Here is a 55,027-nt window from a genome sequence, read left to right on the forward strand (position 1 = left end):
GTGTGACACATAACGAAGCACTTTCTATTTGCTTTGATACGTGCCACACACATGATGCTGGTTATCCGATTGTGAGTGATTTTGATGGCGTTTTAGAAGAATTTGACCGAATCATTGGGATTGATCGCATTAAGGTTCTTCATATCAATGACAGTAAAAACATACAAGGTGCAAGAAAAGACCGTCATGAAAATATCGGTTTTGGTGAAATTGGCTTTGATGCACTGAGCTATATTGTGCATCACCCGCAGTTTCAAGACGTGCCGAAGATTCTAGAAACGCCTTATGTAGGTGAAGATAAAAAGAACAAAAAACCACCTTACAAATTCGAAATTGCAATGCTGAAAGAAAAGCAGTTTGATGAAGGGTTGCTAGAAAAAATCACGCAGCAGTAAAGAACCGTATGCAAAATGATGGGTGCCGCTAAGTGCGGCCCTTTTTTCCTAATTTGTAAATTGATTAAACAAATCATTAACGGTTTGTGCTGTCTGTTTAGAAGTAATCGCTTCCACCTGCTTAAGAAGCCGTTTGCGCTCAGCATCATTAAAAATATTCACGTTTTTCCCATTCATGAGTTTGGCGACTTCGGCAGCCTGATTCGGAGATAAGCTCACTCCATACTGTTTTGCATACCTTAACAGATCATTTGCTGTGATCTGATTTAGCCTTTGTAGCACAATTTTTTGAATTAAAATCAATGCCATTCCTCCCCTCTGTAACAATGTATGGGCGAAAACGGAAAATGTGCAAAAAATTTTATTTTACTCTGTGAAATGATAAAATAGTAAAATGAAATAATATGTGTAGAAGGGAGAACGTATGGCAAATAGTAAACAGCATAAAAGAGAATCAGTGCCTCACTTTATTTTAAGAACTTTTCTGATTCTAGTAGGAGCTGCATGTGCAGCTGTAAGCATCGAATTATTTTTAGTGCCAAACAATATTATTGATGGGGGCATCATCGGCATCTCGCTTATTTTGGATTATCTATTCACTGATAACCCATTGATTAACTTTGCGACGATTGTTGTCATTTTAAATATCCCATTTATGATATCAGGATACAAACACATTGGAAAAACTTTTCTTGTTTCTACTGTGATTGGGATTGTCAGCTTGGCCGTGATTGAATCTTCTCTTCATCATGTAGACGCATTTACAACTCAGCCAATCTTAGCGACTGTGTTTGGAGGGCTATTACTTGGATTTGGTGTTGGACTTGTGATACGTAATGGGGGTTCAATGGACGGAACAGAAATTTTAGGAATTTTACTTACGAAAAAAATTCCTTTTTCCGTCGGTGAGTTTGTCATGATCGTCAATGTGTTCATTTTTATTTGGGCGGGCTTTGTATTTGGACCAGAGCAAGCCATGTATTCTGTCATGACATATTATTTGGCAATGAAAACAATTGATGCTGTCATTCAAGGATTGGATGAAACAAAAGCTGTCATTATCGTGTCTGATCATTTTGATGAAATCTCAGATGCGATTCTTCACCGTCTTGGTAGGGGAACAACAAAGCTTAGAGGAAAAGGCGGCTATACAGATGAAGAAAAAGATGTTATCTACGCTGTTGTAACGAGGCTCGAAATTACAAAGCTAAAATCCATTGTTTTTGAAATTGATACGAATGCTTTTATTACGATTATGGATACGCATGAAACAAAAGGAGGTAAGTTCAAAACAGCTATTCATTAGCTTTTATTTTACTTTTTTCTTTTTCTTTTATATAATGAAATCTAAATATGGGCAAAGAAAATGGCAAAAGCCATTTTCTTTTTGTTGTATAAATCGTAATCATTCTTTTTATTTTGGATTAAAGGTGGAAAGATTCATGGCAAAGCCAATTATTGAAATGAAGGATGTTTCTTACTCTTATGGACAGCGAAATGTCATTGATCACATTCATTTAACAGTAGAGGAAGGAAATTTTCTTGCGCTTGTTGGACCGAATGGTTCTGGTAAAACAACCTTATTAAAATGCTTGCTTGGTCTCATTAAACCTCAAAAAGGTGAATTGAAATTATTCGGCACGCCTATCTCAAAATTTAAAGAATGGGATCAAATCGGATTTGTATCCCAAAAGGCGAATAGCTTTAATACAGGTTTTCCTGCCTCTGTGTATGAGGTGGTGGCAAGTGGTTTGACAGCGAAGATTGGCTTATTCAATCGAATGAGTAAGCAGGATAAACAGCAAGTAGAAGATGCCATTCGTTCAGTCGGCATACAAGATTTAAAGCACCAAAACATTGGTGAGCTCTCAGGCGGTCAGCAGCAGCGCACCTTTATTGCACGTGCGCTTGTCAGCCAGCCGAAGCTGCTCATTTTAGATGAGCCGACGGTTGGGGTTGATCAAAGAACAGTAGAAGGCTTCTATCAGCTTTTAGAAACTTTGAATAAAGAAAAAGGAATGTCATTAATTCTTGTTACACATGATGTTGGAACTGTTTCTGACAAAGTGACACATGTTGCCTGTTTAAACCAGCATTTGCATTTCCACGGTGATGCTGAAGCTTTCGACTCAATGGATGATCAGGCGTTATCGCAGTTTTACGGGCATGACATTCAAGTGATTCATCACGACCATCATCATCATGGGGGACATAAATAATGCTATTTCCATTTTTTCATTATGAATTTTTACAAAATGCGTTTATCGCAGGGGTGTTGATTGGTTTTATTGCTCCTTTGCTCGGTGTATTTATTGTCGTGAGAAGGCTGTCTCTGATTGCAGATGCGCTTAGTCACGTGTCACTTGCCGGTATTGCTGCGAGTCTGTTCCTTGATAAAAAATTCGGATTGCTTACAGGAGTGAGTCCGCTCTATTTAGGCATGGCGTTTTCTGTTGCCGGTTCATTATTTATTGAACGGCTTCGCTCGGTGTATAAACATTATCAGGAGCTTGCCATTCCGATTATTTTATCAGGTGGAATTGGTGTTTCCGTTATTTTTATTTCACTTGCAAATGGCTTTAATACAGATTTATTTAGTTATTTGTTCGGGAGTGTGAGTGCTGTTTCAAGGCTTGACCTATGGGTTATTGTCGGGATTTCGATTGTTGTTGTCCTTGTGGTCGTTCTTTTGTATAAAGAACTGTTTTTGCTTTCATTTGATGAAGAGCACGCAAAGGCTTCAGGTATTTCCGCAAAATGGATTCACTTTATTTTTATCCTTGTTGTAGCACTTGTCATTGCAGCGTCTATGCGTATCGTGGGGACATTGCTTGTGTCAGCGCTGATGACGCTTCCTGTCGCGGCAAGTATCCGGATTGCCAAAGGGTTTAAGCAAGCCATCTTTCTTTCTATCCTGTTCGGAGAACTGTCTGTCATGGTCGGACTAATTTTAAGTTACTATTTAGATCTTGCGCCAGGTGGAACCATTGTGATGCTGTCCATTTTGATTTTAATCGTTTGTATTAGTATTGGTAAATTCAGAAGGGGGAATCATCATGAACGTACAAGAAGCGCTTGATTTATTAAAGGAAAAAGGCTATAAATATACAAGCAAACGTGAAGATATGCTTCAATTGTTTTCTGATTCGGACAAATACTTAACAGCTAAAAATGTGTTAACCGCATTAAGTGAAGATTATCCCGGACTGAGCTTTGATACGATTTACCGAAACCTGTCTTTATATGAAGAGCTTGGTATATTGGAGACAACTGAATTGTCAGGAGAGAAACTATTCCGTTTTAAGTGTTCGTTTTCCCATCATCATCACCACTTTATCTGTCTTGCATGCGGGAAAACAAAAGAAATTGATGCCTGTCCAATGGACAAGCTTGAAGCGGAATTAGAGGATTATCATATTAGCGGACATAAATTTGAAATTTACGGAACGTGTCCCTCATGTGAACAGAAGGAAGTTCACTCCTAAAAAAGCTAGCCAACCGGCTAGCTTTTTTGATCTGTCTATTTGAAATGTTTTACACCTTTTATCGGTTTGATTAGAATGGGATGAAAATGCATGTTTGATTCCGACACATGGCTTATGTTGACCTTTATATTTGTACTGCTTTAATTGGCAGTTTGCAGTCGTTTTTCATATTGTTTGATCCACTGAGATGCTTCTTTCCAGTTATTCACACGGATGATTCGATCGTCCACTGGCATTTGGTTATACGGGGAGTTAAAGAGGATAACTGGTATATCTGCCTCTTTTGCAATCATTGTGGCATTGCCATGATGATCCTCGAAAAATACATCAATATTGTGTTTTTGAACAGCTTCCAGCTTATGATGACCGCCGACCAACTCAATGTCGTCATAATGTACCTGATTCTCTTTAAACCAAGCGTAGGTGACATCGGTTAGGTGCTGCCTTCTTGCTGTAATATAAATCAGTTTGTGCTGATTTTTCATTTGATTTAGAATGTTTTTCGCGCCGTCGGCAAGCTTTGCTTGTTGATAAATTAGAGGCTCATGCTGATCCATCCAGCCCCAAAATTCATCATTGGAAATTTTTAAAAGCTTCGTCAAATCATATTCCGTCATATCATCTAGTGTTATTGCACATTGAAACGACTGATTTAAGTAGGGGACAAAGGTGTCCTGTGCCGTCACTGTGCCATCAATATCAATTCCTAAACGTAACATGCCCACACTCCTCATATTTATACTCTTAAAGTGTAACATAATCAATTCACAATTCCAGCAAGTTTTAGCAAACATGAAACAGGCTTTTTTGCTCATACTAAAAAAGCTCCTTTCTATTAACCAAAAGGGGGAATTGATCATGGAAAGAGACGAAGATTTCAAACGGAGTGATCGTGAAATCGACACACACTTTAGTAATGATGATGGCTATTTAGAGGAAACAGCTGCTGAAATTACAGAGCCATATCAGGCATCAAGAGATCGAGAAGACAGACGAAAACGTGACCATGTAGGTGACGATTCAGGTAAGGGGATGGGCTATACAGCGCTTGCGTTAGCGATTATCTCATTATTTGTCTTGCCGGTTCTATTAGGTGTAGCGGCAATCGTCGTTGGTTATATTGCAAGAAGAAAAGGAGCACAGTCGCTTGGCGCGTGGTCAATCGGGATCGGAATAGTTTCCGTTATCCTTGGGATTTTTGTTACGCCGTTCTTCTAACAAGAACAGAAAAACGCCTGACCTTACCGTCAGGCGTTTTTGTTATGCATTTGCTTGTTTTTCTTTTTCAGCTTCCATTTTTGCGTAGTGTTCTTCAGCAATTTTGTCGATTTCTTTTTTCAGTTCTTCGACCATTGTTTCCTCTGGCACTTTACGAACAATTTGACCTTTACGGAAAAGGAGACCTTCGCCTCTAGCGCCTGCGATTCCGATATCTGCCTCACGGGCTTCACCAGGACCGTTTACAGCACAGCCTAAAACAGCTACTTTGATTGGTGCTTTAATTTTTGAGATATATTCTTCTACTTCATTTGCAATGCTAATGAGATCAATTTCAATTCTTCCACAAGTTGGGCAAGAAATGAGTGTTGCCGCATTTGAAGCAAGACCGAATGATTTCAATAACTCACGTGCAACCTTTACTTCTTCAACGGGGTCAGCACTTAATGAAATGCGAAGTGTGTTGCCAATGCCCATATTTAAAATCGCACCAAGACCTGCAGCACTTTTCACCGTTCCAGCAAATAAAGTACCTGACTCTGTAATTCCAAGATGTAAAGGATAATCAAAAGCCTTTGCCGCTTTTTCATATGCTTCAATCGCAAGGTTTACATCAGATGCTTTCATGCTGACAATGATGTCATGAAAGTCGAGATCTTCTAGAATTTTAATGTGATGTAGTGCACTTTCAACCATGCCATCTGCCGTCGGATAGCCGTATTTATCAAGAATTTTTTTCTCTAATGAGCCGGCGTTTACTCCAATACGAATGGGAATGCCTTTTTCCTTGGCTGCTTTTACAACTGCTTCAACTTTTTCTCGTCTTCCGATATTCCCAGGGTTAATCCGAATTTTGTCAGCCCCAGCTTCAATCGCTTTCAGTGCAAGCTTGTAGTCAAAATGAATATCGACAACAAGGGGAATGTTAATTTGTTTTTTTATGTCTGCAATGGCATTTGCTGCACGCTCGTCTGGACATGCCACACGAACGATTTGACAGCCAGCTTCTTCAAGGCGCTTAATCTCAGCTACTGTCGCCTCGACATCATGTGTTTTGGTCGTTGCCATACTTTGAATGACAACTTCATTATTTCCACCTATAGTTAAAGGTCCCACCTTCACGGGACGCGTTTTTGTACGATGTGTGACTTCACCCACTTGTCAATCGCTCCTTAGTGTACATGCAATTTCATTTGCAGTGTACGACGTGTTTTACATTTCATATTGTAACAGTCTCTTTGTATGAATGACAAGGAATTAACGTTTTATCTCTTATAGACCGGAAACTTATATGTACTGCCTGCCCGTATTTCGTTTGCTTTTACTCCTTTGTTCAGCTCTTCGAAATCTTCAATGACTTCATCAAGAGGCTTATTTGTATGCACGATGGATACGACTGTCTGACCTTGTTTTACAGTGACAGTTTTATATGCTTTTTTCTCAGAAGGTTGAAAAGCACTTGCAGGAACAGCAGTTGCTTCTTGATCAGGGATTGTTCCATTTTTTAAATCAAAAAAGATAATAAAGAGTACAAACAAACTAATCAGTAAAAAAATAATTCGCCGCATTTTAATCACCGCTTTTATGATTTTACTTCAAGTCTATGCATGTCCTGAAATGATAGAACCAAATAGTTGGAAAAGCTGTAGCCGATTGCTCTAGCTTGTTCTAGCAAGCCTTGTAACAGAACAAAAAAACCACCTTCTTGAAAAGTGGTTTATTTTTTAGCTGGTATTTCTTTGACGACAAGATAAAGGAAGATAAAATTAATCACCCAATTTAATAAGAATGAGTTGGCCACTGGAGTGTTTAATGCGTTCATGATTGCAAAAAAGACGGTCGTTAATGTAAGTGAATAGGCCGATAGCTTCCAAAGCATTTGAAAAGAAAGTTCCTTTTGCTGCATCCGTTTAATAAATGTGCCAAGCATGGCGAGAAAAGTCGTACTGATAAACATTAGAGCAGCAGTCGAAAGATAAAGCAGTACACAGATGACTGGAATGATGATGGCTTGATTTTGGTTCGTCACAGCTGCGAGTTCCTCTTTCGTCAATGAGCCACCAAGGAGTTGATAAGGAATATCAGTCATTTGCCCATCAATGGCAATGACAGCTTTGTCTTTTAATAAAGCGATAGCTGTTTGTTTAGTTTCGATTTCGCTTGTTTTTGTTTTTTCAGAGGGATCAAAGATGATGGTGATCCCGCTCTCTTCTTTTTCAATTGGCGTGCTTTGTCCCGCTTTGAGCTGACCCTTTTCAATTGAGAAATCAGGCAAATCCTTTTTGATCACATGCTGGAATCCAGACATGGCATTGGTGATCTCTTTACTCACATGATATCCTTGGGGAACAGCTGCGATAATAGATAGGATAAAAATGAATAAAATGGCTTTGCCGATACCGGTAAAGCGTGCTTTGGCAATATCTTTTGGTGAATAAATTCCTTTTAACAATAAACTAAATACGTTCAAACGTTTCACTTCCTACATTTTTTTCTATACCTTACATTGTATCAATGTCTACTCATCAAGTACAAGTGCGCCTTCAGTGCTGGTTAAGATAGAGGGAATGAGGCATAATGAATACAGCTGATGAAAAGGAGGCGGACTTTACTTGGACGTGTTGTATTGGATTCTGATTGGTTGTGCATTTACCGTTGCGTTTGTTGGACTTGTCTATCCAATTATCCCTAGTGTTGTCTTTATTGTACTTGGTTTTATGCTCTATGGTGTCTTTTTCAGCTTTGAACCATTAACACTGACATTTTGGCTTATTCAAGCCATGTTTACGGCAGTGTTATTTGGAGCTGATTATGTATCGAACCTGATTGGAGTCAAACGATTTGGCGGTAGTAAAGCGGCCATTTGGGGAAGTACAATTGGTCTTTTAGTAGGTCCATTTATCATTCCGATTGCAGGGATGATCATTGGCCCTTTTATCGGCAGTGTACTTGCAGAGCTTCTTGTTCATCAAAAAGATTTGAAGACGAGCGTGAAAGTAGGGTTTGGCTCATTACTTGGGTTTGTATCAGGCGTATTTGCTAAAGGATTGATTCAAGCACTTATGCTGGGCATCTTTTTGTTTTATGTGCGTGGGTAAATTCAGGAAAGGTGTTTAAAACTCTTTTTGAAGGGCTAAATACAAAATAATGACTGAAATGTTTCATATGATGAGCATTAACGTTGAAACAAGCGTTTTCTTTTGATACTCTTTGAGTAGGGTGAATTGCTTGCTTACAAAGGAAGCATTTCAGTACATATATTCTAAGGAGGAATTTAACCATGGCTTTTAAACTTCCAGAATTACCATATGCTTACGATGCATTAGAACCACATATCGACAAGGAAACAATGACCATTCACCACACGAAACACCATAACACATACGTAACAAACTTAAACAAAGCAATCGAAGGGGTATCAGCTCTTGAAGATAAGTCAATTGAAGAGCTAGTGGCAAACTTGAATTCTGTGCCTGAAAACATTCGTACAGCAGTACGTAACAATGGCGGAGGACATGCAAACCACTCATTATTCTGGACGATACTTTCACCAAACGGTGGTGGCGCACCAACTGGTGAACTTGCAGATGCCATCGAAAAAGAATTAGGTGGATTTGAAAAATTCAAATCAGACTTCGCTGCTGCAGCTGCAGGGCGCTTTGGTTCTGGTTGGGCATGGCTTGTTGTAAACAATGGCAAACTTGAAATCACAAGCACTCCAAACCAAGATTCTCCTTTAACTGAAGGAAAAACACCGATTCTAGGACTTGACGTTTGGGAGCATGCTTATTACCTCAACTATCAAAACCGTCGTCCTGATTACATTTCTGCTTTCTGGAATGTTGTGAACTGGGATGAAGTAGCTCGCCTATATAGCGAAGCTAAATAATTATATACTTCATGTAAAAAGATCTGCTCACGATTGAGCGGGTCTTTTTATATTTTCTCTCCTTTTTTTACATATCTGCCCTTTGATGAGACAGACTATTGTGTAGAAAAGGAGAATGAATTTTATGAGCAGATTAAAGAAAATGTTTGGGGATATGGATGTCACAAGAGATTTATTACTCCTACTTTCGATTGGTGGGTTATATGCGCTTGCCATTGCGCTTTCGAATACGTTTGTGAATGTGTACTTATGGAAACAATCCGGACGATTTACGGATCTTGCGATTTATAACTTGGCAATTGTCGTTCTTCAACCCATTACCTTTTTATTTGCTGGAAAGCTAGCCAAAAAAATAGATCGGGCGTTCGTCCTTCGTTTTGGTGTGATCTTCTTAGCAGCTTTTTACTTAATTGTTCTATTAGCAGGAGAACAAGCAGCCACGCGGCTTGTCTTATTAGGAAGTGTACTTGGGATTGGCTATGGCTTTTACTGGCTTGCTTTTAACGTACTGACCTTTGAGATCACAGAACCTGAAACAAGAGACTTCTTTAATGGTTTTTTAGGAGTTCTTACATCTACCGCTGGCATGATCGGTCCACTGATCGCTGGCATTGTCATATCTCAATTAGCGAATGATACAGGCTATACGGTCATTTTTACCTTATCGCTCATTTTGTTTTCATTAGCGGTCGTGATGAGTTTTTTTCTCAAGAGAAGACAATCAAAAGGGAAGTTTATGATCAAACAAATTTGGAGAGAACGACATGTAGACGTGAATTGGCGTAAGATTACAACTGCTCACTTTTTTCAGGGATTAAGAGAAGGGGTCTTTGTCTTTTTAATTAGTGTCTTTGTGTTTATAGCGACAAATAGCGAGCTTGCTCTCGGAACATTTGGTCTAGTGAATTCAGGTGTCGCCTTTTTTGCTTACTTTTTTGCAACGCGTTTAATTAAGAAAAAGTGGCGGAAAAAAGCCATCATGCTTGGAGGGCTCATTTTATATGGTGCACTTTTTCTCATTGTTTTTCACTTGTCCTATGTATCGCTTCTGATGTATGCGGTGGCGATTGCAATTGGTTACCCCTTGTTACTCGTTCCGTATGTATCTTTAACATATGATGTCATCGGACATGCGAGGTATGCAAGGAAAGCCCGTATTGAATACATTGTGGTAAGAGAATTATTTTTAAATGCTGGGCGTATTTGTTCCATTGTCCTGTTTCTCTTATCTGTCACTCTGCTGGGCAATGAGCTCGGAATTCCTGCATCACTTGTAGTGCTAGGAGCAGGGCACACACTCATTTATTATTTTATAAAAGATATTCATTTAAAAGAAAAAATAACTGACATAAATGAGGCTGACGGTCAAAAGCCTCTATCTCACACGAATCTTATTAAGGGAGAAAGGTAAAATTTCTTACCATTGGAACATCAAATTTCTAGATAAAAAATAGAAAAACCGCTAAAATGATATGGCACCTTTTATACATAAAAGGGGTGCCATTTCTTTCTTGATAGAAAAGGTGATGTGATGAGGAACAAGAAAAACAAAAAAGACGCAAAGGAAGGGCGCAAAACACTTCCGATCCGGCTCAATTTATTATTTTTAGCTGCGTTTATTATTTTTACCGGTGTTGTTGTCAGACTCGGTTTTGTGCAGATTGTCAATGGAGAAGATTATAAAAAACAGGCTGAAAAGCAAGAGGATGTCAGTGTCAGCTCATCTGCTCCTCGAGGGAAAATTTATGATCGAAACTATAACACGATCGTCAGCAATAAAGCGCTAAATGCCATTACATACACGAGAACCTCGACAACCTCACAAGAAGAGCGTCTCAAAGTGGCAAAAAAGTTGGCGAATATGATTCATGTCAGTACGAAAAAAATTACGGATCGTGATAAAAAAGACTTTTGGATATTAATTCACCCGAATCAGGCGAAAAAGCTTGTTGAAAAGGAAGCGAAACTAAAAGGTGACGATAAATTGTCTGATGACAAGCTATATGAACTTCAGTTAAAGCGAATCACAGACAAGGAATTAAATCAACTTACTAAAAAAGATTTGCAAGTGCTTGCGATCAAAAGGCAGATGGATGCAGGTTATGCATTAACGCCTCAGTTCATTAAAAATGAAGATGTGAAGCCAAGTGAAATTGCTTACGTTTCTGAGCATTTGGACGAGCTACCAGGTGTTGATGTCACAACAGACTGGACACGTAGTTATCCTTATAAAGGACTGCTTCGTAGTATGCTCGGTAGCGTTTCCTCAAGTGATGAAGGTCTCCCGCAATCACTGCTTGAACATTATCTCTCACTAGGTTACAGCCGAAATGACCGTGTGGGTAAGAGCTATCTCGAATATCAGTATGAAGATGTGTTGCAAGGTCAAAAGGAAAAAGAACAGAGTACAACAGATAAAGAAGGCAATGTCACAAGCACTAAAGTATTAACAGAGGGAAAAAGCGGAAAAGACCTAGTGTTGACCATTGACATTGAGCTACAAAAAGCTGTTGAAAAAATCATTGAAAAGAACTTGAAAAGTGCGAAACAAAGAGGCGGAACGGGGCTTCTTGATCGTGCGTTTGTTGTCATGATGGACCCGAGAAATGGAGAGGTTCTTTCCATTGCGGGTAAACAGATTACAAGCAAAAATGGCAAGTACAAATTTGATGACTATGCGTTAGGTACGATGACGTCTTCTTATGCGATGGGATCAGCTGTAAAGGGTGCAACTGTACTGACAGGATATAAAACAGGCGCGATTCATATTGGAAGTACTCAATATGATGAACCACTATATATCGCACAGTCACCGCCAAAGAAATCTTATCAAAATATGGGACTCATCAATGACTTAACGGCACTAGAGCGTTCGTCGAACGTGTATATGTTTAAAACAGCCATTGCCATTGGTAAAGGGGAATATCGTAAGAATCAGCCTCTTCCAATTGATACGAAAGCATTTGATACGTTCCGCTACAATTTCAGTAAATTTGGTCTTGGGGTAAAAACAGGCATTAATCTTCCAAACGAAGCGACTGGCTATAGAGGAACATCTACACAATCAGGTCTCTTACTTGACTATGCAATTGGACAATATGACACGTTTACACCGCTACAAATGGCGCAATATGTCTCGACCATTGCAAATGGTGGTTACCGTTTACGTCCGCAGCTTGTCAAGGAAGTCAGAGAACCAGATCCGCAGCGTGGCATTGGAGCTGTGACTGAATCAGTCAAGCCGGATGTATTAAACAAGCTCGATATGACAAGTGACGAAATCAAGCGTGTGCAGCAAGGGTTCAAGCTTGTCATGCAAAACCCAAAAGGGACAGCATATTCCAACTTCGGTAACAAAAAATACAATCCAGCTGGAAAAACAGGAACCGCTCAATCATTTTATGACGGACCAATTAAAAGTAAGCGAGGCACACCGACGTACAATACAACACTTGTTGCGTATGCGCCTGCTGACAATCCAGAAGTGGCTATTTCTGTCGTTGTGCCGTGGGTGTATCAAGACTACAATCAGCGCTATCCCATCACAAATGATATCGGTGAACAAGTACTAGATAAATACTTTGAGCTGAAATCGAAACAGGAAAGCGATGACACACAAGCGAAAAACAAAGATAAAATTGAAAACGAAGCAGAAACAAATAACTAGATCTAAACTAGGAAAAAACGCTCACTTTTTGTGGGCGTTTTTTTATGTTTTCTTCAAATTTTTCGTTATAAATTGACAAAAATCATACAAAACTCCGCATTCTCTCTACAAAACTCCGACATTTACAAAACCTTAACATTCCATTTAAACGAAATTAATAAAGAACCTTTAATGTATTACTCGTAGGACAAATTATTCAGGGGGTATTCTTGAAATGAAAAAGAACAAATTATGGCTGCTTACTTTCCTTACAATCGCAATGTTAGCATTCGTCACAGCATGCGGAAACAGCAGCTCAAGCAGTGATTCAAAAGACAGTAAAGGAAATGCTTCAAGTAAAGAAGAGGCATCAGGTTCCATTACCATCTCAGGATCATCTGCAATGCAGCCTTTAGTTCTTGCGGCAGCAGAAAAATTTATGGATAAACATCCAAAAGCCGATATTCAAGTACAAGCAGGCGGTTCAGGAACAGGGCTTTCTCAAGTGTCAGAAGGATCTGTACAAATTGGTAACTCAGATGTATTCGCCGAAGAGAAAGACGGAATCGACGCAAAAGCTTTAAAAGACCACAAAGTCGCAGTTGTTGGAATGGCAGCAGCTGTTAACCCTGAAGTTGGTGTCAAAGACATCACAAAGGACGAATTGAAAAAAATCTTTACTGGTAAAATCAAAAACTGGAAAGAGCTTGGCGGGAAAGATCAAAAAATCACACTTGTGAATAGACCTGATTCATCAGGAACTCGTGCAACATTTGTGAAATATGCACTTGACGGTGCTACACCTGCAGAAGGAATTACAGAAGAATCTTCAAATAATGTGAAGAAAATCATCGCAGAAACACCTGGTGCCATCGGATATCTAGCATTCTCTTATTTAACAGATGACAAGATTACACCGCTTAACATTGATGGTGTGAAGCCGGATGAAAGCAATGTGGAGAGCGGTAAATATAAAATTTGGGCATACGAGCACTCTTATACTAAAGGTGAGCCAACAGGTCTAGCAAAACAATTCTTAGATTACTTAATGAGCGATGAAGTACAAAAACAAATCGTAAAAGACCAAGGCTACATCTCAGTCTCTGATATGAAAGTAGAAAGAGACGCAAAAGGTAAACAAACAGAAAAGTAAAAGGGCTTGAATTGATGATGAAGGAAAAGTGGAGCTTTTCACTTTTCCTTTTATGACATTCATAGGAGAGTAGAAAAGGATGAAACAGATAGAACATACAGAAGCGAGCGATCGGTTGATCAGCTCGAAGAAAAATAGGCACATGGATGAAGTAAGAGGAAGTCTTTTGGTGAAGTTCTGCGCCTTCTTAATGATTGCAGTATCGATCGCTATTACAATCTTCCTTGGCATTAAGGGTTTGCAATCTTTCATCATTAATGGTGTAAGCCCAATTGAGTTCTTAACTAGTATCAATTGGAACCCAACAGCAGAGAACCCGCAGTATGGAGCATTTCCATTTATCTTTGGCTCTATTGCAGTCACGCTTCTATCAGCACTCATTGCAGCACCACTAGGCATCGCAGGCGCAATCTTTATGACAGAAATTGCACCCGCGTGGGGTCGTAAAATTCTCCAGCCGGTGATTGAATTGCTTGTAGGGATTCCATCCGTTGTTTACGGATTCATAGGTCTTACAGTATTGGTGCCGTTTATTGGACATTTCAAGTCAAGTGGCTCAGGGCACAGCGTTTTAGCAGGAACGATTGTCCTATCTATTATGATTTTGCCAACCATTACATCGATTGCCACTGATGCAATGGCTTCACTGCCAAAAAGTTTAAGGGAAGGGTCGTATGCATTAGGTGCAACAAGATGGCAAACGATTAGACGTGTTCTTGTTCCAGCGGCCTTTCCAACATTGATGACAGCAGTCGTGCTTGGAATGGCGAGAGCATTTGGGGAAGCACTAGCAGTTCAGATGGTCATTGGGAACACGCGTAACTTACCAGAGAGCATGATGGACACAGCTGGTACTTTAACAACGATTATTACGTTAAACATGGGTCACACAACGTATGGAAGTGTTGAAAATAATACACTTTGGTCAATGGGACTTGTCCTTCTAGTTGTATCATTTATGTTCATACTCATTATCAGATACTTGTCCTCTAGGAGGAAAATCTAATGAATAGTAAAATGACTGATCGTTTTGCCACGTTGATCTTTGGATTATGTGCCGCCATTATTACGGCGATTCTTGTTGGTTTGTTTTCTTACATTATTATCAACGGTGCAAAAGAATTAAATATTGATTTCCTGACAACTCGTTCAAGTGCGATTGGTTCTGGCGGAGGGATTCGTGATCAGCTATTTAACTCATTTTACATCTTGGTTATCACGATGCTAATCACAGTGCCGCTTGGTGTTGGTGGCGGTGTCTATATGGCAGAATATGCACCTCAAAATAAAGTGACCGATTTTATTCGTACATGTATTGAGGTTCTGTCGTCACTGCCATCTATTGTCATTGGAATGTTTGGTTTGCTGTTGTTTGTTAATTTAACAGGTTGGGGTTATACGATCATTGGGGGAGCTCTTGCACTAACCGTCTTTAACTTACCAGTGATGGTGAGGGTTACAGAGGATGCACTTCGTTCAGTGCCGCAAGACCAAAAGGAAGCATCACTTGCGCTAGGTGTGACGAAGTGGCATACCGTCAAGACCGTTCTTATTCCTGGAGCGATTCCTTCTATTATCACTGGCGCTATTTTAGCATCTGGAAGAGTTTTTGGTGAGGCGGCTGCACTTCTTTTTACAGCAGGTCTGACAACGCCCCGACTTGATTTTACGAACTGGAGTCCTTTTTCAGATACATCACCACTCAATATTTTTAGACCGGCAGAAACACTTGCTGTTCATATATGGAGTGTGAATACACAAGGCATTATTCCAGATGCAGAGGCCATTGCCAATGGTGCATCGTCAGTGCTTGTGCTGTCTGTACTAATCTTTAACTTATTAGCTAGATGGCTTGGTTCATTTATTCATAAGAAGCTTACGTCAAAATAAATGGAGAGAGGTGTGAAGGGGATATGGTTCAAATGCTCGCAGAAAAAAAAGAGATTGCAGCAAAAAAGGCTCCACTTCAAGCGGAACACATTTTACAGGTGCAGGATTTAAGCATTTATTATGGTAAGAAAAAAGCGGTGAATCAGATTTCATTTGAGATTGAAAAGAACGCCATCACTGCATTAATCGGACCATCAGGTTGTGGGAAATCAACGTTTTTACGTAGCATCAACCGGATGAACGACCTCATTCCAGGGGCAAGAAGTGAAGGGGCGATCATGTACGAAGGGTTAAATATTCTGGATGAACGCATAAATGTGGTGAACTTAAGGAGAGAAATCGGGATGGTGTTTCAAAAACCAAACCCATTTCCTAAATCAATCTACAATAACATTACCCATGCATTAAAATATGCTGGTGAAAAAAGAAAATCAGTGCTTGATGATGCTGTGGAGGAAAGCTTAACAAAAGCCGCATTATGGGATGAAGTGAAAGATCGTTTGCACCGTTCTGCATTATCACTATCAGGCGGTCAGCAGCAACGTCTATGTATTGCACGGACTCTTGCGATGAAGCCTAGTGTGCTTCTATTAGATGAACCAGCTTCTGCTCTTGATCCAATCTCAAATGCAAAGATTGAAGAGCTTTTAACAGAATTGAAAAATGAATATTCGATCGTTATTGTGACACACAACATGCAGCAGGCTTTACGTGTGTCTGATCATACTGCCTTTTTCCTTAATGGTGATCTAGTGGAATATGATGTTACAGAAAATATCTTTACACGTCCAAAACAGCAAAAAACAGAAGACTATATCAATGGTAGATTTGGATAAGGCGGGTGAGTTTGATGAATGCAGCAGTTGCAACTGAACCAGTAGCAAAAGAGGTTTTTCGCGTCAGTGATATGAACCTTTGGTATGGTCAGCATCATGCACTAAAACATATTGACTTAACCATCAGGGAGCATGAAGTTACAGCCATTATTGGTCCTTCAGGTTGCGGGAAGTCGACTTTTATTAAAACATTAAACCTCATGGTCAAGACAGTGCCAGGTGTGAAAATCACAGGTGAGATGATGTATAACGGTCGAAATATTTTAAAAGGCCGTGTAGATTTAGTCGATTTACGTAAAAACGTAGGAATGGTGTTCCAAAAGGGGAATCCTTTTCCGCAATCTATCTTCGATAATGTTGTATATGGCCCAAGAATCCATGGAGTCAAGAGCAAACAGCAGTTGAAAGAGATAGCTGAGAAGGCACTTCGGGATGTCGCACTTTGGGATGAAGTGAAAGATCGTCTAAGTGCTCCTGCATTAGGTCTTTCTGGTGGACAGCAGCAGCGTCTATGTATCGCAAGAGCGATTGCCACAAGCCCAGACATCTTATTAATGGATGAACCGACGTCGGCGCTCGATCCTGTTTCGACATTAAAGATTGAAGAATTGATTATGAAACTCAAGGAGAAGTATACAATCGCTATTGTCACGCACAATATGCAGCAGGCGGCAAGGGTTTCAGATCGAACAGCCTTTTTCTTCATGGGAGAGCTTGTTGAGGTCAATGACACGAATGTGATGTTCTCAGAGCCTAACGATCAAAGAACAAATGATTATATATCTGGACGATTTGGGTAAAAAATCCCCTGGCGGCATTGACCTCCAGGGGATTTCTGTTGTTATTTTGTTAAGGCTTTAACAATTTGTTTGAACGTCATACCTGTTTTTAAATTGAATTTGCCTGCTCGAATTTCTTTATGATAGCCTGCGTCAATCACATAATCATTAAAATCTTTAGACGAGTTAATGATTCCCTCTTTTTCAAGCATGTCTGAAACATCACTTGTGCTCATGCCATTTTTAATCACGACTTTAATGGATTTGCCTTTTTGCTTGTCCGCTGTTTGGTCACTCTTTGCATCACCGTCTTCACTTGCTTTCAGCGCTTTTTCTTTATAATCAAGAAGCTGCTGATAGGTATCACGGCTTACAGATACTTCTTTTTTTGAATCTAAATAGCTTTTTACGTCAGCTTCTGTGACTTTAGCTGCGAGTGTTTCTTTTGTTGTCATGTCCGCTTCTGCTTCATCTTTTCCAGTAAGGAAAAATACGATTGCAAGAACACCTGTTGCAAGGATCATACCTGCTGCAAAAGTTTGGATGCTTTTTTTCGTCATACAAGCACCTTCTCGTTATCTTTAATGATCATGTTGACATCTTCTACAGATACATGCTCTGCCTTGGCAATCGCCTCAGGCGACATGCCATTTTGATGTTTAGAAATAATCTGTCTCGCAATGGATGGATCAATTTCTGATTGTTTGCGGACAACAATATTTGTTTCAAGCAATTCTTCTTCAAGGACCTTCATTTTCTTTTTCAGTTTATAGATTTCTTGCATTGCAGATAGTTGAAGTGTTTCAAGTTCCTGCTCTACTTCTTTAATCGGCTCTCTTTGAAAATATGAGAATGCGATCAGTATGATACTGACAACAAGCAATCCGATAATTGCAATTTCCATCATTCATCACCTTTTATTCATATTTTAATGCTGAAAGCCAAAAAAGGCTCACATGATTGTTTCAGACAGATTTCGACCCTTCTTTTTTATACCATAAAAAAGCTCGTTTCAAAAGGAATTGCTGAAGAAAATCACCTTTTTTTCATCATTTTTCTTTTTATATGTAAAACGAGTATGAAAATCTTGCTTGCTGTCAAAATAAAAGAAGCCTGACGGATTAAAAAAGGCTGTGGATAGAAGAGGGATTCTCATGTATACAGTACGACAAAAAATGAGGTTTTATAGGGGAGCTGACGATCTTTCATCAAATGAAAGATTATTGCTATAAGGGGAAGGTCGAAAATTGAAATTGATGAAAAAACATTCTAGCATTCCTAGGCTAGAAGTGGTATTATAGTTAGGTCTGAATGTGAATTGATTTTAGTTTGGAGGGAAAAACATGCGCGTCAATATTACTCTAGCTTGCACTGAATGCGGTGAGCGTAACTATATTACTAAAAAGAATAAGCGAAACAATCCAGATCGCGTTGAATTCAAAAAGTATTGCTCACGTGATAAAAAACAAACTTTACATCGTGAAACAAAGTAAGCAGCAGGGGGATTTTCCTGCTGTTTTTTTCATAATGGGAGATGATCAGTGTGAAAAAAGAGCTGAGGCTTCAAACATTAGCAATGCTTGACCAACTGAGTTCTGAGGAGTTTGAGCGTAAAACGGCGTCTCTTTATAAGCATTTGTTTCAATTAACGGCATGGAATCAGGCAAAGACTATCGGTCTGACCATGTCAAGAGGACGAGAAGTGCCAACAGGTCCTCTGATCGAAACGGCTTGGCAGGAGGGAAAAACAGTTTGTGTGCCGACTTGTTTCCCAGCAAATAAGCAAATGACGTTTTATAAGTATACGCCGCAAACAAAGATGAATTCCAGCTATTTTGGACTAATGGAACCAGATCCAAGTGCCTCAACTGCTGTCGACAAGACAGCGATTGATTTAATGATCGTACCTGGCGTATGTTTTGATCAAAAAGGCTATCGCATAGGTTATGGAGGCGGTTACTATGACCGCTATTTACTTGATTATCAAGGCGTGACGCTCGCTATCTGCCTTTCTGTCCAACAAGTTGAACATGTCCCGATTGAAGACCACGATATTCCAGTGTCACTCATTGTCAGTGAAAAAGGCGCACATGTTACAACGTTATATAAAAAGTAATTCAGTCCACTTCTTGTACATGAAGAGCGGGCTTTTTACGTGGAGATGGGATAGATCAGCCTTTTTGTGCCATAGAACATTCAAAACAATGAAATGTTGCAGATCGGTTCTCAATGAATGATACATAGTCATATTCAATCCTTAAAATAGTATGTTTCATGCATAAACAAATCCTATTTAAGCCACGATACGAACATAGGAGGGAATGACATGAATAAAATGATTTGGAGCATTGTGTTCACACTGTTTGCGCTCGTAGTTGTACAAAACCGCTATAGACTGATGAATTTGGTCTTAGGCCAAGATCAGGTGCGGCATTTTTTAATTAAATCGTTGATGAAAATTCCATATTTCCGGACGAAATTTATTCGCCAAGCATTCTAATCCCGCAAAAGCCGGGATTTTTTTGTTCAGAAATGCGTGTGAGAAAGATTCTTGTTATAATAATGTAAAAAATGGAGCGCGGATAAATGAATGCATTAGATAGTTTATTTTGGCGAGTAGTTGATGAATTAAGAGAACAAGGATATGAGATGATCCAAAGTCCTTATCCTGAGGAAGAGATTTTTTTTGAAGCGCCACGAAACACAGGATACGATCTCATTCGTCTATATAGAAAAGATGTGAACTTTAGACAGGAGATTGTTCGTGATATACAAGAGCAGTCGCACCGAATGAATCAACTGAGAGAATCGATGCGTAAGCGGTCTCTCCATCTTTTGCAACTTCAGTTCACCTCTGAATACCCAGTAGATGATTGGCAAGATTTAAATGGTCAGCCGCGTAAAGACCATAAGGTAACGATTACCCCAGTTTTACTGGATGAGACCATATTGAAACATGATGTAAATGAGCTGAAGAAATGGTTAAATACTTCACTTTCAATTGATGTAGACCAAGCGAATAAAGATACAGATGAAGATGTGATGCGCCTCAAAATGGAGGTACTTCAAGCGTTTGAAGTACAACAAAAACAGCGTGAACAAGAACTGGCTGTTTTTCAAAATGGCAGACCGATATTCACTTACATGTTCATTGCGATTCAAGTCGTCATGTTTCTGCTGCTTGAGCTATCGGGAGGGAGTACAAATACGGCAACATTGACAGCGTTTGGTGCTAAAAATAATGTGCTTATCTTAGATGGTGAATGGTGGCGTCTCATCACACCTATGTTTTTGCACATTGGTCTCACGCATTTGCTGTTTAATACATTTGCCCTCTGGTCTGTTGGAGCGGCAGTTGAGAAAATCTATGGTTCAGGAAGATTTTTGATCATCTACTTGATCTCTGGCATATTTGGTACAATTGCTAGTTTTGTGTTTAACACGGCGATTGCTGCTGGTGCATCAGGAGCAATCTTTGGCTGTTTAGGGGCTTTGCTATATTTAACGATCTCTAACCGTCAGCTTTTCTTTCGCACGATGGGAACGAACATCATTGTCATTATTCTGATCAATTTGGGAATAGGTTTCACCGTATCAGGGATTGATAATGCTGGACACCTTGGGGGGCTAATTGGCGGATTTTTGGCTGCTTTAGCTGTTCGTCTGCCTAAACAGGCTCATCCTGTCAAAATGGTTCTTGCCAGCGTACTTCTTGTGTTGATTGGTGCTTTTGGGTTTTATACAGGACTTCATTCTGATGATCAAAAGGAGGTAGCCGCAACAAGTGAAGCAGCCAGTTTATTTGATCAGAAGAACTATCGTGAGGCAAGTAAACAGCTTTCACAATATGTAGATCAAAAGAACGCATCCGCCGAAGCACTTCATCTTTATGCACTGTCTGAAGCACAGCTTGGTCATCTTGAAAGGGCCATACATTACTTGGAAAAGTCGCTTGAAAAAGATCCCAATGAACCTAATAAACTGTATCATTTGTCATTATTGTACGTAGAAGCAGGAGATGCAAAAAATGCAGAAGATCAGATTGAAGAGGCTCTAAAACAAGACCCTCACAATAAGCAATTCCTAAAACTAAAACAATATATTGAAACACGTTGAATAACTTGACTGAAAGCGGATTTATGAATACGCTTATCCTATCTCTTTATTAAAGAAATGGTGAAGATGATGAAAACGTTATATGATGTACAGCAACTGCTCAAGAGATTTGGAAATTATGTATATTTCGGAGACCGTGAAGTGGAATTAGAGTTTATGGCTGATGAATTGAAGGAAATGTACACAAATGGAATCATTGACCGTACAGAATGGTCTAGTGCAATGACAGTCCTTCAAATGGAACTGGCTAAATTGAATAGTAGAACAATGTGAAGGTGGTTGGCTTATGACAGGGGATTGGTTTGTAGGTGTTGATCTTGGGGGGACTACCATTAAGCTTGCGTTTATCAATGTCTATGGTGAAATTCAGCATAAGTGGGAAATCCCTACGGATAAAACTGGGCAGACAATCACAGTGGATATTGCAAAATCGATTGATCATAAACTCATTGAGATCAGTATGCCGAAATCATCCCTCATCGGCATAGGAATGGGAGCACCTGGTCCAGTAGATAAAGTATCAGGAATTGTCTATAAAACAACGAATCTTGGCTGGACAAACTATCCCTTGAAAGACCATTTGGAGGCGGAAACTGGATTACCATCTGTCATTGAAAATGATGCCAATATTGCCGCACTCGGTGAAATGTGGAAAGGTGCTGGAGATGGAGCCAAAAATATTTTGATGGTCACGTTAGGCACTGGCGTCGGTGGTGGTATTATTGTGAACGGAGAAGTCGTTCAAGGTGAAACGGGTGCTGGCGGAGAAATTGGACATATATGCGCAGTGCCATTTCAGGGAGCGCCGTGTAATTGCGGGAGAACAGGTTGTATAGAAACCATTGCATCTGCAACCGGTATTGTGAGGCTCGCAAAGGAAATGTTAGAAACAAACCAGCATATGTCTTCACTTAGTTCATTCTCCTCGCTGACAGCAAAGGATGTGTTTGAGGCGGCAAATAGGGGGGATGACCTTGCAATGCGTGTCGTTGATGAAGTAACGGCACATCTTGGTCTTGTACTAGCTAATCTAGCCAGTGCCTTAAACCCAACGAAAATCGTTATCGGCGGCGGTGTATCTAAAGCAGGAGAGCTTCTCCGCAGTAAAGTAGAGCGCGTAGTGAAACATCATGCATTTCCTCCTTGTGCAGAGGATGTCGAGGTGGTCATTGCATCACTTGGTAATGATGCAGGAGTCATTGGTGGTGCATGGATGGCAAAAAACAAATGGCTGTCTTGAATGAAAATGTCAAAATGATGTCATTTTTTAAAAAAAGCGATTGATCGGCATTAAAATGAATGTTTAGCATATTCATAAGTTTGTCACGGGGAAAATGACATTGATTTTCCATAACAGACAGGATAAGATATACTTTAGTTATTTTTGAAAAAGCGCCAGTAATTAGGGGATGTCATTATCCTGTGTGCGTTTTTAGCATAAGGAGGTTACAATGCGAAAGAAAAGATTAAAGTCGATTTCATTTTTACTGATCGCGACATTGTTTATGTGGGTCAAAACCTACGTCGTCTATAAATCTAGTTTTAATATCAAAATTGAAAATTTCATGCAGGAGTTTATCCTGTTTATTAACCCCCTTAGCTTTCTCTTGTTTATCTTCGGTATCGGTTTATTTTTCAAAGAAAAAAATCGTAATCGATACATTATCGTGACTAGTTTTATCTTGACATTGATTTTGTTAGCCAACATTGTATTTTATCGATTTTATAGTGATTTTCTTACCATCCCCGTCCTATTTCAAACAAACAACATGGGTGACCTCGGGTCAAGTATTACCTCTTTAATTGAACCAGTCGATTTTCTGATGTTCGTTGATATCATCATTTTCATTTGGCTATATAAAAGACAGCCATCTTTTAGAACAGATCTCACGATTTCACGAAAGGAACGAGCAGCCTATTATTTATTTGTTGCAGCCACTTTCTTTTTTAACCTTGGTTTAGCTGAAATGGAGAGACCGGAGCTGTTAACTCGATCATTTGACCGTGAAATGCTTGTGAAAAATATTAGTTTATACAATTTCCATATTTATGATGGTGTGTTGCAGTCAAAGCAGTCCGCTCAAAGGGCGCTTGCTGACAGCAATAGTTTAACTGAAATTGAGAACTATGTGAGCGCAAATAAAGTAGACCGCAATGAAAAGACTTTTGGGCAAGCAAAAGGACGGAATGTCATTCTCGTTTCACTTGAATCTACCCAAAGCTTTGTTATAAATGAAAAACTAAATGGAAAAGAAATTACGCCATTTCTGAACAAATTAATTAAAAAAAGCTACAACTTTAATAATTTCTATCATCAAACAGGTCAAGGGAAAACATCTGATTCTGAGTTTATCGTTGATAATTCCCTATATCCACTTGGAAGAGGTGCTGTGTTTTTCACAAATCCAAGTAATGAGTACACAGCAACACCTGAGCTGTTAAAGGATGAAGGTTATCATTCATCTGTGATTCATGCGAATAACAAAAGCTTCTGGAACCGTGATTTGATCTATGATAGTTTTGGCTATGACAAGTTCTTTGATATTAAATCATTTGATGTGAATGATGAGAACTCTGTCGGCTGGGGATTAAAGGATGTTCCGTTTTTCGAGCAGTCAGTTGAATTAATGAAATCTATCCCGCAGCCTTTCTATACGAGATTGATTACATTAACCAATCACTTCCCATTTGATCTGGATGAAGAAGATAAACTCATTGATGAATATGATTCAACGAGCAAAACGTTAAACAAATATTTCCCTACCGTCCGTTATCAAGATGAAGCGCTAAAACGTTTCTTTAAAAAGATGAAGGAAGCTGGTTTATACGATAACTCCATTTTTGTTTTATATGGGGATCATTACGGCATTTCAGAAAATCATAACGAAGCAATGGGGCAATTCTTAAACAAAGAAATCACACCATTTGAAGAAGTACAACTTCAAAAAGTGCCGTTTATTATACACATACCAGGTATTACAGATCAACATCCTAAAGAAATTGATACGGTCGGAGGTCAGGTTGATATCCGTCCAACTGTGCTGAATCTTCTAGGGATTGATACAAGTAACCAGATTCAATTTGGTCAAGACTTGTTATCAAAAGATACGAATGATTTCACAGTACTTCGTGATGGAAGCTTTATTACGAAGGATAGTATTTTTACAGATGGTGTTTGCTACAATAAAGAAACTGGAGAGCCGAGAGATGATGAGTCTGTTTGTAAGCCATATGAAGAAAAAGCAAAGCAGGAGCTTCAATTCTCTGATCAAATTATCTATGGAGACCTTCTAAGATTTTATGAACATGACAGGCTGGGGGACCATTCACCATCCAAAAATAAAGATGAACAAAAGCTAAAAAAAGCGTCCTGAAACATACAAAAACCTCTGCTTATTCTTGAGCAAGAGGTTTTCTTTTTTCACATGCTGCTTCATATAGTATGAGCAGGAGGGATATAGATGAAGACAACGTCTTTTGGGAAAATTGAATGGCTACTGGATGCTGACATGGATGATTTAGCAAAGCAGCTCGGCATCGGGAAAACGGCTTTTCATTTATCAAATCAAACAAGTACTAATTACCTTCTTCTGCCGGGGTATAGACTCCCTGAGGGGGTTCATCCAATTCAATCAGTATATGATCTGCAAGCATTCATTACCCCTTATCGATTGCAGCAATCGGATGATTGGATCAATGGAACATATGAATATGACAGTGTTTGTTTAAAGGAGGAGATGAGAAGATTTACAGAAATGTTTCCTTTTCTTCATGTCAACGTCATTGGTTATTCCGTACTTGGTACACCTATTTATGAGTTATATACAGAACCACCTCGGCATTTACACTCCATTCATTTCAATGCCTCATTCCATGCAAATGAATGGATCACGACCTCTGTTTTATTAAAGTGGCTGAAATCGTTTTGCTTAGCAGCGTCTGATCCAGTTCAAGCAAGGCATCATGAAGCAGTTCGGATACTGCAAACCACCGCATTATCGATTGTGCCAATGGTCAATCCAGATGGAGTGGATTTGGTTCGTAACGGTCCAGAATCACTCGGTCTGACAAGCGAAGAATTGAAGCCGTTCAATGGCGAGCATCAAGATTATAAAGAGTGGAAGGCGAACATACGAGGGATTGACTTAAACAATCAATTTCCTGCGTACTGGGAAATTGAATATTATCGTAACCAACCGAAGGCGCCTTTTTATAGAGATTATCCAGGTGATCGACCGTTAACAGAACCAGAAGCAAAAGCGATGGCGACTCTTGCTTTACGCAAACGCTTTGATCGGCTTATGGCGATTCATACACAGGGGGAAGAGATTTACTGGGGATTTCTAGGACATGAACCTGCTGTTTCAAAAGAAACCGTTGCACGATTTGAACAGGCTAGTGGTTACAAACCTATTCAATATATTGATAGCTATGCAGGCTATCGTGATTGGTTTATTCATCAATTTCAAAGTGAAGGCTATACTGTGGAGCTTGGCAAGGGAAGGAATCCTCTTTCAATGAATCAGTTTGATTCTATCTATGAAAAAACAAAGCGGCTTTTTTGGGAGGCGTGCAAGTTCTAAGCGTTGACCGGTGGCACCTGTACAGGTGCTTTTTTGATGAAAACAAATCAATTTCCTATTGTCAATAAAATTAGCAGGGAAGAGATTGACGATAACCTCTCTGTGAGCTATTGTGAAAGAAATAGTTGTAAAAAAAAGGATATGTTTCAGGGGGATGGCATTCATTGAGTGTACATAGAATGTGGAAAAGAAATTTTACTTACTTATTTATTTCTAAAGTATTTAAAATCACTGCTGATAGTTTATCTTTTAACACCATCTTATGGCTTTTAGTGTTAGAAGGAAAAGGGGCAATTGGAACGGCTTTTTTTATTGCGGTAAGTTTTGTCCCTCAGGCGATTGTAGGTCCGCTCATCACGCCGATGATGAGGCCAAATCAATTGAAATTTTGGATGTGTTTTGCTGATTTAACGCGAACTACCATTATGATCGTCATTTCGATCTGTTATTTTAATGGTTTCTCTCCATTATGGCTGATCATTGGGTTAATGCTTCTGCATTCAGCAACTGGCGGTTCCTACGAACCGGCGTCTGTATCAATTATTCCAAAGCTTGTACATGAGGAAGTGATACAAAAAGCGAATGCAACCATTCAATCGGCGAGTCATGTTGTCCGGCTTGTGACGGTTACTGTGTGTGGTATGATGATTGCTTTTATAGGTGTGGGTTATACGATGCTTTTCATCATTCCTCTTTATCTCATGTCAGCCTTATTGGTTCTGTTGATTACATATGAGGCAGTAGCTATCATTGAAAAAGGTAAAAAGGGATTATCGTACGGTAAAAGATTAATAAGGGGATTTTTACTTGTCAGAAAGCATCATATTTTGTTTCCGTTAGCCATTTTTTGCGTGTGTTCTAACTTTGCTGCCGCCCCTTGGGAAGCGTTATCTGTCATCTATTTAACGGAGGAGCTAAATAGCGGACCGGTTGTCTATTCGTTTATTAAAGTTACAACTGCGGCAGGTGCTTTTTTGATGGGGTTTATATTAACAAAAGTAAAAGTGAATCGTTATGGATTACTGTTTATTGGTGCAGGCATTGTTGACGGTATTGCATTTTTTATTACGGGAATGAACGCACTATTGCCTCTTGTGTTTATATCTGCATTTGCATTAGGCGCGGCCATTAGTGCAGTCAACGTACCTGAACATACGATTATTCAACTATCAGTAAAGGCTGAGGATCAGCCTCAAGTTTATGCAATCATCAACATGATATCATATTTAATGATTCCGCTAGGTGCTCTTATTGGCGGTTATATGGCAACCCTCTTTGGTTCTGGATATGTCATTGCCGCTGGGGGAGTAATTGAAGCCGTTTCTGGTATATGTCTGCTCCTCTTCACAAAAATTGGGAAGGTAGAGAGGACAGATTTAACGCTAGAACGAGAGAAACATGTCGTTAAAGCAACGTGATTATGGCTTTTTCAAACGGTGATGGGGTACAATGATAACGAGAAAAAAAGCGGGTGGTATGGAGAAAGGAGCAGGAAACATGGCAATAGTAGATGTCACAATCATCCCTGTAGGTACAGGTACACCAAGCGTTAGTGAATATGTAGCAGATGTACAAATGATTTTAGAAGGTTTCCATAAGGAAGGGAAAATCAAATATCAGTTAACACCAATGAACACGTTAATTGAGGGCGAACTATCCGTTTTGTTTGAGGTCATTCAGCACATCCATGAGGCGCCTTTTCAAAAAGGGGTACACCGAGTAGCGACAAACATTCGCATTGATGACAGACGGGATCAAACGACAACACTTGAAAGCAAATTGGCGAGTGTGAATAAGCATTTCAATCAATAAAAAAACCTGCTAGATGCAGGCTTTTAGCGTGAAGACAAACCCAAGCATCCGTTGTCTTGTCATGTGCCGCCGGTGCTCATGAATGAAACATTGCGCATGTAGCTCATCCTTGCTAGACTTCAAGGGTTTTCAATTCACGCTGAAAAGAAGACAAAGGGCTAAAATAAAAACCATTTTAGCCCTTTGTCAATAACCTGAAAGTCTGCTGTATGCAAGGTATTAATGTGCAGTTGGATAACCGCTATAGATGATGGTCATGACTGTAAACCACCCAAAAACCAAAAATGTAGCCCCAGCAAAAGCGATTGCTAGTACGTTCACTTTTTTTAGTGAGCGATATACACCCAAAGCGGCTAAAATCGTGACTAGGCCAAATATTATGACGAGCATCATATGAAATCCTCCTTTGTCATCAATCCCCATGATTTCCTTTCTTTTCATTTTAACCGTTTTCATAAGGCTTGTCGAGTAGATTCAAGTTGACGATTGTTTTGAATAGCCTTCATAATAAAAAAGAATGAATAAAGTAGGTGATGAAAATGAATTGGAGAAGAATGCCGCTAGGATATGTGCAAGCGAATGCGTATATTTGGAAAAATGAGCATGGGGAATGTTTAATCTTTGATCCAGGCGGCGAAGCGGAAAAGCTGATTTCATATGTCAAAGAGAAACAGCTAACGCCGCTTGCCATTTTGCTGACACATGCTCATTTTGATCATATTGGTGCGGCAGATGAGGTGCGGGCAGAATGGGCAATTCCATTATATGTGCATGAAAACGAAAAAGAATGGCTTACAAATGCTGAGTTAAACGGCTCGGCACGATTGATTGGAAATGGAATTACCGTAAAAGAAGCTGAAAAGCTCATTACAACAGAAGGAACTCTTCAAATCGGTTCATTTACTTTAGAGGTGTTCCATACACCTGGGCATTCTCCAGGAAGTGTTTCTTACTATTCTCAAAAAGAAGAATTTGTGATTTCTGGGGACACATTATTCCAAGGTGGAATTGGCAGAACAGATTTAGTTGGGGGGAGCCAGAAAGTGCTGCTTCAATCAATTCATGACAAACTGTTATCACTGCCAGAATCAACCCTTGTATTAAGTGGACATGGCGAGGAAACAACTGTTTTAACTGAACAAGAGCAAAATCCGTTTATCAATGGTTTTTCACTATAAAAACCATTATGAAGAAGAGGTGCTCCAGCGTGTAGAAGAAAAGAGCTAAAATGATACTTATTTTAGCTCTTTTTCTTTTAATGTCCGGTACCGGGAACCATGATGAAGATCGAATAATATGTAAATCCGGCAAAGAAAATGGTCAAGTACGCTCCGAAAATGTAAATATACATTCTTTCGGATAAATTCAAGTAGGATAAAAATACAAATAGAACAGTTTGACCGAAGAACAGCAAGGATGCATCTTTCATATGTCCTAAATAGAACATCACAGCAAAAATACCCGTCCAAAATCCAAGCACGCGGAACATGCGGTTCATTTCTTTCCCTCCCCTTTTAAAAACCCATTTGATTCATATTATAAGCGATAGTTACTTGATATGTAAACATTTACATTTTTGACATCGTGTGAACATTTGATTAACAGGATGAAAAAAATTTCTTTGAAAAAGTAAGTAAAAAGTGTTTATGCCAAAACACATGAGGGTACTTATTCCATAAGAGAAAAGGCTAACGACCTAAGGAGGAAGACTAATGAATGACATTACTTTTTATTCATATCCAAGCTGCACGTCTTGCCGTAAAACGAAACATTGGTTAAAGGCAAATCAAATCGATTTTAAAGAACGTCACCTTTTCAGAGAAACGCCGACATTAGACGAATTAAAAAAAATTCTTTCCTTAACAACGGAGGGAATAGATGAAATTTTAGCCACCCGAAGTCAAGCTTTTAAAAGCTTAAATTTAAATATTAATGATCTAAAAGTGAATGAATTGCTCCAGCTTCTCATTGAAAAACCTAAATTACTACGAAGACCAATTATCATTGATGGTCATAAATTAGTCGTTGGTTATAATCCTGGTGAGCTAGTGAAAATTTCAAAAAAGAAAGCCATTCATCAATCGGTATCCTAAAAAAACGAAGATCAGCTGAAACATTCTTCAGCTATCTTCGTTTTTGTGCTGAACTGGGCTAGCTGGATTCGAACCAACGGTCACGGAGTCAAAGTCCATTGCCTTACCACTTGGCTATAGCCCAATATGATACGTGTATTGATATTGTTCACCTTCTGCTTTCATTTATACATAAAAGTTGCGATGTCACTAGTCTTAAGTGGAAAAGGAGTGAAGAAAGTAAATGAAAAGAGAGAAATCTGAGCAATTATATAAATTTATTTTAAAAGAAGCCTCTGCTATGACCGAAGAATGGCTGAAAACAAGAACGGAAGAATTAGGCTCATTATATTCTAAACATGCATCAAAAGAGACAGAAAACAAGCTAAAGGAGCAAAACACTGCGTTTATTCAAACCATTGCTGAGACACTTGTGGCTGAATCAGACAAAGTAGAGAACCATTTGAAAAAGTGGTCGATTGATATCGCACGCGATCGTGCAGTTCATGAGGTACCGTTATATGAAATCATAAGGCAATTTAAGGTGTTTCGTCGTATTTTCTGTTCGAGAATTGAATTATTCACGCAACAAACTAAGCTTGAGATCACTCTGAAAGATGTTTGTGCTTGGAATCAGCACTTTCACTCAACCTTTGATAATATGATTGAACGTTTATCAAAAGAATATGACCGTGTGACACTGAATCAGTTAAATGCGCAAAGAGAGATGATTCAAGAACTAAGCGCACCTGTCATTCCAGTGTCTAAAGAGATCGGTGTGTTGCCGCTCATTGGTGAAATTGATACGTACCGAGCCAAAATCATTTTGGAGTCCGTCCTAGAACAGGCTTCAAGATTGCGATTGACACATTTATTCATTGATATTTCTGGTGTACCGATAGTTGATACGATGGTCGCTTATCAGTTGTTTAAAGTGGTCGATAGCGCAAAGCTTCTAGGGATTGAAGCAATCATTTCAGGCATTCGTCCAGAGATTGCTCAAACCGTTGTGAAACTAGGAATTGATTTCTCAAATGTGAAAACTGAACATAGCCTTGCGAAAGCATTAGAAGAAAGAGGATTCCGTATCTTTGAAGAGCCACAGCAAGAAGCTACATGATCAAAAAAACCTGTACTTGTAAAAGTCAGGTTTTTTTATATGGTGTATTGTTGAAATCGATGAAAACACACACTGTTTTGATGATTTTAACGCTTTATCAATCTCTAAAATGACAGGATACCTTTTTGTCAGGCTGGCTTCCCCACTTTACAATATGGTCAGAGAAAGGAGTGGACAGCTTGTATGGTATTGAATATTTAGGACAAGATTTGCTAGAAGAAGCATGCCGAATGAGAGCATCTGATGTGCACATTGTCCCAAGAGAAAAAGAAGCTTCTGTTTCTTTTCGAGTAGACTCGGATTTGATTCAAAAACGAATCATTGATAAAAAGAGTGGGGAGCGGTTAATTGCTCATTTTAAATTTTTATCATCAATGGATATCGGTGAAAAAAGGAGACCGCAAAATGGGTCATTAGCTGTCATGCTAAGAACTGGTCAAGTCTTTGTTCGGATGTCTACATTGCCAACTGTGTATGATGAAAGTCTAGTTATTAGACTTTTACCGCAAGAACATGTGCCAGAAACAAAAAATCTCTCTTTATTCCCAAAAGCTTCCGCAAGATTATTATCGTTTCTTAATCATTCACACGGACTTATTTTATTTACTGGACCAACAAATTCAGGAAAAACCACGACACTCTATTCGTTGATCCAATTTGCAAAAAAACACTTTAATCGAAATATTATTACGCTTGAAGATCCTGTTGAGACTAGAAATGAAGAAGTTTTACAAGTGCAAGTAAATGAGAAAGCTGGCATTACGTATGCGGCAGGTTTACGAGCCATTTTAAGACATGATCCAGACATGATTGTGCTAGGTGAAATAAGAGATGCTGAAACGGCGCAAACGGCAATTAGAGCTGCGATGACTGGACATTTAGTAATGAGTACATTACATGCGAAAAATGCAAAAGGAGCCCTTTATCGAATGCTTGAATTTGGTGTAACGCTAAATGAGATTGAACAAACAATGGTGGCGATTGCCGCACAGCGATTAATAGATATAACATGTCCTTTTTGTGGTGAAACGTGCCAGCTTTACTGTAAATTAAACCGAACAGCCAGACGTACAAATGTGTTTGAACTGCTGTACGGAAAAGAGCTTAGTGAGTGTATAAAAGAAGCAAAAGGAGAACACGCTCATGCATCATATGAAACACTGCAAAGATTAATTCGTAAAGGAGTTGCGCTTGGCTATTTATCTAAAAACACCTATCATCGCTGGGTTTATGAAGAATCGACACTCTAAAGCATGGTCTAGAAAAGAACAAGCTGAATTTCTATCAAAACTTGGCCAATTAATTCAATCTGGATATACATTGATTGATGCACTAACGATGATGAATATTCAGTTAACAGAGAAACAAAATCACCTATTAACAAAAGGAATTCAGTGGTTGATTGAAGGAGAACCATTTTATCTTGTTTTAGAGAAGCTGTGCTTCCAACGAGAGGTCATTGCGATTCTCTGTTTTTCAGAGAAGCATGGCAGTCTGTCACGTGCTTTAGAACAAAGTTCACTATTCTTAGAAAAAAAGCTCGTACAAATGGATACGATGAAACGCATGTTACGGTATCCGATCTTCCTCATGTTTACGGTGGGGGTTGTTCTCACACTCGTTCAACAGATGATCATACCTCAATTTTCTCTTTTGTATTCCTCTATGGACACCCAAGCATCTTGGTTGATTCAAGGGATGTTTAGCACCTTTCAATTTTTACATTATTTCTTGATTACAATCGGTGGTGTAAGTATCTGTCTCGCTGGATATTATTATCTCTGTTTTAAGAAAAAAACTGCACTTGAGAAACTGAGAATGATGAGCCGGCTGCCGATCATGTATAAAGGGATGCAGCTGATGCATACCTATCTTTTTTCTCTTCAACTAAGTGGTCTTCTTCAAGCTGGATTATCTGTATATGAAAGCTTACAAGCCTTCAAACAGCAAAATTATTTACCCTTTCTTCAAGAGATATCTGAACAGATGATCAAAGATTTAAGAAAAGGAGAGACAATGGAAGCTCAAGTGGGTCAGTATCCTTTTTTCGAAAGACATTTCGCAGCAGTGATCAAGCATGGTGAAGCAAGCGGGATGCTTGCGAGAGAACTTTACACGTATAGTCAGTTTTTATTAGAGAATGCAGAGTTGAAAATTGAAAAATGGGTTTTATGGTTGCAGCCAGTGATTTATGGTTTGACAGCACTCCTCATTTTAATCGTGTATTTATCCATTCTTTTACCTATGTATCAACTGATGGATCAAGTGTAAGAAGGAGGACTCATGGATGAATGAAAAAGCTTTTACTCTGTTAGAAATGTTAATTGTCATGCTCGTTATTTCTATCCTTTTACTCATTACTATACCAAATATCACACGGCATCATCAAAGCATTCAAGCAAAAGGCTGTGACGGTTTAAAGTCAATGGTAAGTACACAGGTGATGGCTTATGAATTAGAGCATGATGGTAAAACGCCGTCATTATCTGAATTAGAAAAAGAAGGTTATGTCAAAAAAGGGTTAGCATGTCCTAACGGAAAAGCCATTGTGATTCAAAATGGCGACGTGAAAAATGAATAAGTTGGTTTCACAGGAGAAGGGGTTTACACTTATTGAACAGCTCATGATATTACTTGTTTTATCTATTCTTCTTTCAATCATCGTAGGAAAGGTTCCAAGCATATTAGAAAGTGCAGAAGCGAAAAAACAAATGAATGTCATTAAACAAGATCTCCAGTTAGCCTCTTATACAGCATTTATCGAGAAAACCGGTGTTGACGTTCATTTTCACCAATCGGATTTATCCTATCAGGTGATAGTTAAAAACAAAGATCGGGTGATTGCTTCATATCAAAATAAAAATGGAAGTATCCAGCAATCTACATTTCAACAACCCATCCATTTTAATGTAAATGGAAATCCAAGCAGCGGAGGTTCCCTCATTTTACAATTTGGAAGTCAAACGTATAAGCTTACCGTCTATTTAGGGAGCGGACGAATTCATGTTCAAAAACAGTAGAGGTTTTAGTACGATCGAGATGCTTTTTGCATGTCATCTCTTCATATTCGCTTCTCTCATACTCATCCCCAACTATGAGAAACTAGTGGTTGGGAAAAAAGAATTAAGGGCAAGGCTTGAAGCCTACCAAGTGTTACATGAACAAATGAATGCAGCTTTCTTGGCAGAAAGTAAACAATCAGTCAAAGAGAAAAGGGGCGAGATCGTCTATGAAGTCAAGTGGAGTGAACAGGAGGGATGCGTATCTTACAAATTGCAAAAACAACAGACCATATGCCTTAGCGCTATTGAATGATGAGTATGGGTTTACCCTTGTTCAAGCATTGTGGCAAATTCAACTGTATTTGTTTCTCACCTTTGGTTGTATCATGCTCTTTTCTTTCGCTGAAAAAGCCAGACCATTTGAAGATATCAATCAATTTTCACATATGGAATGGAAACAAACGGTGCAACAATTAGATGATGAACTGAATCGTGCTGTTGCTGTAAGAATGGTGAACAAAGGAGGAGCTCTAGAATTTATAACCGAACAAGGCCAAGTTGTGATAATTGAGCAATACAAAGATATGCTTCGAAAACGAATCGATCAGGCAGGACATTTACCTCTTTTACAAAAAGTCAAACGTATTCGTGTGAGGACTGATCAGCAAACAGCTATGTTACAAGTCATAGACTTATCTGGAACGTTGCATGAAGCTGTCTTTTTCACATATAAAGGAGTGATTCCTAAACCGTGAGAAATGAGCAAGGGTTTATCTATCCGCACGTACTCGCTTCGATTCTTTTCTTCTTTTTGATTCTCGGCTCAATAACGATCAGTATACAAAAAGAGCAAACTAGTGCAGTACTCACCATTTCTTTTTATAAAAAACAGCATTTATTGAGAGTTGGTGTAAGTGATGTCATCAGGCATTTAGATCACTTTTGCGATCAACGTAATTATCACCTTGAGAGAAAAGAAGGGAATGTGACAATTCAACGTCTCGCGTGTGATCAAAAGAAAAAGCGCATACATGTTTCCATTAGTGTAAGAACAAAAGATGGCTTAGCTGATAAAAGAGAGTTGATGATTGATTGGCAGAGCAGAGAGATTGTAAAATGGACGATCGCTAAATAGTCTGTGTATAAAACGACACTGCTCTTGGTAACACTTTAAAGAAGAAGGGGTGATTGTTCGTTGAAAACAAATGACTATGTGAAATATATGACAGAGGAAATCATTAAATATATGAACACACCACGTAAAGAGCGGAAGGAACATAAGCAGGAAAAGATGGATAAGAAGCCGCCATTTTCACAGCGTTTATTTGGTGTTCTTCCGTTTGGATTGTCAATGCTACTAAAACGTCATCGACATCGACAAAAATAAAGCCGCCAACAGGCGGTTTTTTGCTGCATCATTCGCTATATTCTTCAACAACAATGACTTTATTCACTTTGTTTGAGTAGGTATTATAGGAGATGGTCACAAATACCCCAAATTCTTTCGAGCGATCTTTTAATGTAATATGATACTGTTTGACAGATTCTTTATCCCGATGCCGGTCCCAAACTTTTTGTTTAAATAGGACGTGAGCTAACGGATATCGTTTTTTTGCTTCATTAACTGCCCGTCTTTCCCATTGATCGGCGGGAGACGTTAATGCTAGTGCCTCTACAGTTTTCATGTCTTGTATCATGACGCCTATCAGTAAACTGAATATGATACAGATACCTCCAAATTTCAATTTACATCACCTCAATAGATATTATCCTTACCAATTCCTACACTTTTATGTCATTTTTTATTAAGTACAATTGATATGAGAAAAATTACTGAATGATGGCAAAAGAATGAGGAAATGGAAGAAATTTCTCGTAAAAGTTCTCGTTTAAGAACATAATGGACTAATTTGACGTTTTGGATTTTATCATTATTTCCTTATACTGAGCTTAATTGTTCTTTTTAAAGAACATTTTAGAAGAACAGTTGTTCAAGGAGTTGAAGAAATTGATGAAACAAGCGCTCTTTGTTCTCTTTTGTGTCATGAGCTTGATATGCATGTCTCATTGATACCTACATACGCTTCTTTTAATGATGTGGAGCAATCATACTTTATGACAAAAACATGTGAGAGTTTTGAGCAAACAGATCAGCATTGTCAGCCTAAGAAATAGGATAAAAGTGATGTGAAGCTAATAGACCAGACGACAATCAAGGAAACGGTTTGTGCGCCGCATAAGCTAAGTATTACACTTCAAAATATTGGACGAACAATGACACATTCTGAATGGACGTGGGAGCTTCACAAAGTAGCAAGTGAGAAGAAGCCTTTACAAGATGGTGAAAAGGGATCAGCACCCAACCTTTGATTAAAACAACCGACGATTATTACCTCAGATAAAGGAAAAACGAACGGAAATTATGCTTTGAAAATCTATTACCTAAAGGATTTAGCGCATCTAATAAAATGTTTTTATGGTCTAAACAAATGCAGCTCTCCCAGGTGTTATGAAAAAGGTGACCTAAATCGGGCTGCTTCCATAAAAGGAGAGAAAGATGTTATTTAAAGGGGAGAAGGATCTTGAAAAAATGGGTGAAAATGACCGGAAGTATTCTTTATGTCATTGTTTTCACAGGGATGATTGCATTTATTATTGTAGTGCTGTCATCAAGAACAGCAGGTGGAGATCCGCAAATTTTTGGTTATCAGTTTAAGGAAGTATTATCCGGCTCAATGGAACCAGAGTTCTCTCTTGGTTCACTGATTGTGGTAAAAGATATGACATTAACTGATGCTCTCAAGGCAGGGGATATTATGACGTTTCAAACAAAACATGATCAGGGTGTATCCTTTGTGACCCATCGAATTGTTGATGTGGAAGGAAATGGGACAAGCAAGTCGTTCGAGACTAAAGGGGATCACAATAGTTTTCAAAATGGGACGCTGGTCAAAGCAAATCAAGTCGTTGCACAGGACACAGGAATTGAAATCCCTTATGCTGGAAAGCTTCTTTCATATGCCGGTACGGCAGTTGGAACAGCTCTGCTGCTCATTATACCAGGTGTCATGTTACTAGTTTACTCTACGCTTCATTATGTTGGCGCCGCGAAGAATCGAAGACGCGCGAATGATTTACAATTGTCAGAGAAACAAGCATAAATTTTTCGTTTGTAACCGAGTCAGGTTTCAATAAAACAATTAATGAGGGGGCATTCATGGCAATCAAAAAATCAATTCGGGTGTATTATCAGGGGAATTAGGACTGACTTTAATTAGCGGGGTAACTTGGGCTGCTTTTAATAATGTCGAAAAGGCAGATGCAGTCTACTACTCTACAGGGGAGCTAGATTTATCTCTAAAAGAATACTCTGGTGCTACACCTTGCAAACGTAAAACCAGAAGGAATTTAACTTTGAAAATAAGGGGTCACTTGCAATGAACCAAGTACTGATGAGTCTTGATGATAGTCAGTTTAAAGATGGAACTTCTGCAAAGAATGGCGGGAAAAATTCATCGGAAGAATGCCTCAGCCAATTCCAAGTTAGTGGGCTCACGGTTGGAGGCGAACCTATTTGACTTGTATCTGTTAACTTCAAAACAGGATCAGGCGGCATAAGAGAAGCTTCGTCATGCCGTCGATAAGAAGTTTTTACATGTAAGTGGTAAAATCAATGTAGCAACCGTTGATGGAACAACGGCTCCAGAGTATGACGGCATTCCAAAGAACCCATTTGATTACGATAACATGGAAATGATCATTGAATTTGTCAATGACCAGACGAAGGATAAAGATGGCGACTATATCCAAAATAAATACCAAGGCGATGCGATTCAAATTGATCTTTCCTTCGAAGCGACTCAGTGGAATGGTTTAACGATCAATCCCAAAAAGCATACGGATGAAAAAGGCTATGTAAAGAAAACGAAAAAGCACACAGCGAAGATAAAAAATAAAGGCAGTCTTTTAGACTGATATCAACCTCTGCATAGCAATTGGAGGAGTATGCGCTAAAACGAGCGCTTTACTCCTCTTCTTGCTGTTTTTTCCAGATTTGATAATCTAAAAATTCACGAAATTGCTTTTTCGAAACTCCTGATGTCATTGCATCTCGAACTAGTTTTTCCCATTCACTATCTAATTGACCATCGTATTCGGTTTCATCTTTTTCGTTTAACAGTGTATGAACCGAGACGTCCAGAACAGCGGAGACTTTTTCAAGAAATTGAATGGAGGGGTTTGTTTGCAAGTTTCTTTCTATTGAACTTAAATAAGACTTCGCTACCCCAGCCTTTTCGGCCAGTTCTGATAGTGAGTAGCCTTTTTCATTTCGGTATTGTTTAATACGCTGGCCAATCAATGTCATCACCTTCCTTTCGATATTATAGCACATTCAGAAAGGTTTGATAGAATGACTTCTTACAGTGGGAGAGACTCAGAGGACTTTTGGTGCGATTTGAGAAAATGATGGACTTCTTCGACTGTTAGTCCTGCTTTACGAGCTTCGGTTAATAACTGAACCCATTCACTGTCTAGCTTTTTCATTTCCTTTTCCATACAAATACCTCCTAAAATACTGAATCGTGTATTTCAGGCACTTAACGCATTAAATGGAAAGACAAAGGTGGTAAGTCCTCGTGGTTCGCTTGCGTCATGTTTCCGCCCAATACAAATAGACAAACTTTGCTTTTGATTGATCGAAAATTGTATGTCACATGAAGGGGAGGGAGTTGGATTTTAGTGAACCGCCCCTTTTTTGTTGTAAGTAGAAAAGTCCGCCATTTTCAATCGTAAGACTGATTTTTGGTTCATATAAAGTTTTGAGTGCTTGTCTTTCTATTTCATATTCTACAGATGTATCTGAAGTCCCTTCATAAAATTGGTTTAAAAGTTCCGAATCTTCCTTCCACTTTTGAACAGCCCTTATCGCCCAATCGTTCGGTTCTTCGTGGGCATAACGCTCCATCAGGCCATAGAGGCGTTTGACTCCGCTTTCAGGCTTAATCATTGTACTCATCGTAAAACAATAATCAGGTATTTGGGAAGACAGCTTGCGTGTTTCCAGCTTTTCTTGAAATTGTTCTACGACCTCGCCTCGTATGAGATGAAGTCCAAGAGACAGCAGCTTATCCTTTTTGCGATCTGCAAGATATGATATTTTCACATTAATCCCAAGCCAAGGCTCCAATGCGATTTGGGTCTTAGTCAGTGGTGTTACTTGTTCATAGAGGCGGATAAATCGGCCTTGTTGTTTGACAGCCTCGAAAATTTGAAACAAGCGAGGGGAGCCGAAATGAATAAATTCACCTTCGATCGTGTTGCCTGCTTTCTGCTGATCTGTGATAAGTGTCAATTGACGCGGCTCAGGCACACCGCCTGTTTTTTCGAGCCAATGCCAATAAAAAGGGCGGTTCATGATCATTTTATCCATTTCAACAGTTAGCTGTACGGTGAGATGGCCTGCACTTTCTTCGAGAATGTCACATTGATTCGCCTGAAAAAAACGTAGAAGAAATGCGTGAATGTCATGCTGCTTCATAGATTAACTCTCCTTTATGAGCCTTGTTGTCTTTTTTCCAAAAGCGGGGTTTGTACTTTTGATAAGTAGGAAGCAAATTGGCTTAATTTCTTTTTCATGTCCCCGTCAGATTGGGCTTGATATAAAATGTGATGAAGTTCCGTTTCTGCCTCTTTAATATCAATACGTGTTAAAATATCGTCTAAATCTCCAATGACGTTTTCAAACAGTTGGATTTTTTCATAAAGAAGCTTCAAAATATGCTCCTCGACTGTTCCATTCGTTGCCATATTATAAATGTGGACATCTCGCTTTTGCCCAAGGCGGTGGATACGCCCAATTCGCTGTTCTAAGCGCATAGGGTTCCATGGGAGATCATAATTGATGATCTGGTTACAAAACTGAAGGTTGATTCCCTCACCGCCTGCTTCTGTCGCAATTAATACTTGAGCACGCTCTCTAAATAAATCTTTCATCCAGTCTTTCTTACTCCGTTTAAAACCACCTCTAAAAGGAACAGAGCTGATCCCATTTTGTTGCAGAAACCATTGTAAATAAATTTGTGTAGCGCGGTATTCAGTAAAGATAATGACCTTCTCATTAAGCTGCTGAATGAGTTTTACCACTTCTAGTGCTTTTGAGTTTTGCTCGACTTGGTTGATTTTCTCCATGATTTGCGCCATGGCAGAAGATCCTAGAATGTGTTTTTCTTCTTCCTGCATTTTTTTAATCGTCATATAGACGGCCTCACGGCTTGAGCAACATTCTCGTTCCAAGGTCATAATGGAAAACATGTGTTTCGTATAAGACGGGTTCTCTTTCAGCTTGCAAATTTCATCGTATAACGCTTGCTCTGTTGGGGAGAAATCAATGGAAATCGTCTTGACATGCCGCTTTGACCACTCGATGCCCGTGTCCTGTCTTCGGTTACGAATCATCACTTTATTGACTAGCTGTTTTAACCGATCATGATCTTCAAGCTGCAAGTCTTTTTTTGCAAATACATCTTTAAATTGGTGTTCATTTCCTAGATGACCAGGCTTCAGAAGGGATACAAGATTAAAAATTTCTCCAATTCGATTATGGATTGGCGTGGCTGTCAGCAGAAGGCAGAATTTCTTGTTTAAATTTCTCACAAACTCATAATTTTTCGTTTTGTTGTTTTTCAACTTATGTGCTTCATCGATAATGACCATATCGTAGGCGATTGATAAAATCGTATTGCGATGCGGCTCTCTTTTCGCTGTATCAATCGAAGAAACAACGACGTCACATTGCTCCCAGACATAGCTTTTTTTCTGTTCGACAGCATCAATATAAAATTTCGTCCGAAGCTCTTGTACCCATTGAGAAACAAGAGAAGCGGGTACGAGAATGAGAATTTTCTTGGCAAGCCCTCGAATCATATATTCTTTTATAATTAGTCCTGCTTCAACAGTTTTTCCAAGTCCAACTTCATCTGCTAAAATGGCTTTTCCGTTCATTTCTTCTACAACTCTTCTAGCTACTTCAAGCTGGTGCTTTAAAGGGGTGAAGGCGGGCAGATGTGCAGGTGCCTGCAAGCCCTCGAACGAGTCAATCGCAGTGACTTTTTGAACTTGCGCAGCCAACCGATACATGTCCCAGTTCGCCCAGGGACCGTCATTTGCAAGACGATGTTGAAATTCATTTGTCCATTCTTGGTCAAAAATCGTTTGAATATTCAATGTAAATGCCTACCTTTCTATCAAGTAATGAAGAAATTGTTCTGTTTTTAAACGCTTCATTTTTTAAGAGGACTTTAAAAGTCTGCATATAACGATAAAAGCGAACGATAGTGAATAATTATTTTAAAAATGTTAATGATTTTTATATTGCTCTCTATCCGTTTCTAATGGTAGGATGTTGTTAAGTGATCTAGAAAATCAGTCACTCATTTTGATAGTATGTCCAATTAATATGAAGAATATGAGCGGATGATGGTATGGGGAGAGACTTGGCGGTTATTCAGCACTGGCAGGCGCCGAAGGAGCAAGCTGAAATGGTTCAGTGAATCTCTCAGGCAAAAGTACTCTTACCGGACGCAACTCTGGAGAGTGTTTGCTCATTGCTTTAGCAAACCACCAAAGGGGAAAACGCACAATGATGCTGTGCTGTAAACTTTCAGGTGCAAGGACAGAGACTTCTTTTTGATAAAAGGGAGCTCTCTGTCCTTTTTTGCTGTAATTTTTCTGAAAATTCAGCTTGTGTTTCGCACTGTAAAAAAAGGGGGAAACGATTGATGTTGAAACGAACACCGCTTTTTCATGTGTATGAAATGTTTGGCGCAAAGACCATTGACTTCGGGGGCTGGGAATTACCTGTCCAATTTTCTTCCATTAAAGAAGAACATGAAGCTGTCAGAACAAAAGCAGGGCTTTTTGATGTCTCTCACATGGGAGAGGTTGAAGTAAAAGGGAATGATGCTTTTCATTTTTTACAAAGATTATTAACCAATGATTTGTCTAAACTGACAGACGGCAAGGCACTGTATACAGCTATGTGTTATGAAAATGGCGGGACGGTGGATGACCTGCTCGTCTATCAAAAAGAAAAAAACAACTATTTGCTTGTTATTAATGCATCAAATATTGAAAAAGATGTTGACTGGTTGTTGAAACACCAGAATGAAAGTGACGTGTCTATTCAAAACGTCTCTGATCAAATCGCCTTGTTAGCATTGCAGGGGCCTCTTGCTGCTGACATTATTAAGGAAGTTTCAGATGAAAGTGTGACATCATTGAAACCATTTACGTTTCAATTACAAGCGACAGTTGCTAACAAAAAAGTGCTTGTCTCAAGAACTGGCTACACAGGAGAAGACGGCTTTGAAATCTACTGCCAGTCAGAAGATGCAGTTCACATTTGGTCGGCTTTATTAGAAGCGGGCCATCCTAAAGGGTTAATACCGTGCGGGCTCGGTGCACGTGACACCTTAAGATTTGAAGCGAAGCTGCCTCTTTATGGTCAAGAGTTGACAAAGGAAATTTCTCCTTTAGAAGGCGGGATTGGTTTTGCTGTGAAAATAGATAAAGAAACAGATTTTATCGGGAAAGACGTGCTCAAAAAGCAAAAAGAAGAGGGAACGAAGCGAAAGCTTGTCGGGATCGAAATGATAGATAAAGGAATTCCGCGGACAGACTATCCGGTCTTTTCAGGAGACGAACAAATTGGTTTTGTGACAACGGGCACACAATCTCCAACCTTAAAGAAAAATGTAGGACTTGCCTTGATTCAAACATCCTTTGCTCAGCTTGGGAAAGAAGTTGAAGTGCAAATTCGTAAAAAGCGTTTGAAAGCAAAAATCGTCGCAACACCATTTTATAAAAGAGCCAAATAACGAGGGGGAATAGAGGATGAAGCACAGGTATTTGCCGCAAACAGAGCAAGATCAAAAAGAAATGCTGGATGTCATCGGCGTCCAGTCGATTGACGAGCTTTTTTCAGATATCCCAGAAAAGGTGAGATTTAAAGGATCATACAACATTAGACAGGCAGCATCTGAGACAGAACTTGAGAGGGAGTTATCTCGTCTTGCTGCAAAGAACAAGGATACCGTGTCGTATGCATCTTTTCTTGGTGCTGGTGTGTATGATCATTATCAGCCCGTCATAGTGGATCATGTGATCTCACGTTCTGAATTTTATACAGCGTATACGCCATATCAGCCGGAGATTTCTCAAGGTGAATTGCAGGCCATCTTTGAGTTTCAAACAATGATCGCCGAACTCACTGGAATGGATCTTGCCAACTCCTCCATGTATGATGGCGGAACGGCATTAGCTGAAGCGGCAATGCTGGCGGCTGGACATACAAGAAAGAAAAAAATCGTTGTCTCTGAGACCGTTCATCCTGAATCAAGAGCTGTTTTGAAAACATATGCAAAAGGGCAGCATATCGACGTGGTCGAAGTGCCTGCTGTAAAAGGGCAGACTGACTTCGCCGCATTAGAAGAGGCTGTTTGCGAGGAGACAGCGGCGGTACTTGTGCAATATCCAAACTTTTTCGGTGTGGTAGAACCACTGAAAGACATTGAACCGATTGCGCATAAAGGAAAAAGTTTATTCATCGTATCGAGTAATCCGCTTGCACTTGGTTTACTGACGCCTCCGGGAAAACTTGGGGCAGATATTGTCGTCGGTGATGCACAGCCATTTGGGATTCCAGCTGCATTTGGCGGACCTCATTGCGGTTATTTCGCCGTCACTAAAAAATTAATGCGCAAAGTCCCAGGCCGTTTGGTCGGGCAAACAGAGGATGAAAATGGTGTTCGCGGATTTGTGCTGACACTTCAAGCACGTGAACAGCACATTAGAAGAGATAAAGCGACATCAAATATTTGTTCCAATCAGGCATTAAATGCGTTAGCAGCTTCTGTTGCCATGACGGCGCTTGGCAAAACAGGTATTAAAGAAATTGCGTATCAAAACGTGCAAAAAGCCCATTATGCCAAAGCGCAGGCAGAAAAATACGGCTTACAGGCTGATGTAGATGGAGCCATTTTTAATGAATTTGTAATCAAGCTAAAAGAGCCTGTGAAAGAAGCAAATAGAAGATTGCTTGAAAAAGGGATCATTGGAGGCTATGACTTAGGCCTAGACTATCCACAGTTTCAGCAGCACATGCTTGTTGCAGTGACAGAGCTAAGAACAAAAGAAGAGATTGATACGTTCATCAAAGAATTGGGGGATCGTCATGAGTAAACAAGACCAGCCGCTTATTTTTGAAGTGTCCAAAGAAGGAAGAATTGGTTATAGTCTGCCTAAGCTAGACGTACCTGTGCAGGAGCTCCCAGCTTTGTTTGATGACACCTATATCCGTCAAGAGGATGCTGAGCTTCCTGAAGTATCTGAACTTGATATTATGCGTCATTACACAGCACTTTCAAGACGTAATCACGGGGTCGATTCCGGATTTTATCCTCTTGGCTCTTGTACGATGAAATACAATCCAAAGATTAACGAAAAAGTCGCACGCTTTGCCGGCTTTGCGCATGTTCATCCACTTCAAGATGCAGACACTGTGCAAGGGGCATTAGAATTACTCTATGACCTTGGTGAGCATCTTGAAGAAATTACTGGGATGGATGCAGTGACGCTGCAGCCTGCTGCAGGAGCGCATGGTGAATGGACGGGGCTTATGATGATTCGTGCATACCACGAAGCACGAGGTGATCATAAACGGACAAAAGTCATTGTTCCTGATTCTGCTCATGGAACGAATCCTGCATCTGCTACAGTGGCTGGATTTGAGACGATTACAGTCTCATCTGATGAAAATGGTCTCGTTGATTTAGAGGATTTAAAGCGCGTTGTCAATGATGAAACAGCAGCTCTTATGCTCACAAACCCCAATACGCTTGGATTATTCGAAGAAAATATATTAGAAATGGCAGAAATTGTGCATGGAGCGGGCGGAAAGCTCTACTATGACGGTGCCAACTTAAATGCTGTTTTAAGCCGCGCAAGACCGGGGGATATGGGATTTGATGTCGTTCACTTAAACCTTCATAAAACCTTTACAGGTCCCCACGGAGGCGGAGGTCCTGGATCAGGTCCAGTCGGAGTGAAAAAGGACTTGATTCCTTACTTGCCAAAGCCAGTGCTTGTGAAGAAGGAAGGGCGTTTTCTATTTGATTACAATTGTCCAGAATCAATTGGACGGGTGAAGCCGTTCTATGGCAACTTTGGCATTAACGTCAGGGCATATGCGTACATTCGCTCTATGGGTCCTGATGGACTGAAGGCTGTAACGGATCATGCGGTGTTAAATGCGAACTATATGATGCGCCGTTTATGTGCTCATTATGATTTGCCATTTGATCGTCATTGTAAGCATGAATTTGTCCTTTCAGGAAAACGTCAGAAGAAATTAGGCGTTCGGACGCTTGATATTGCCAAACGTTTACTTGATTTTGGCTATCATCCGCCAACGATCTACTTCCCGCTCAATGTAGAGGAATGTATCATGATTGAACCAACTGAAACAGAATCAAAAGAAACACTAGATGCCTTCATTGAAGCAATGATTCAAATTGCAAAAGAAGCAGAAGAGAATCCAGAAGTGGTTCAGGAAGCACCGCATACAACGGTTGTCAAACGAATGGACGAAACAAAGGCTGCGCGGCATCCGGTACTTGTTTTTGAAAGAAAATAAAATAAGACTCAAAGGGGGGGCAATAGCCCCCCAGCCCCAGAGTCTTTTTGCTAGTTCTTCGTTTTAATCCGGCCGCCCCATTTTTTAAAGCCGCCTTTTAAATTATAAATCTCACGACAGCCGTTTTTGCGTAAAATTTGAGCTGCTTTTCCGCTTCTCAAATGATTTTGACAATAAAGATAAACAGGCTTGTCAGGACGTATTTCATTTTTCCGTTGCTTCATTTGTGAAAGTGGGATGTTTCTTGCCCCTAAAATATGTCCGCCTTCAAACTCATTTGGCTCTCTCACGTCAATGAGTTGTGCTTTGCGGTAACCTTTAATAAATTCTTCTTCCGTCAGCGTTTTCATTATACGTTGCTGATAAATGTAATTACCGATTGAATAAAGAATAAAAAGTCCACAAAGTGAGAGGACGATATAATTGAATATTGGCAATACGGCTCGACTCCTTCTTGAACATCAGCACAGGGTGACCTGTCCGATGGTACGTTTTAGACAAATACTATTATAGTAAAGCGAAAGAAACTTGTCATCATAAATGGTAAGAATTATTTTCAATTCCTTCCCTATTTGATAGACTGATGGTGAGTGAAAGCTGGTGGTGGCTAGCATCATCGAATATTGACTACGTAAAAAGAGAAGGGATCTTTATATGCAAAAAGAGAAATGGTGTTTCATTGATACAGGAAATCAAGACCCTGCCTTTAACATGGCGATGGACGAAGCCCTGCTTTATTGGCACAGCGAGAAGCTCATTCCGCCTGTCATCCGTTTTTATGGTTGGAATCCGGCGACATTGTCTATCGGGTACTTTCAACATGTTGAAAAAGAAATTAACATGGAAGCTGTCCAAAGATATGGCTTAGGTTTTGTCCGCAGACCAACAGGAGGGCGAGGTGTTCTTCATGATCAGGAGTTGACCTACAGTGTGATTGTGTCTGAAGAGCACCCGGAGATGCCAGCGACAGTTACAGAGGCGTACCGTGTGATTTCAGAAGGAATATTAGAGGGCTTTAAAGAACTGGGACTCGATGCGTATTTTGCCATTCCTCGTACAGAAAAAGAAAAGGAAAGCTTAAAAAATCCAAGATCCTCTGTGTGCTTTGATGCCCCTTCTTGGTATGAGCTTGTTGTAGAGGGCAGAAAGGTAGCAGGCAGTGCTCAAACGAGACAAAAAGGGGTGATCTTGCAGCACGGCTCAATCTTAATTGACTTAGATGAGGACAAGTTGTTCGATTTGTTTATTTACCCAAATGATCGGGTGAGAGAACGCATGCAACGCAGCTTTAAAAATAAAGCCGTCGCTATTAATGAAATCTCCGACAAAACATGTACAATAGATGATGCACGTGTTGCATTTAAACGAGGCTTTGAAAAAGGACTCAACATTGAGCTTGTGCCATATGAGCTGACAGATGAAGAATTAGCTTTTGTCCACCATCTTGCCAAAACAAAATACGCCTCGGATGATTGGAATTACAAGCGCTAAGCCAATTTGCAGTTCTTGTTTTTTAATTGGCAATGGTGTAGAATTGTTATGATTATTAAGTAAAGGTGCATTTTGGAGGGGTTTTATGACGACACCTAGTATGGAAGATTATATTGAACAAATTTATATGCTGATAGAAGAAAAAGGATATGCAAGAGTATCTGATATTGCAGAAGCACTCACTGTCCATCCCTCCTCTGTAACAAAAATGGTTCAGAAGCTAGATAAAGATGAATACCTCATTTATGAGAAATACCGTGGTCTCATTTTAACCCCTAAAGGCAAAAAGATTGGAAAACGTCTCGTATACAGACATGAACTGCTAGAGCAATTTTTAAGAATCATTGGTGTAGATGAAGAGAAAATTTATGATGATGTAGAAGGCATTGAGCATCATCTAAGCTGGAATAGCATTGACCGCATTGGGGATCTCGTTCAATTCTTTGAAGAAAATGAAGAGCGTTCCGTCCAGCTAAAAGCGATTCAAAAGAAAAATGAACAAACAAATCAAGAATCTTAAGAAAAGGACACTCATCAACGGAGTGTCCTTTTTTGAATAAAGTTCTAACTGAAGGAAAAAGCTCCTACACTATTAATAGTGTGACCATAAAAAGGGGGCTCCTTTGATGAAGATTGATGGTGTTTTCTCAGGTGGAGGCATTAAAGGTGCAGCGCTTGCTGGGGCTTATGAAGCACTTGAGGCGAGAGGTTTTCAATTTGTTCGACTTGCCGGTACAAGTGCAGGAGCCATCATTGCCTCGCTCATTGCAGCAGGTTTTACAAGTCAGGAAATAGGGGCGCTCTTAGATGAAATGAATGAGCATCAATTGCTTGACAGGAGATGCCAATTCATTCCGTTTAAAATGCTTAGATGGGTATCTATTTACTGGCGACTCGGTCTTTACAAAGGAGATCGGCTGGAAAAATGGCTCACAGAAGTTCTAAAACGAAAAGGGGTGACTGTGTTTGGGGATCTCAAAAAGGATTCTTTAAAAATCGTTGCTTCTGACTTAACAAATGGAAAAATCCTCGTATTACCTGACGATCTTCCCTCTTATGGCTTAAATCCAGATCATTTTTCCGTTGCTCGGGCAATCCGCATGAGCTGCAGCCTTCCTTATTTTTTTGAACCTGTAAAACTGAAGTCCTCAAAAGGAATATGTACCATTGTTGATGGGGGAGTTCTTAGTAATTTTCCTATTTGGTTATTTGCTGAAGAGAAAAAAAGACCTGTGGTAGGCGTCACTTTAACGCCAAATGAAAAAGAACGCCCTCAACACTCCATCCGCAATGCGTTTGAACTGTTTGGCGCTCTTTTTGAAACGATGCGTGGTGCTCATGACGCAAGACACATTGCCACAAAACACGAACGTCATATTATTTTCATTCCTGTAGAACACGTCATTGCCACTGATTTTCAACTGATGACTGAAAAGAAAAGGGCGCTCGTCAATCTAGGTAGACAGAAAGCCGAGCAATTTTTAAAGAGCTGGACATTTTAAAATAAAGCTCGATTTTTCTTTTTATTTTTCTTGCCTTCAATCACAGTCAAATGTGTTTGGCTTTTCTTTTTGAGAAGGACGGGCTTTGCCTTGTGGTCAGTCGGCACGCTTCGCAAATGAGTGACCCGATTTTTCATCTGGTTTTTCGTTTTCGGCTTAGGCTGCTGGTAGCGACGTTTCGATTGTTTGACTGCCTTACGGTATAGATTGCCTTCTGTCCCTTTGCTTCGATTCATCAGCCATTTAAATAGGAAAAACAAAACCGCTCCAACAATCACAACTGATAGCAGCATCGTAAAAAGCCTGCCAGGGTTTGTTGTGAGTAAATACACAAACCCCAAAATACCTAAAGCAAAAATAATGGTAAAAGCAGGATGTGCTCGGCGATTCATAACTGTCCACCTCCGAATGAATTTACCGGATTTATAAGTTAGATCACTTGATGAGCTGAATCTGACGCTTGCTTCTCTGACGCTTCCTCTAAACGAAGCAATTCATTAAAGCTTGCAATGGCTACCTCGATTTGGTCGCTAGAAGGTTCCTTTGTTGTAAGCAATTGCAACCAAAGGCCAGGGTAGCCAAACACTTTTAACACTGGCACTTCTCGAAGCTTGTTCGTGAGTTGTAGAACTTCAAAGGAAATTCCAAGTACAACCGGAATGAGTGCCAAGCGGTTCAGAACTCTCACCCATAAAGGATCTGTCGGTACGAGTAAATAGACGAACATCCCGACAATGACAGTGAATAGAATAAAGCTACTGCCACAGCGATAATGAAGCCGAGATTGACTTTGGACATTTTTCACTGTGATGTCAAGACCCTGTTCATAGCAGTTTATGACTTTATGTTCTGCCCCATGATACTGAAATACCCTTTTAATTAAAGGAGTCATGGAAATAAAATAAATATAGCTTAATAACAACACCAATTTAAAGAATGTCTCTACTGCGATTTGTGCGAAATTTCCTGAAAAAATCGGTCGAACAAGCTCAGCTAAAAAGACAGGTACAAGTGTAAAGACGAATTTGCTAAAGAGAAGAGAAAGAACTCCGATTACAGCAATGCCGAAGATCATCGACAATTTTGAGCCTTTTTGTTCTTTTTCAAGAGTATGATCTTCAGAAGGGTCTAAATCATAGCGCTCGCTGGAGAAATGTAAATGCTTACTGCCGTTTGCACTTGCTTCCACAAGTGCGGCGACACCCCTGACAAAAGGGATTTTCTTGAGAAATGCGGTCTGTTTATTGGAGGTCCTAGGAAGTTTTAGAAACTCAATGGACTGATCCTTACGCCGAATTGCTGTCACATAGTTCTTTTTACCTCCAAACATGACACCTTCGACAACTGCCTGCCCTCCATATGCTGGAGGTTTTGTTTGATTGGACATATTTCATCAACCTACGTTTCCTGTAATTTACATGCAATTCCCTATACTTTTATTGTACAGGAATTTAATCGAAATCACTAGTACACAGGTCGATTATCTACTAGAATTCTATCTACCTCTTTTTAGCCAGTATACCCTTATATAAAAATTTTACACACACGACTTGAAATCCTTTTTTTTATTACATTTTGGGCATACTACTTGTTGGAGGTGTTCGTATGAAACGTGATGAAAAGAAAAACAAAGAAGAGAAAAATCAGCCGACCCAAACCACTTTTATGCTTGGAAGAGTAGCTGCTACAGGCGTTTTCGGCGGTGTTTTTTGGGGGTTTATTGGTTTTTTGACCCATATGTTTCATTTTTCAGAAGTGAGTCCGAATATGCTTTTGCAGCCTTTTGTGCTCGGAGAGTGGAAAAAAGGCGGACTGGGGACATTTATCAGCCTCATGATATTAGGCATTTTATCCATTGGAGCGGCTTTTATTTATTACGCCCTTTTAAAAAAGATTAAAGGTTTCTGGATGGGTTTAATTTATGGAGCCATATTATGGGTGCTTGTATTTTATGTATTTAATCCTATTTTTCCTGATGTCAAGCATGTTCAGGATTTAAAGCAAAGCACCATTGTGACGACATTTTGCCTATATATTTTATATGGCATGTTTGTTGGGTACAGCATTTCATTTGAATACAATGAATTAACGAGTGACAAGCTGGCGAGAGCGCTCGGGAAAAGATTAGAATAAAGTGTAAATCAACCATTCATATGGTAATATATTTTCTAAAGAAAAAGAAACAGATATCTATATGGATTGAATTAGGGTGAAGGAGTGGTCATATGCCTCATTTTCTCGTGCTGAATGGACCAAATTTAAATAGGCTTGGCAAAAGAGAGCCTGCAGTTTACGGAAACAAGACGCTGACGGATTTAGAAACCGATTTGTTTCAATTTGCAGAAAGAGCAAATATTCAATTAACATTTTTTCAATCAAATCACGAAGGTGATTTGGTCGATGCCTTGCACGAAGCAGAGGATCAATACGATGGTGTTGTGTTTAACCCGGGTGCTTTTACCCATTATAGCTATGCGCTGAGAGATGCTATTGCAAGTATTTCTTTATCTGTCATCGAAGTACATATAACAAATGTTCATAAGAGAGAGGAATTCCGCCATCATTCTGTTCTTGCTCCAGTATGTCAGGGTCAAATTGTTGGACTTGGTTTAGAAGGATATAAATTGGCGATCCGTTATTTAGTCAGTGAAGGGGGAGCAGCATCATGAAGCTTGAGAAACTAAGAAAGCTATTAACCGAATTGAAGATTGATGGTCTTGTCATTACAAGCAACTTTAATTTACAATACATGACGAGCTTTACTGGATCAGCAGGTCTTGCAGTGGTATCAAAGGATCGTGCGGCATTTATTACTGATTTTCGCTACACAGAACAAGCCAAAGATCAAGTAAAAGGTTATGACATCATTGAACATAAAGGAAACATTGTTGAAACAGCAACCCAAACGGCAAAGGAATTTGGGGTGAAACGTCTTGGTTTTGAACAAAATCATATGACATTTGCAACTTATCAGCAGTATGTGGACAATGCAAGTGGAATAGAGCTTGTTCCTGTCTCAGAATCGGTTGAAAAGTTGCGCTTGATTAAGTCAAGTGAAGAGATTAAGATATTAGAGGAAGCTGCGAAGATTGCAGATCGTGCCTTTGATCATATTCTCACTTACATCAAGCCGGGCCTGACAGAGATTGCGGTCATGAACGAGCTTGAATTTTTCATGAGAAAAGAAGGTGCGGAAGGATCTTCATTCGATATGATTGTGGCCTCAGGGGTTCGTTCTAGCCTCCCGCATGGTAGAGCTAGTGAAAAGGTGATCCAATCTGGTGATATGGTTACACTAGATTTTGGTGCCTACTATAAAGGTTATTGTTCTGATATGACAAGAACGATTGCAGTAGGAAAGCCAAGCGACAAATTGAAGGAAATTTATTATATCGTATTAGAAGCAGAAAACGCTGGTGTGGATAGAATCAAGCCAGGCTTAACAGGAAAAGAAGCTGATCGCATCACACGTGACATCATTGAGAAGTATGGCTACGGTCAATATTTCGGCCATTCGACTGGTCACGGGCTAGGAATGGAAGTACATGAAGCACCTGCTCTGTCCTCTCGCTCACAGGTCGTGTTAGAAGAGGGCATGGTTGTGACAGTTGAGCCTGGGATTTACTTGCCAGATGTCGGCGGCGTGAGAATTGAGGATGATATTGTCCTAACAGCTAACGGCAATAAACGATTAACCCACTCACCGAAAGAATTAATCATATTAACATGATGATGAAATGTAGGAGGAAGACAAAATGATTTCAGTAAACGATTTTCGTACAGGCCTGACAATTGAAGTGGATGGCGGTATTTGGCGTGTCGTCGATTTCCAACACGTAAAACCAGGAAAAGGCGCAGCGTTTGTTCGTTCTAAATTACGTAACTTACGTACTGGAGCCATTCAAGAAAAAACATTCCGTGCTGGTGAAAAAGTAGCAAAAGCTCAAATCGAAACAAAAACGATGCAGTATTTATATGCAAATGGTGATCAGCATGTATTTATGGATACAAGCTCATACGAACAGCTTGAATTAAATGAAGCACAAATTAAAGATGAGCTGAAATACTTGCTTGAAAATATGTCTGTTCAAATCGTCATGTACGGTTCTGAAACACTTGGCGTTGAACTTCCAAACACAGTAGAACTAGAAGTAGTAGAAACTGAGCCTGGTATTAAAGGTGACACAACATCAGGTGGAACAAAACCTGCGAAAACAGAAACGGGTTTAATCGTCAACGTTCCTTTCTTTGTCAATAAAGGAGATAAACTAGTGATTAATACAACGGACGGTTCATACGTATCAAGAGCTTAATGAAGTGAAAAGCTGTAAACCTTGGCTGTAAGCCTTGTGTTTGCAGCTTTTTTTATTTGAAGTAATGTTTGTTCCTTCGCATGTCTCTTCACTATCTATTCTCTCATCTTTTTCTCTTACTTTTTGAAAAAAAGACTACTTCCAGAGATTGAAGCATATAGTGTTAAAAAAGCTGGAGGTTCTTTATGAAACAATTTCTTTTCCCAAGCATTCTTCCGTCAGTCGCTCTAATGGCAGGTATGAGGTTTTTATCTGCGACGATTGAACTGACGGCTGCCATCCTCATCTTAATCACAAATGATGTACGCAAAGCTGTTGTAATAAATAGTATTTTAGCGATGATTGGACCCCTCATTTTTATTATCACAATGACCATTGGAATCTATCAAATTGCAGGACAGTTCTCCTATGCAAAACTCATTTTGATTTTCCTTGGGGTCGTATTTATTCTCGTTGGGATTTATAAATAAAAGGGCTTGGCATAATTCACAACACACATCATACATTTTAGAGAAGAAAAAAAGGAGGGGGATTCGTTGCGGAGTTTGTTGGATATTCTCCCGCACTCTATTGGACAAGAACTCAGCTTGCTAAAAGAAGCAGAATGGGCGCAAATAGAAGAAATCCGCATTCGAACTTGCCGCCCCATTGAACTGATTCAAGGGGGGAACCCGCACTTTCTTTCCTATTATACAACAGCAGAAGATGCTTCTCAGCTGTTAGGCAGGCTAAGCAATTACAGCATGTACACACTTGAAGAAGAATTGAAACAAGGCTATATCACCATATCGGGCGGACATAGGGTAGGGCTTGCAGGAAAGGTGATCGTCGAAAACGGATCAGTCAAAGGCTTAAGAGATATTTCTTCATTTAATATTCGAATAGCAAAAGAAAAGATAGGAATTGCGCTCCCGTTTCTTCCTTATTTATATGAAAAAAATTGGTGCAACACGCTCATCATTGGTCCTCCCCAAACAGGTAAAACGACCTTGCTACGTGATTTGGCACGTCTGATTAGTACTGGAACAAAAGAGATTCCGTCCAGAAAAACAGGGATTATTGATGAGCGCTCCGAGATTGCTGGGTGTATCAGAGGGGTGCCGCAGCATCATTTTGGACACCGGATTGATGTGCTGGATGCGTGTCCAAAGGCAGAAGGATTGATGATGATGATTCGCTCCATGAGCCCTGAAGTCATCATTGTAGATGAAATCGGAAAAAGTGAGGATGTACAGGCTCTTTTAGAAGCCATTCATGCAGGTGTGACCATCATCGTGTCAGCCCATGGGTACTCACTTGAAGATATATGGAAACGTCCCTCTTTTCAATCATTGCGGCAGCATCGTGTATTTGATCGATATGTCGAATTAAACAGGGAAAATGGTCCTGGAACCATTGGGCGGATTTATGACCAAAACGGACAAGAGATGAAATGGAGGCGAGGATTGGACGTATGTTAAAACTCATTGGCGCTATTTTCATTGTCGCAGCAACGACATGGGGAGGCTTTGAGTTTGCTAAAAGATACAGCGACCGGCCAAAGCAAATTAGGCAGCTTCGGTTTGCCTTGCAGTCTCTTGAAGCCGAAATTATGTATGGACAAACACCTCTAGAGCGTGCTGCAGACCAAATTGCTTCGCAAGTAGGTCCTCCCATTAGCCGTCTGTTTGAGCAATTTGCAGAAAAGCTCAAGGTCGGTACCTTTTCTGCTAGGCATGCATGGAATGAAAGTTTGGAAGAGGTGTGGAAAATGACCGTTTTGAAAAAAGGCGAGTATGAAGCGCTTAAGCACTTTGGAGAAACACTTGGCCAGCATGATGTCATTTCCCAGCAAAAGTATATCAAACTTGCTTTAGGACATTTGGAATCAGAGGAGAAGGAGGCTGAAATCGCTCAAGCTAAAAACGAAAAGATGGTGAGAAGCCTCGGGTTTTTAAGTGGATTGCTACTGATTCTTTTATTGATGTGACAGGAAGGGAGTCGAGAGCATGGGCGTTGATGTAGACGTCATTTTTCAAATTGCGGGAGTGGGC

General features: G+C 39.7%; 69 protein-coding genes, 1 tRNA gene, 1 pseudogene and 2 riboswitches (2 of these 73 only partly in view). Of the genes and pseudogenes, 53 read left to right on the plus strand and 18 right to left on the minus strand.

Going from position 1 to position 55,027, the window contains the following annotated elements:
- Positions 1 to 395: the end of a deoxyribonuclease IV gene (locus ACIQCE_RS09230; RefSeq protein ID WP_400494552.1), read on the plus strand. The gene continues 499 nt to the left of window position 1, outside the view; the window shows 395 of its 894 coding nt (coding positions 500–894); its start codon lies beyond the left edge, outside the window; the stop codon is at positions 393 to 395.
- Between the two features lie 48 nt (positions 396 to 443).
- Here ACIQCE_RS09230 and ACIQCE_RS09235 read toward each other — a convergent pair whose 3' ends face one another.
- On the minus strand, positions 444 to 698 hold the full coding sequence (locus ACIQCE_RS09235) for a DUF2624 domain-containing protein (RefSeq protein ID WP_400494553.1): 255 nt from the start codon (positions 696 to 698) through the stop codon (positions 444 to 446).
- 121 nt (positions 699 to 819) lie between these two features.
- Here ACIQCE_RS09235 and ACIQCE_RS09240 point away from each other — a divergent pair, with 121 nt between their 5' ends.
- The 4 genes from ACIQCE_RS09240 (at position 820) to zur (ending at position 3,880) form a co-directional block, all read left to right on the plus strand.
- Complete coding sequence (locus ACIQCE_RS09240) at positions 820 to 1,701, plus strand: YitT family protein (protein ID WP_353855218.1); 882 nt, start codon at positions 820 to 822, stop codon at positions 1,699 to 1,701.
- 136 nt (positions 1,702 to 1,837) lie between these two features.
- Positions 1,838 to 2,614 (plus strand): metal ABC transporter ATP-binding protein, encoded by a 777-nt coding sequence (locus ACIQCE_RS09245; protein ID WP_400494554.1) that lies wholly within the window; start codon positions 1,838 to 1,840, stop codon positions 2,612 to 2,614.
- Complete coding sequence (locus ACIQCE_RS09250) at positions 2,614 to 3,474, plus strand: metal ABC transporter permease (protein ID WP_400494555.1); 861 nt, start codon at positions 2,614 to 2,616, stop codon at positions 3,472 to 3,474. Before ACIQCE_RS09245 ends, ACIQCE_RS09250 begins: the two co-directional genes overlap by 1 nt.
- Positions 3,452 to 3,880, plus strand: a complete 429-nt coding sequence (gene zur / locus ACIQCE_RS09255) for a zinc uptake transcriptional repressor Zur (RefSeq protein WP_353855221.1) — start codon at positions 3,452 to 3,454, stop codon at positions 3,878 to 3,880. The genes ACIQCE_RS09250 and zur overlap by 23 nt, the downstream gene beginning before the upstream one ends.
- A gap of 140 nt (positions 3,881 to 4,020) precedes the next feature.
- Here the strand turns inward: zur and ACIQCE_RS09260 are convergent, their stop codons facing one another.
- Positions 4,021 to 4,599, minus strand: coding sequence for a 5' nucleotidase, NT5C type (locus ACIQCE_RS09260; protein ID WP_400494556.1), 579 nt, complete (start codon positions 4,597 to 4,599; stop codon positions 4,021 to 4,023).
- 139 nt (positions 4,600 to 4,738) lie between these two features.
- On the opposite strand from ACIQCE_RS09260, the gene ACIQCE_RS09265 reads away from it, so the two are divergent.
- Positions 4,739 to 5,098: a cell division protein CrgA gene (locus tag ACIQCE_RS09265; protein WP_400494557.1), complete on the plus strand. Its 360-nt coding sequence runs from the start codon at positions 4,739 to 4,741 to the stop codon at positions 5,096 to 5,098.
- Between the two features lie 42 nt (positions 5,099 to 5,140).
- On the opposite strand, the gene ispG is transcribed toward ACIQCE_RS09265, so the two are convergent.
- From ispG to ACIQCE_RS09280, 3 genes are all read right to left on the minus strand, one after another.
- Positions 5,141 to 6,256, minus strand: coding sequence for a flavodoxin-dependent (E)-4-hydroxy-3-methylbut-2-enyl-diphosphate synthase (ispG, locus tag ACIQCE_RS09270; protein ID WP_353855224.1), 1,116 nt, complete (start codon positions 6,254 to 6,256; stop codon positions 5,141 to 5,143).
- A 107-nt stretch (positions 6,257 to 6,363) separates the two neighbouring features.
- Complete coding sequence (locus ACIQCE_RS09275) at positions 6,364 to 6,666, minus strand: LysM peptidoglycan-binding domain-containing protein (protein WP_400494558.1); 303 nt, start codon at positions 6,664 to 6,666, stop codon at positions 6,364 to 6,366.
- 149 nt (positions 6,667 to 6,815) lie between these two features.
- Positions 6,816 to 7,568: a DUF1189 domain-containing protein gene (locus tag ACIQCE_RS09280; protein ID WP_400494559.1), complete on the minus strand. Its 753-nt coding sequence runs from the start codon at positions 7,566 to 7,568 to the stop codon at positions 6,816 to 6,818.
- A gap of 142 nt (positions 7,569 to 7,710) precedes the next feature.
- On the opposite strand from ACIQCE_RS09280, the gene ACIQCE_RS09285 reads away from it, so the two are divergent.
- The 9 genes from ACIQCE_RS09285 (at position 7,711) to pstB (ACIQCE_RS09325) (ending at position 17,312) form a co-directional block, all read left to right on the plus strand.
- Positions 7,711 to 8,196 (plus strand): DUF456 domain-containing protein, encoded by a 486-nt coding sequence (locus ACIQCE_RS09285; protein ID WP_400494560.1) that lies wholly within the window; start codon positions 7,711 to 7,713, stop codon positions 8,194 to 8,196.
- Positions 8,197 to 8,378: 182 nt separating this feature from the next.
- A complete protein-coding gene (gene sodA / locus ACIQCE_RS09290) occupies positions 8,379 to 8,987 on the plus strand; it encodes a superoxide dismutase SodA (protein WP_353855228.1) in 609 nt (202 codons plus the stop codon).
- Positions 8,988 to 9,111: 124 nt separating this feature from the next.
- On the plus strand, positions 9,112 to 10,398 hold the full coding sequence (locus ACIQCE_RS09295) for an MFS transporter (protein WP_400494561.1): 1,287 nt from the start codon (positions 9,112 to 9,114) through the stop codon (positions 10,396 to 10,398).
- A 120-nt stretch (positions 10,399 to 10,518) separates the two neighbouring features.
- Positions 10,519 to 12,654 (plus strand): peptidoglycan D,D-transpeptidase FtsI family protein, encoded by a 2,136-nt coding sequence (locus tag ACIQCE_RS09300; RefSeq protein WP_353855230.1) that lies wholly within the window; start codon positions 10,519 to 10,521, stop codon positions 12,652 to 12,654.
- A 214-nt stretch (positions 12,655 to 12,868) separates the two neighbouring features.
- Positions 12,869 to 13,786 carry a phosphate ABC transporter substrate-binding protein gene (locus tag ACIQCE_RS09305; protein WP_400494562.1) on the plus strand — a complete coding sequence of 306 codons (918 nt, stop codon included), beginning with the start codon at positions 12,869 to 12,871 and terminating at the stop codon, positions 13,784 to 13,786.
- A gap of 79 nt (positions 13,787 to 13,865) precedes the next feature.
- Positions 13,866 to 14,792 carry a phosphate ABC transporter permease subunit PstC gene (gene pstC / locus ACIQCE_RS09310; protein ID WP_353855232.1) on the plus strand — a complete coding sequence of 309 codons (927 nt, stop codon included), beginning with the start codon at positions 13,866 to 13,868 and terminating at the stop codon, positions 14,790 to 14,792.
- A complete protein-coding gene (gene pstA, locus ACIQCE_RS09315) occupies positions 14,792 to 15,676 on the plus strand; it encodes a phosphate ABC transporter permease PstA (protein ID WP_400494563.1) in 885 nt (294 codons plus the stop codon). Before pstC ends, pstA begins: the two co-directional genes overlap by 1 nt.
- Before the next feature lie 23 nt (positions 15,677 to 15,699).
- A complete protein-coding gene (gene pstB / locus ACIQCE_RS09320) occupies positions 15,700 to 16,512 on the plus strand; it encodes a phosphate ABC transporter ATP-binding protein PstB (RefSeq protein WP_400494564.1) in 813 nt (270 codons plus the stop codon).
- A gap of 14 nt (positions 16,513 to 16,526) precedes the next feature.
- Positions 16,527 to 17,312: a phosphate ABC transporter ATP-binding protein PstB gene (gene pstB, locus ACIQCE_RS09325; protein WP_400494565.1), complete on the plus strand. Its 786-nt coding sequence runs from the start codon at positions 16,527 to 16,529 to the stop codon at positions 17,310 to 17,312.
- A gap of 41 nt (positions 17,313 to 17,353) precedes the next feature.
- Here the strand turns inward: pstB (ACIQCE_RS09325) and ACIQCE_RS09330 are convergent, their stop codons facing one another.
- On the minus strand, positions 17,354 to 17,851 hold the full coding sequence (locus ACIQCE_RS09330; protein ID WP_400494566.1) for an endolytic transglycosylase MltG: 498 nt from the start codon (positions 17,849 to 17,851) through the stop codon (positions 17,354 to 17,356).
- Entirely contained in the window at positions 17,848 to 18,195 is a 348-nt protein-coding gene (locus ACIQCE_RS09335) for a hypothetical protein (RefSeq protein ID WP_353856503.1), read from the minus strand. The genes ACIQCE_RS09330 and ACIQCE_RS09335 overlap by 4 nt, the downstream gene beginning before the upstream one ends.
- A gap of 439 nt (positions 18,196 to 18,634) precedes the next feature.
- Here ACIQCE_RS09335 and rpmG point away from each other — a divergent pair, with 439 nt between their 5' ends.
- From rpmG to ACIQCE_RS09385, 10 genes are all read left to right on the plus strand, one after another.
- Positions 18,635 to 18,784: a 50S ribosomal protein L33 gene (gene rpmG, locus ACIQCE_RS09340; protein WP_008360061.1), complete on the plus strand. Its 150-nt coding sequence runs from the start codon at positions 18,635 to 18,637 to the stop codon at positions 18,782 to 18,784.
- A gap of 50 nt (positions 18,785 to 18,834) precedes the next feature.
- Positions 18,835 to 19,407 carry a 5-formyltetrahydrofolate cyclo-ligase gene (locus ACIQCE_RS09345; RefSeq protein WP_400494567.1) on the plus strand — a complete coding sequence of 191 codons (573 nt, stop codon included), beginning with the start codon at positions 18,835 to 18,837 and terminating at the stop codon, positions 19,405 to 19,407.
- A 210-nt stretch (positions 19,408 to 19,617) separates the two neighbouring features.
- Entirely contained in the window at positions 19,618 to 19,791 is a 174-nt protein-coding gene (locus ACIQCE_RS09350; protein ID WP_400494568.1) for a hypothetical protein, read from the plus strand.
- 86 nt (positions 19,792 to 19,877) lie between these two features.
- Positions 19,878 to 21,407: a rhomboid family intramembrane serine protease gene (locus ACIQCE_RS09355; protein ID WP_400494569.1), complete on the plus strand. Its 1,530-nt coding sequence runs from the start codon at positions 19,878 to 19,880 to the stop codon at positions 21,405 to 21,407.
- Positions 21,408 to 21,476: 69 nt separating this feature from the next.
- Positions 21,477 to 21,680, plus strand: a complete 204-nt coding sequence (locus tag ACIQCE_RS09360; RefSeq protein WP_400494973.1) for a YqgQ family protein — start codon at positions 21,477 to 21,479, stop codon at positions 21,678 to 21,680.
- 13 nt (positions 21,681 to 21,693) lie between these two features.
- Positions 21,694 to 22,647, plus strand: coding sequence for an ROK family glucokinase (locus ACIQCE_RS09365; protein WP_400494570.1), 954 nt, complete (start codon positions 21,694 to 21,696; stop codon positions 22,645 to 22,647).
- Between the two features lie 211 nt (positions 22,648 to 22,858).
- On the plus strand, positions 22,859 to 24,781 hold the full coding sequence (locus tag ACIQCE_RS09370) for an LTA synthase family protein (protein WP_400494571.1): 1,923 nt from the start codon (positions 22,859 to 22,861) through the stop codon (positions 24,779 to 24,781).
- A gap of 87 nt (positions 24,782 to 24,868) precedes the next feature.
- Positions 24,869 to 25,990, plus strand: a complete 1,122-nt coding sequence (locus tag ACIQCE_RS09375) for a M14 family metallopeptidase (RefSeq protein WP_400494572.1) — start codon at positions 24,869 to 24,871, stop codon at positions 25,988 to 25,990.
- Positions 25,991 to 26,169: 179 nt separating this feature from the next.
- On the plus strand, positions 26,170 to 27,408 hold the full coding sequence (locus tag ACIQCE_RS09380) for an MFS transporter (protein ID WP_400494975.1): 1,239 nt from the start codon (positions 26,170 to 26,172) through the stop codon (positions 27,406 to 27,408).
- A gap of 79 nt (positions 27,409 to 27,487) precedes the next feature.
- Entirely contained in the window at positions 27,488 to 27,802 is a 315-nt protein-coding gene (locus ACIQCE_RS09385) for an MTH1187 family thiamine-binding protein (RefSeq protein WP_400494573.1), read from the plus strand.
- Positions 27,803 to 28,021: 219 nt separating this feature from the next.
- Here the strand turns inward: ACIQCE_RS09385 and ACIQCE_RS09390 are convergent, their stop codons facing one another.
- Positions 28,022 to 28,195: a DUF2759 domain-containing protein gene (locus ACIQCE_RS09390; protein WP_353855245.1), complete on the minus strand. Its 174-nt coding sequence runs from the start codon at positions 28,193 to 28,195 to the stop codon at positions 28,022 to 28,024.
- A gap of 146 nt (positions 28,196 to 28,341) precedes the next feature.
- Here ACIQCE_RS09390 and ACIQCE_RS09395 point away from each other — a divergent pair, with 146 nt between their 5' ends.
- A complete protein-coding gene (locus ACIQCE_RS09395) occupies positions 28,342 to 28,980 on the plus strand; it encodes an MBL fold metallo-hydrolase (protein ID WP_400494574.1) in 639 nt (212 codons plus the stop codon).
- Between the two features lie 77 nt (positions 28,981 to 29,057).
- On the opposite strand, the gene ACIQCE_RS09400 is transcribed toward ACIQCE_RS09395, so the two are convergent.
- Positions 29,058 to 29,300, minus strand: a complete 243-nt coding sequence (locus ACIQCE_RS09400; RefSeq protein ID WP_003217440.1) for a DUF2626 domain-containing protein — start codon at positions 29,298 to 29,300, stop codon at positions 29,058 to 29,060.
- 214 nt (positions 29,301 to 29,514) lie between these two features.
- Here ACIQCE_RS09400 and ACIQCE_RS09405 point away from each other — a divergent pair, with 214 nt between their 5' ends.
- On the plus strand, positions 29,515 to 29,895 hold the full coding sequence (locus ACIQCE_RS09405; RefSeq protein WP_400494575.1) for a Spx/MgsR family RNA polymerase-binding regulatory protein: 381 nt from the start codon (positions 29,515 to 29,517) through the stop codon (positions 29,893 to 29,895).
- Positions 29,896 to 29,948: 53 nt separating this feature from the next.
- Here ACIQCE_RS09405 and ACIQCE_RS09410 read toward each other — a convergent pair.
- Positions 29,949 to 30,019 (minus strand) — tRNA-Gln (locus ACIQCE_RS09410).
- A gap of 99 nt (positions 30,020 to 30,118) precedes the next feature.
- Between ACIQCE_RS09410 and ACIQCE_RS09415 the strand changes: the two genes are divergently transcribed.
- From ACIQCE_RS09415 to ACIQCE_RS09455, 9 genes are all read left to right on the plus strand, one after another.
- On the plus strand, positions 30,119 to 30,994 hold the full coding sequence (locus tag ACIQCE_RS09415) for an STAS domain-containing protein (RefSeq protein WP_400494576.1): 876 nt from the start codon (positions 30,119 to 30,121) through the stop codon (positions 30,992 to 30,994).
- 179 nt (positions 30,995 to 31,173) lie between these two features.
- Complete coding sequence (comGA, locus tag ACIQCE_RS09420) at positions 31,174 to 32,244, plus strand: competence type IV pilus ATPase ComGA (protein ID WP_400494577.1); 1,071 nt, start codon at positions 31,174 to 31,176, stop codon at positions 32,242 to 32,244.
- Positions 32,186 to 33,265, plus strand: coding sequence for a competence type IV pilus assembly protein ComGB (comGB, locus tag ACIQCE_RS09425; protein ID WP_400494578.1), 1,080 nt, complete (start codon positions 32,186 to 32,188; stop codon positions 33,263 to 33,265). The genes comGA and comGB overlap by 59 nt, the downstream gene beginning before the upstream one ends.
- Positions 33,266 to 33,281: 16 nt before the next feature.
- Entirely contained in the window at positions 33,282 to 33,575 is a 294-nt protein-coding gene (gene comGC, locus ACIQCE_RS09430; RefSeq protein WP_353855251.1) for a competence type IV pilus major pilin ComGC, read from the plus strand.
- Positions 33,568 to 34,014 (plus strand): competence type IV pilus minor pilin ComGD, encoded by a 447-nt coding sequence (gene comGD, locus ACIQCE_RS09435; protein WP_400494580.1) that lies wholly within the window; start codon positions 33,568 to 33,570, stop codon positions 34,012 to 34,014. Before comGC ends, comGD begins: the two co-directional genes overlap by 8 nt.
- Positions 34,015 to 34,033: 19 nt before the next feature.
- Positions 34,034 to 34,309, plus strand: a complete 276-nt coding sequence (locus tag ACIQCE_RS09440; RefSeq protein ID WP_400494978.1) for a type II secretion system protein — start codon at positions 34,034 to 34,036, stop codon at positions 34,307 to 34,309.
- On the plus strand, positions 34,224 to 34,751 hold the full coding sequence (comGF, locus tag ACIQCE_RS09445; protein WP_400494581.1) for a competence type IV pilus minor pilin ComGF: 528 nt from the start codon (positions 34,224 to 34,226) through the stop codon (positions 34,749 to 34,751). Before ACIQCE_RS09440 ends, comGF begins: the two co-directional genes overlap by 86 nt.
- Positions 34,748 to 35,131: a competence type IV pilus minor pilin ComGG gene (gene comGG, locus ACIQCE_RS09450; protein WP_400494582.1), complete on the plus strand. Its 384-nt coding sequence runs from the start codon at positions 34,748 to 34,750 to the stop codon at positions 35,129 to 35,131. The genes comGF and comGG overlap by 4 nt, the downstream gene beginning before the upstream one ends.
- A 60-nt stretch (positions 35,132 to 35,191) precedes the next feature.
- Entirely contained in the window at positions 35,192 to 35,383 is a 192-nt protein-coding gene (locus tag ACIQCE_RS09455; RefSeq protein WP_400494583.1) for a YqzE family protein, read from the plus strand.
- Positions 35,384 to 35,411: 28 nt separating this feature from the next.
- Here the strand turns inward: ACIQCE_RS09455 and ACIQCE_RS09460 are convergent, their stop codons facing one another.
- A complete protein-coding gene (locus ACIQCE_RS09460) occupies positions 35,412 to 35,693 on the minus strand; it encodes a DUF3889 domain-containing protein (RefSeq protein ID WP_400494980.1) in 282 nt (93 codons plus the stop codon).
- A 490-nt stretch (positions 35,694 to 36,183) separates the two neighbouring features.
- Between ACIQCE_RS09460 and ACIQCE_RS09465 the strand changes: the two genes are divergently transcribed.
- From ACIQCE_RS09465 to ACIQCE_RS09475, 3 genes and pseudogenes are all read left to right on the plus strand, one after another.
- Positions 36,184 to 36,366, plus strand: coding sequence for a hypothetical protein (locus ACIQCE_RS09465; RefSeq protein ID WP_400494584.1), 183 nt, complete (start codon positions 36,184 to 36,186; stop codon positions 36,364 to 36,366).
- Between the two features lie 212 nt (positions 36,367 to 36,578).
- Positions 36,579 to 37,157 (plus strand): signal peptidase I SipW, encoded by a 579-nt coding sequence (sipW, locus tag ACIQCE_RS09470; protein WP_400494585.1) that lies wholly within the window; start codon positions 36,579 to 36,581, stop codon positions 37,155 to 37,157.
- A 52-nt stretch (positions 37,158 to 37,209) separates the two neighbouring features.
- Positions 37,210 to 37,952, plus strand: a pseudogene (locus ACIQCE_RS09475) (TasA family protein).
- Between the two features lie 68 nt (positions 37,953 to 38,020).
- Here the strand turns inward: ACIQCE_RS09475 and sinR are convergent.
- The 4 genes from sinR to ACIQCE_RS09495 form a co-directional block, all read right to left on the minus strand.
- Positions 38,021 to 38,356, minus strand: coding sequence for a transcriptional regulator SinR (sinR, locus tag ACIQCE_RS09480; RefSeq protein ID WP_353856507.1), 336 nt, complete (start codon positions 38,354 to 38,356; stop codon positions 38,021 to 38,023).
- Between the two features lie 59 nt (positions 38,357 to 38,415).
- Positions 38,416 to 38,553, minus strand: a complete 138-nt coding sequence (locus ACIQCE_RS09485) for an anti-repressor SinI family protein (RefSeq protein ID WP_400494586.1) — start codon at positions 38,551 to 38,553, stop codon at positions 38,416 to 38,418.
- Between the two features lie 154 nt (positions 38,554 to 38,707).
- Positions 38,708 to 39,535 (minus strand): YqhG family protein, encoded by an 828-nt coding sequence (locus tag ACIQCE_RS09490; RefSeq protein WP_400494587.1) that lies wholly within the window; start codon positions 39,533 to 39,535, stop codon positions 38,708 to 38,710.
- A 14-nt stretch (positions 39,536 to 39,549) separates the two neighbouring features.
- Positions 39,550 to 41,220, minus strand: coding sequence for a DEAD/DEAH box helicase (locus tag ACIQCE_RS09495; RefSeq protein ID WP_400494588.1), 1,671 nt, complete (start codon positions 41,218 to 41,220; stop codon positions 39,550 to 39,552).
- A 249-nt stretch (positions 41,221 to 41,469) separates the two neighbouring features.
- Positions 41,470 to 41,577: riboswitch (glycine riboswitch) on the plus strand.
- A 3-nt stretch (positions 41,578 to 41,580) separates the two neighbouring features.
- Positions 41,581 to 41,674: riboswitch (glycine riboswitch) on the plus strand.
- Positions 41,675 to 41,774: 100 nt separating this feature from the next.
- On the opposite strand from ACIQCE_RS09495, the gene gcvT reads away from it, so the two are divergent.
- The 3 genes from gcvT to gcvPB are packed head-to-tail and all read left to right on the plus strand — an operon-like array spanning position 41,775 to position 45,688.
- Positions 41,775 to 42,872, plus strand: a complete 1,098-nt coding sequence (gene gcvT, locus ACIQCE_RS09500; protein ID WP_400494589.1) for a glycine cleavage system aminomethyltransferase GcvT — start codon at positions 41,775 to 41,777, stop codon at positions 42,870 to 42,872.
- A gap of 16 nt (positions 42,873 to 42,888) precedes the next feature.
- Positions 42,889 to 44,235 carry an aminomethyl-transferring glycine dehydrogenase subunit GcvPA gene (gcvPA, locus tag ACIQCE_RS09505; RefSeq protein ID WP_400494590.1) on the plus strand — a complete coding sequence of 449 codons (1,347 nt, stop codon included), beginning with the start codon at positions 42,889 to 42,891 and terminating at the stop codon, positions 44,233 to 44,235.
- On the plus strand, positions 44,228 to 45,688 hold the full coding sequence (gcvPB, locus tag ACIQCE_RS09510; RefSeq protein WP_400494591.1) for an aminomethyl-transferring glycine dehydrogenase subunit GcvPB: 1,461 nt from the start codon (positions 44,228 to 44,230) through the stop codon (positions 45,686 to 45,688). The genes gcvPA and gcvPB overlap by 8 nt, the downstream gene beginning before the upstream one ends.
- A gap of 50 nt (positions 45,689 to 45,738) precedes the next feature.
- On the opposite strand, the gene ACIQCE_RS09515 is transcribed toward gcvPB, so the two are convergent.
- Entirely contained in the window at positions 45,739 to 46,119 is a 381-nt protein-coding gene (locus ACIQCE_RS09515; RefSeq protein WP_353856509.1) for a rhodanese-like domain-containing protein, read from the minus strand.
- A 223-nt stretch (positions 46,120 to 46,342) separates the two neighbouring features.
- Here ACIQCE_RS09515 and ACIQCE_RS09520 point away from each other — a divergent pair, with 223 nt between their 5' ends.
- From ACIQCE_RS09520 to ACIQCE_RS09530, 3 genes are all read left to right on the plus strand, one after another.
- On the plus strand, positions 46,343 to 47,179 hold the full coding sequence (locus ACIQCE_RS09520; RefSeq protein ID WP_400494592.1) for a lipoate--protein ligase family protein: 837 nt from the start codon (positions 46,343 to 46,345) through the stop codon (positions 47,177 to 47,179).
- An 85-nt stretch (positions 47,180 to 47,264) separates the two neighbouring features.
- On the plus strand, positions 47,265 to 47,699 hold the full coding sequence (gene mntR, locus ACIQCE_RS09525) for a transcriptional regulator MntR (protein WP_353855264.1): 435 nt from the start codon (positions 47,265 to 47,267) through the stop codon (positions 47,697 to 47,699).
- A 106-nt stretch (positions 47,700 to 47,805) separates the two neighbouring features.
- Complete coding sequence (locus tag ACIQCE_RS09530; RefSeq protein WP_400494593.1) at positions 47,806 to 48,681, plus strand: patatin-like phospholipase family protein; 876 nt, start codon at positions 47,806 to 47,808, stop codon at positions 48,679 to 48,681.
- On the opposite strand, the gene ACIQCE_RS09535 is transcribed toward ACIQCE_RS09530, so the two are convergent.
- Together ACIQCE_RS09535 and ACIQCE_RS09540 are read right to left on the minus strand one after the other, a co-directional pair.
- The gene (locus ACIQCE_RS09535) at positions 48,678 to 49,073 is read right to left on the minus strand and encodes an SA1362 family protein (protein ID WP_353855266.1); all 396 of its coding nucleotides are present in this window, start codon (positions 49,071 to 49,073) and stop codon (positions 48,678 to 48,680) included. The two genes, ACIQCE_RS09530 and ACIQCE_RS09535, sit on opposite strands and share 4 nt — an antisense overlap.
- 38 nt (positions 49,074 to 49,111) lie before the next feature.
- Positions 49,112 to 50,068, minus strand: coding sequence for a DUF1385 domain-containing protein (locus ACIQCE_RS09540; protein WP_400494594.1), 957 nt, complete (start codon positions 50,066 to 50,068; stop codon positions 49,112 to 49,114).
- Between the two features lie 218 nt (positions 50,069 to 50,286).
- On the opposite strand from ACIQCE_RS09540, the gene ACIQCE_RS09545 reads away from it, so the two are divergent.
- From ACIQCE_RS09545 to spoIIIAC, 8 genes are all read left to right on the plus strand, one after another.
- Positions 50,287 to 50,814: a YqhR family membrane protein gene (locus ACIQCE_RS09545; protein ID WP_400494595.1), complete on the plus strand. Its 528-nt coding sequence runs from the start codon at positions 50,287 to 50,289 to the stop codon at positions 50,812 to 50,814.
- A gap of 92 nt (positions 50,815 to 50,906) precedes the next feature.
- Positions 50,907 to 51,350 carry a type II 3-dehydroquinate dehydratase gene (aroQ, locus tag ACIQCE_RS09550; RefSeq protein WP_353855269.1) on the plus strand — a complete coding sequence of 148 codons (444 nt, stop codon included), beginning with the start codon at positions 50,907 to 50,909 and terminating at the stop codon, positions 51,348 to 51,350.
- Positions 51,347 to 52,411 (plus strand): M24 family metallopeptidase, encoded by a 1,065-nt coding sequence (locus ACIQCE_RS09555; protein ID WP_400494596.1) that lies wholly within the window; start codon positions 51,347 to 51,349, stop codon positions 52,409 to 52,411. The genes aroQ and ACIQCE_RS09555 overlap by 4 nt, the downstream gene beginning before the upstream one ends.
- Positions 52,412 to 52,436: 25 nt before the next feature.
- A complete protein-coding gene (efp, locus tag ACIQCE_RS09560; protein ID WP_353855271.1) occupies positions 52,437 to 52,994 on the plus strand; it encodes an elongation factor P in 558 nt (185 codons plus the stop codon).
- Between the two features lie 185 nt (positions 52,995 to 53,179).
- Positions 53,180 to 53,464, plus strand: coding sequence for a YqhV family protein (locus ACIQCE_RS09565; protein ID WP_400494597.1), 285 nt, complete (start codon positions 53,180 to 53,182; stop codon positions 53,462 to 53,464).
- A 66-nt stretch (positions 53,465 to 53,530) separates the two neighbouring features.
- Positions 53,531 to 54,454, plus strand: a complete 924-nt coding sequence (spoIIIAA, locus tag ACIQCE_RS09570) for a stage III sporulation protein AA (protein WP_400494598.1) — start codon at positions 53,531 to 53,533, stop codon at positions 54,452 to 54,454.
- Complete coding sequence (spoIIIAB, locus tag ACIQCE_RS09575; protein WP_400494599.1) at positions 54,448 to 54,963, plus strand: stage III sporulation protein SpoIIIAB; 516 nt, start codon at positions 54,448 to 54,450, stop codon at positions 54,961 to 54,963. The genes spoIIIAA and spoIIIAB overlap by 7 nt, the downstream gene beginning before the upstream one ends.
- A gap of 19 nt (positions 54,964 to 54,982) precedes the next feature.
- Positions 54,983 to 55,027: the 5' portion of a stage III sporulation protein AC gene (gene spoIIIAC, locus ACIQCE_RS09580; RefSeq protein ID WP_353855275.1), read on the plus strand. It continues 162 nt past the right edge of the window; 45 of the gene's 207 nt are visible here — the first part of the coding sequence; the start codon lies at positions 54,983 to 54,985; its stop codon lies beyond the right edge, outside the window.

This window comes from Bacillus sp. NPDC093026 (genome assembly GCF_044754665.1).
Taxonomy (GTDB): domain Bacteria; phylum Bacillota; class Bacilli; order Bacillales; family Bacillaceae; genus Bacillus; species Bacillus maqinnsis.

Bases quoted from the DNA above. Each gene is read 5' to 3' on its own strand.
- ACIQCE_RS09240 (WP_353855218.1), top strand. From the start codon at position 820: ATGGCAAATAGTAAACAGCATAAAAGAGAATCAGTGCCTCACTTTATT.
- ACIQCE_RS09245 (WP_400494554.1), top strand. From the start codon at position 1,838: ATGGCAAAGCCAATTATTGAAATGAAGGATGTTTCTTACTCTTATGGA.
- ACIQCE_RS09250 (WP_400494555.1), top strand. From the start codon at position 2,614: ATGCTATTTCCATTTTTTCATTATGAATTTTTACAAAATGCGTTTATC.
- zur (WP_353855221.1), top strand. From the start codon at position 3,452: ATGAACGTACAAGAAGCGCTTGATTTATTAAAGGAAAAAGGCTATAAA.
- ACIQCE_RS09260 (WP_400494556.1), bottom strand. From the start codon at position 4,599: ATGTTACGTTTAGGAATTGATATTGATGGCACAGTGACGGCACAGGAC.
- ACIQCE_RS09265 (WP_400494557.1), top strand. From the start codon at position 4,739: ATGGAAAGAGACGAAGATTTCAAACGGAGTGATCGTGAAATCGACACA.
- ACIQCE_RS09275 (WP_400494558.1), bottom strand. From the start codon at position 6,666: ATGCGGCGAATTATTTTTTTACTGATTAGTTTGTTTGTACTCTTTATT.
- sodA (WP_353855228.1), top strand. From the start codon at position 8,379: ATGGCTTTTAAACTTCCAGAATTACCATATGCTTACGATGCATTAGAA.
- ACIQCE_RS09295 (WP_400494561.1), top strand. From the start codon at position 9,112: ATGAGCAGATTAAAGAAAATGTTTGGGGATATGGATGTCACAAGAGAT.
- ACIQCE_RS09300 (WP_353855230.1), top strand. From the start codon at position 10,519: ATGAGGAACAAGAAAAACAAAAAAGACGCAAAGGAAGGGCGCAAAACA.
- ACIQCE_RS09305 (WP_400494562.1), top strand. From the start codon at position 12,869: ATGAAAAAGAACAAATTATGGCTGCTTACTTTCCTTACAATCGCAATG.
- pstC (WP_353855232.1), top strand. From the start codon at position 13,866: ATGAAACAGATAGAACATACAGAAGCGAGCGATCGGTTGATCAGCTCG.
- pstA (WP_400494563.1), top strand. From the start codon at position 14,792: ATGAATAGTAAAATGACTGATCGTTTTGCCACGTTGATCTTTGGATTA.
- pstB (WP_400494564.1), top strand. From the start codon at position 15,700: ATGGTTCAAATGCTCGCAGAAAAAAAAGAGATTGCAGCAAAAAAGGCT.
- pstB (WP_400494565.1), top strand. From the start codon at position 16,527: ATGAATGCAGCAGTTGCAACTGAACCAGTAGCAAAAGAGGTTTTTCGC.
- ACIQCE_RS09330 (WP_400494566.1), bottom strand. From the start codon at position 17,851: ATGACGAAAAAAAGCATCCAAACTTTTGCAGCAGGTATGATCCTTGCA.
- ACIQCE_RS09335 (WP_353856503.1), bottom strand. From the start codon at position 18,195: ATGGAAATTGCAATTATCGGATTGCTTGTTGTCAGTATCATACTGATC.
- rpmG (WP_008360061.1), top strand. From the start codon at position 18,635: ATGCGCGTCAATATTACTCTAGCTTGCACTGAATGCGGTGAGCGTAAC.
- ACIQCE_RS09350 (WP_400494568.1), top strand. From the start codon at position 19,618: ATGAATAAAATGATTTGGAGCATTGTGTTCACACTGTTTGCGCTCGTA.
- ACIQCE_RS09355 (WP_400494569.1), top strand. From the start codon at position 19,878: ATGAATGCATTAGATAGTTTATTTTGGCGAGTAGTTGATGAATTAAGA.
- ACIQCE_RS09360 (WP_400494973.1), top strand. From the start codon at position 21,477: ATGAAAACGTTATATGATGTACAGCAACTGCTCAAGAGATTTGGAAAT.
- ACIQCE_RS09365 (WP_400494570.1), top strand. From the start codon at position 21,694: ATGACAGGGGATTGGTTTGTAGGTGTTGATCTTGGGGGGACTACCATT.
- ACIQCE_RS09370 (WP_400494571.1), top strand. From the start codon at position 22,859: ATGCGAAAGAAAAGATTAAAGTCGATTTCATTTTTACTGATCGCGACA.
- ACIQCE_RS09375 (WP_400494572.1), top strand. From the start codon at position 24,869: ATGAAGACAACGTCTTTTGGGAAAATTGAATGGCTACTGGATGCTGAC.
- ACIQCE_RS09380 (WP_400494975.1), top strand. From the start codon at position 26,170: ATGTGGAAAAGAAATTTTACTTACTTATTTATTTCTAAAGTATTTAAA.
- ACIQCE_RS09385 (WP_400494573.1), top strand. From the start codon at position 27,488: ATGGCAATAGTAGATGTCACAATCATCCCTGTAGGTACAGGTACACCA.
- ACIQCE_RS09390 (WP_353855245.1), bottom strand. From the start codon at position 28,195: ATGATGCTCGTCATAATATTTGGCCTAGTCACGATTTTAGCCGCTTTG.
- ACIQCE_RS09395 (WP_400494574.1), top strand. From the start codon at position 28,342: ATGAATTGGAGAAGAATGCCGCTAGGATATGTGCAAGCGAATGCGTAT.
- ACIQCE_RS09400 (WP_003217440.1), bottom strand. From the start codon at position 29,300: ATGAACCGCATGTTCCGCGTGCTTGGATTTTGGACGGGTATTTTTGCT.
- ACIQCE_RS09405 (WP_400494575.1), top strand. From the start codon at position 29,515: ATGAATGACATTACTTTTTATTCATATCCAAGCTGCACGTCTTGCCGT.
- ACIQCE_RS09415 (WP_400494576.1), top strand. From the start codon at position 30,119: ATGAAAAGAGAGAAATCTGAGCAATTATATAAATTTATTTTAAAAGAA.
- comGC (WP_353855251.1), top strand. From the start codon at position 33,282: ATGAATGAAAAAGCTTTTACTCTGTTAGAAATGTTAATTGTCATGCTC.
- comGD (WP_400494580.1), top strand. From the start codon at position 33,568: ATGAATAAGTTGGTTTCACAGGAGAAGGGGTTTACACTTATTGAACAG.
- ACIQCE_RS09440 (WP_400494978.1), top strand. From the start codon at position 34,034: ATGCTTTTTGCATGTCATCTCTTCATATTCGCTTCTCTCATACTCATC.
- comGF (WP_400494581.1), top strand. From the start codon at position 34,224: ATGAAGTCAAGTGGAGTGAACAGGAGGGATGCGTATCTTACAAATTGC.
- ACIQCE_RS09460 (WP_400494980.1), bottom strand. From the start codon at position 35,693: ATGATACAAGACATGAAAACTGTAGAGGCACTAGCATTAACGTCTCCC.
- ACIQCE_RS09485 (WP_400494586.1), bottom strand. From the start codon at position 38,553: ATGGAAAAGGAAATGAAAAAGCTAGACAGTGAATGGGTTCAGTTATTA.
- ACIQCE_RS09490 (WP_400494587.1), bottom strand. From the start codon at position 39,535: ATGAAGCAGCATGACATTCACGCATTTCTTCTACGTTTTTTTCAGGCG.
- gcvT (WP_400494589.1), top strand. From the start codon at position 41,775: ATGTTGAAACGAACACCGCTTTTTCATGTGTATGAAATGTTTGGCGCA.
- gcvPA (WP_400494590.1), top strand. From the start codon at position 42,889: ATGAAGCACAGGTATTTGCCGCAAACAGAGCAAGATCAAAAAGAAATG.
- gcvPB (WP_400494591.1), top strand. From the start codon at position 44,228: ATGAGTAAACAAGACCAGCCGCTTATTTTTGAAGTGTCCAAAGAAGGA.
- ACIQCE_RS09520 (WP_400494592.1), top strand. From the start codon at position 46,343: ATGCAAAAAGAGAAATGGTGTTTCATTGATACAGGAAATCAAGACCCT.
- mntR (WP_353855264.1), top strand. From the start codon at position 47,265: ATGACGACACCTAGTATGGAAGATTATATTGAACAAATTTATATGCTG.
- ACIQCE_RS09530 (WP_400494593.1), top strand. From the start codon at position 47,806: ATGAAGATTGATGGTGTTTTCTCAGGTGGAGGCATTAAAGGTGCAGCG.
- ACIQCE_RS09535 (WP_353855266.1), bottom strand. From the start codon at position 49,073: ATGAATCGCCGAGCACATCCTGCTTTTACCATTATTTTTGCTTTAGGT.
- ACIQCE_RS09540 (WP_400494594.1), bottom strand. From the start codon at position 50,068: ATGTCCAATCAAACAAAACCTCCAGCATATGGAGGGCAGGCAGTTGTC.
- ACIQCE_RS09545 (WP_400494595.1), top strand. From the start codon at position 50,287: ATGAAACGTGATGAAAAGAAAAACAAAGAAGAGAAAAATCAGCCGACC.
- aroQ (WP_353855269.1), top strand. From the start codon at position 50,907: ATGCCTCATTTTCTCGTGCTGAATGGACCAAATTTAAATAGGCTTGGC.
- ACIQCE_RS09555 (WP_400494596.1), top strand. From the start codon at position 51,347: ATGAAGCTTGAGAAACTAAGAAAGCTATTAACCGAATTGAAGATTGAT.
- efp (WP_353855271.1), top strand. From the start codon at position 52,437: ATGATTTCAGTAAACGATTTTCGTACAGGCCTGACAATTGAAGTGGAT.
- ACIQCE_RS09565 (WP_400494597.1), top strand. From the start codon at position 53,180: ATGAAACAATTTCTTTTCCCAAGCATTCTTCCGTCAGTCGCTCTAATG.
- spoIIIAB (WP_400494599.1), top strand. From the start codon at position 54,448: ATGTTAAAACTCATTGGCGCTATTTTCATTGTCGCAGCAACGACATGG.